We start from the raw sequence: 57,671 nt of genomic DNA, 5'->3' as shown, positions 1-57,671 counted from the left end.
CGGGCGGCCCTCATCGCCGGAACCACCCATTTCGCCGCACCGGGTGTGGGCAGAACAGCCCACGGGCCGGGATCACACGAGGCCGTGCGTGTACGCGTACGCCGTCGCCGCGGCCCGCGAGGACACGTCGAGCTTGGCGAAGATGTTGTTGAGGTGCCGGGCGACGGTGTGCTCGCTGATCACCAGTTCGGCGGCGATGGACCGGTTCGTGCCGCCCGCGGCGACCAGCCGCAGCACCTGGATCTCGCGCTCGGTGAGCGCGCCGGGTGTCTGCCGGTGCACGCTGCCGAGCAGCGCGGCCGCCCGGCGCGCGTCCGGCACGGCCCCCAGCCGTTCGAAGGTCTCCCGTGCGGCCCGCAGTTCCATGCGGGCGCCCTCTTCGTCGCCGGCGGTCCGGTCGGCGGCGGCCAGGGTCATCCGGACCTGAGCCGCCTCGTAGGGGACCCCGAGCGCCAGCCACAGCGCCAGTGCGCGGCGCAGTGCGGGCAGCGCACGGTCGAGGTCACGGGTGGCGAAGGCCACCGCACCGCCCGCCGACGCGGCGAGGGCGTGCAGCATGGTCGTCTGCGACCCGCGCCGCCGCTGCCAGTCGCGGGCCAGCACCGCCAGCCCGTCCGCCGCCGTACGGGCCTCGTCGAGCAGGCCGAGAGCGAGCGAGATCTCGACCTGGGCCGCCAGCAGCCGGCAGCGCCCTAGGTTCCCGGACCCGCCGTCCGTGGCCGGGCCGTCGTCCTCGCTCGCCACGGCGAGCCGCAGAGCGGCGGCCGAGGCATCGGCCCTGCCCTGAGCAAGCCGCAGCAGGGCCAGACCCGGCTCCGGGTCGCGGCCGAGTCCGTGCGCCCGGTCGTAGGACGCCTCGGCCGCGGCCAGGTCGCCGCGCCGCCGCTGGATGTCCCCGGCCAGGTAGAACGCCTCGGCGGCGATCCGGCCCTCGTAGGGCAGCAGCTCCTCGCAGGTCCGCGCGGCCTCGGTCACCGCTTGCGGCCAGGCGCCGCGCAGCTCGAGGACCTCCACGCGGTGCACCCTGCACAGACCCCGGAAGTTGTTCTCCGCCGGCATCGACGCGCACCACCTCATGGCCGCGTCGGTCCATTCGGCGGCGCGTTCGAGGTCGGCGCAGGCCATGCACCGCTGAAGGCCGAGGCAGTAGATCCACCCGGTGAAGAAGGAGCTGAGCTCGCCGGCGACGGCCGCGCACATCGCGTCGTCGAGCAGGTCGAGTCCGTCGGCGACCCGCCCCTGGGCCAGCAGGACGCCTGCCTGCGCCTGAATGCTCATGGCGAGCAGGTCCGGGCTGCCGCATCGCCGGGCGATCCCGGCCATACGCCGGGCCGTGGCCATGGCCTCGTCGAACGCGCCGCGCTCTTGTGCCTGCTCCGCCTCCATCCAGGCGAGATAGCACTGCTCGACGCACTCGGGCCGGCCGCGCAGGTGCTCCCGGGCCCGGCGCAGCCAGCCGGCCGCCACCGCCGTGCGTCCCGCCAGTCGGTGCTCGTAGAAGAGCATCCAGGCGCAGTACCCGGCCCGCTGGGCGGCGCCCGCCTCGACGTAACCGGAGTACGCCCTCATCCGCGCGGTGATCGACTCCTCGACGCGACTCGTCCACCAGGCGGCATCGGCGAGCGCGGCGAAGTCGTCCGGGGTGAGGCGGGCGGGGTCCATGCCGCTCAGGAGGCGGTACGCGTCGGCCCAGGCCTCTCGGGAGACGGCGTCCCGTGCCTGCCGAAGGGCTTCCGGGGACGCCTTCCCGGACCTGCCGTCCGCTGCCGGCTCCGTCGCCCGGCCGAGCCGCTGCCCGGTGCCGGTGGTCTGGTCAGCCACCTGCGGCTCCCTTCCCGCTCTCCCCGAGCCGGACCACCCCTTACCAGGATAGGCAGGCCACGGGCGGGAGCCTCCGCCTGCGGCATGCCCGGGCCGGGCCGGGCATGCCGGGCCCGGCACGGTCAGGTCAGGCCCGGTCTCAGGTCAGGCCCGGTCTCAGGTCAGGCCAGGCCAGCATCGAAGCTCATTTCACCGACCCCGCCATCACCCCCTGCACGAAATGCCGCTGGAAGGCGAAGAAGACCACCACCGGCACCACGAGGGACAGGAACGCCCCGGGCGCGAGCACATCGATATTGCTGCCGAACTGCCGTATCTGCGACTGGAGTTCAACCGTCAACGGCTGCGAGGAGCTGTCGGCGAAGAGCAGCGCGACCAGCATGTCGTTCCACACCCACAGGAACTGGAAGATGGCGAGGCTGGCGATGGCCGGACGGCCGACCGGCAGCACGAGCCGGGTGAAGATACGCCACTCCCCGCCACCGTCCATCCGCGCGGCCTCCAGCATCTCCTTCGGCATCTCCGCGAAGTAGTTGCGCAGGAGGAAGATCGCGAACGGCAGCCCGTACGAGACGTGGAAGAGCACGACTCCCGGGATCGTGCCGAACAGCCCCAGCTGCCCGAAGAGTTTGGCCACCGGCAGCAGACCGATCTGCACGGGCACCACCAACAGGGCGACCACCAGCAGGAAGAGGGGTTCACGGCCGGGGAAGTCCAGCCATGCGAAGGCGTATCCGGCGAGCGCGGCGAGGACGACGACGAGGAACGTGGCCGGCACCGAGATCAGCACGGTGTTCCAGAACGCCTGCGTCATCCCCGCATTGCCCAGCAGCGCCGAGTAGTTGTCGAAGGACAACTGACCGGGACTGGCCAGCGAGGTCCACCAGCCCCCCTTCGCGGTGTCCTGGGCGGACCTCAACGAGGACAGGAACAGCCCGGCGAGCGGGGTGAGCCACACCAGACCCACAAGTACGAGGAACGCCTGCACCAGGCTGTTGCCGAGCCCCCGCCTGAGCGCGTTCATCGTTGACTCCCTCGGAAACGGCGGACGTTGAAGACCATGGCGGGGATCACGAGCAGCAGGAGCAGCACCCCGAGCGCACTACCGAGCCCCTGGTTGTTGCCACCGCCGAAGGACACCAGCCACATCTGGGTGGCGAGCACGGTGGCGTCCTCCTGCACCGGTCCCGGCGCGATGATGTAGACGAGGTCGAAGACCTTCATCACGTTGATCACCAGGGTCACGAAGACCACGGTGAGGACGGGCGCGAGCAGCGGCACGGTGATCCGGCGGAAGATCTGCCACTCGTTCGCGCCGTCCATCCGGGCCGCCTCCAGCGCGTCCCGCGGCAGCGCGGCGAGCCCGGCGCCGATCAGCACCATGGCGAAGCCGGTCCAGATCCACAGGTACGCGCCGATGATGGCGGGCGTGACGAGCGCGGGGCCCAGCCAGGAGACGCCCTCGTACGGCGGGGCGAAGTTCGAGGCGGGCAGCCGCACGGTGTACGAGCCCGGATCGAGTCCCTGGAAGCGGTAGGAGCCGTCGGCCGCGGTGGTGGCGCTCGCGACCGTCTTCCCGTCGCGCACCGCCTCGACCTTCATCTCCGGCAGCCCGCTCTCGGCCTTGTCGACCTTGCCCTGTTCCCCTCCCCCGCCGCGTGTGAAGTCCAAGTAGACGACGCCGCGCAGTTCGTCGGCCGCCGCCTTCCGGGCCGCCGCCGGGTACGCCGGCCGCGCGTCCTTCGGCAGGTCGTCGGCGCGTACGCCCACCAGGCCGAGACCGACGGTGTCGCCGGGCGACGCGGTGGCCGTCGTACGGTACGAGCCGTCGGCGCCCTTGGTCAGGCCCTGGCCGTCGCGGCCACGGGCGGTCGGGTACGACGACGCTCCCTCGAAGGCGTCGTGCACGGAGACGACGGCGGCGTTCAGGACGCCCTTCTCGGGGTCCTCGTCGTAGGCGAGCCGGAAGATGATGCCCGCGGCGAGGAAAGAGACGGCCATCGGCATGAAGAGCAGCAGCTTGAACGCCGTTGCCCAGCGCACCTTTTCGACGAGCACGGCGAGGACGAGACCGAGGCCGGTGAGCAGGGTCGGCGCGATGACGACCCAGATCGCGGTGTTGCGGACGGCCGTGAGCGTGGCCGGGTCGCGGAACATCTCGGTGTAGTTGTCGCCGCCCACGAACCGGCCGCCGGAGGCGTCGAAGAAGCTGCGGCCCACGGAGAACAGCACGGGGTAGACGACGAGCGCGCCGAGCAGGAGCAGGGCGGGGAAGACGAAGGCGAGGGCGATGACGCGGGCACGGCGCCGGGCGCGCCGTCTGCGGTCGCGGTCGCGATCGGTCAGCGTGACGGGCGGAGGGCTCGCCTCTTTGAGGATCGTGGCGGTCATCGCGATCAGTCCTGGTACGCCTTGGCCGCTGCCTTCTCCAGCTCGGCCGCGGTCCCCTTCGGGTCGGACGGGTCGCGCAGGAAGTCCTGGAGGAGCTTCCACTCACCGGCGCCCTTGGTGCCGCCGAACGCGGCCGGGGCTTGGTCCGACATGTCGAAGCGGACCGAATCCCCGGCGGCGACAAGGGACTTGGCGGTCTCACGGGTGGTGTCGTCGCCGTAGGAGGCGAGGTCGAGCTTCTTGTTCGGGGAGAGGAAGCCACCGGCCTCGGCCCACACGGCGGAGGCCTCGGGGGTCGCGAGGTACTCCAGGAACTCCATGGCGGCCTTCTGGCTCTTGCCGTCCTTCAGGACGACGGCCGCGTCGCCGCCGCTGACCACGGGCGCCTCGCCGTCACCGACCGCGGGGAAGGGGAAGAAGTCCGCGTCCTCGCCGATCTTCCTGCCGAACTGGTCCTTGGCGACGCCTGCCACGAAGTCGCCCTCGTAGACCATGCCCGCCGCGGGCTCGGGCCCGAAGACCTTCTCCACGGAGCCGGGGAAGTCGGTGTTCAGCGCCCCCTTCTGGCCGCCGGCCAACAGCTGCTTGTCCTTGAAGAGCTTGCCGAGGGTGGTGAGGGCCTCGACGACGCTCGGGTCGGTCCACTTGATCTTGTGGGCGGCCAGGGCGTCGTACTTCTCGGGCCCGGCCTGCGAGAGGTAGATGTTCTCGAACCAGTCGGTGAGGGTCCAGCCGTCCTGGCCGGCGACGGAGAACGCCGCGAGGCCCGACTCGGAGACGGTGTGTCCGGCCTTCAGCATCGCGTCGTACGTCGTCGGCGGCTCGACGCCCGCCTCGTCGAGGGCGTCGGGGCTGTACCAGACGGTCGACTTGTGGGCGGCCTTGAAGTACAGGCCGTACAGGGTGCCGTCGACGCTGCCGTAGTTCTTCCACACGCTGGCGTAGTTGGCGTCGACGGACTGCTTGGCGGTCTTGGACAGCGGCTTGAGCCAGCCCTCCTTCGCGAACTGCTGGAGCACGCCGACCTGCGGGACCATCACCACGTCGGGGGCGTTGCCGCCCTCGATCTTGCTGCCGACGACCGTGGAGACGTTGTCACCGGTGGAGGTGAACTGCGTCTTGGCGCCGGTCTTCTCGCTGAACGCGTCCAGGACCTTCTGGAAGTTCTTCTGCTCGCTGCCGGACCAGACACCGGCCACGTTGATCGTCTGGCCGCTGAGCGGCTTGTCGCCGCCGCCCGCCGAGACGGGGCCGCCTCCGCAGGCGGTGGCGGCGAGGGACAGGGCGAGGGCGGTGCAGCTCGCGAGCAGGGTCGTACGTCGTCGCATCATCGTTGATGTTCCTTCGAGGGCAGGGAAATTGACGGGCAGTCAGCTTTGGGGCGTGATGCAGGAGGTGGGACTCAGGGGTTGGTGCAGTCGCTGATCCACCAGGCGGCCGTCGAGCCGGGCAGGACGCCGGGCGCGCAGGGGCCGCTGGACAGCAGGGGGGTGCCGGAGACCGGCGCGGGCGTCGGCGCCGTACCGAAGTTGACGGCGCACACCAGGCCGTCGCCGCGGACGAAGCCGAGGACACCGGGCGAGGTCTTCAGCCAGCGCAGCTCGCCCTCGCCCAACTGGGGCAGTCCGGCGCGCAGTTGGAGTCCGTCGCGGTAGAGGTGCCAGAAGGAGCGGGTGTCGGCGAGGGCGCGGTCGGTGGCGTACTCGGCGAAGTACGCGGGCTGAGGCAGCCACGGCTTGGCACTCTCGACGCCGGAGGTGAAGCCGAACGGCGAGGCGTGCCCCGACCACGGCAGCGGCACCCGGCAGCCGTCGCGGATCCGGGCGCGGCTGCCGGTGCGGCGGAAGATCGGGTCGGTGAGCACGTCGTCGGGCAGATCGACGACCTCGGGCAGTCCGAGCTCCTCGCCCTGGTAGATGTACGCGGCTCCGGGCAGCGCCAGCATCAGCAGCGCGGCGGCGCGGGCGCGGGCGGCGCCCAGGGCCAGCGCCGGAAGTGGCGTCGTCCGCCCGGAGGGCGGGCCGGGCGGCGTCTGGTGCGTGCTCTCGGCGTGCCGGGCGGAAGTCCTCGTACTGGACGTACTTGGGCTTTCGCCCGGTGCGGCGAAGGGGGTCCCCCCGCCCGAGCCGTGCGAAGCCGGTTCGAGGGTGGGGGCGCGTGCCAGGCGTCGGCCGGCAGGCGCCACTTCCGGCGCTGGCCCTGGGCCGCTGCCCTCGGTGCCCAGTTCGCCGTAGCGGGTGACGGTGCGGACCTGGTCGTGGTTGTTGAGGACCCAGGTGACCGTCGAGCCGGTGCCCGCGATGTCCTGCATGGCCTCGGATATGACCTTGTGGAAGGCGTCGGCGTTCCACGGCGCGCTCAGCAGGTCGAAGAAGAAGGCCTGGTGCAGCTCGTCACTGCGTACGTACTGGGCGTGTTCGCGGGCGGTCGGCACCGAGACCTCGCCGACGAGCAGCCGCTCGTGGCCGTCGCGGGCGGTGTACTCCTCGCACACCGACCGCCAGTGCCGCCAGACGTCGTGCACCTCGGGCTGGTTCCAGGCGAGCGGGTTGACCGAGTCGCGGGTGCGGGCGTCGGCCTCGGGGTCGGGCGAGTCCGGCAGCTCGGAGTGCTTGTAGAGGCCGGCGGCGACGTCGATGCGGAAGCCGTCGACGCCCCGGTCGAGCCAGAAGCGCAGCACGTGGTCGAAGTGGTCGCCGACCTCGGGGTTGCGCCAGTTCAGGTCGGGCTGCTCGGGCGTGAACATGTGCAGGTACCACTGGCCGGGGGTGCCGTCCTGCTCGGTGATCCGGCTCCAGGCGGGGCCGCCGAACATGGAGTGCCAGTTGTTGGGCGGTTCGGACCCGCCCGGGCCGCGGCCGTCGGCGAAGTGGAAGCGGGCGCGGGCCTCGCTGCCCGGGGCGGCGACCAGTGCCTCCTGGAACCACGGGTGCTCGTTGGAGCAGTGGTTGGGGACGATGTCCAGGAGCACCTTGACGCCGAGCCGCCGGGCGTCGGTCATCAGCAGGTCGAACTCGCTGAGGTCGCCGAAGAGCGGGTCGACGTCGCAGTAGTCGGCCACGTCGTAGCCGTGGTCGTGCTGCGGCGAGGGGTAGAAGGGGCTCAGCCAGACGCCGTCGACCCCCAGCTTCTTCAGATACGGCAGTCCGGCCCGGACCCCGGCGAGATCGCCGATGCCGTCCCCTGTGCTGTCCAGAAAACTCCGGACGTAGACCTGGTAGATCACTGCGTCGCGCCACCAGCGGTGCGTGTTGAGCGTCACCCGTTGACCTGTCTGTGCGTGCCTACGGTTATGCATGCATGTTAAGTAGGCGTGTCGCACGGGTGTCAACGAGTAGGCAGAGGACTCACGAGAGTTGGGGATTTATATCCGCACTTTTCCACCTGCAGAAGGGGAAGATGAGACAGGCACGTTACCTAACATGTAACTAGGAGCCGCCGGAACGCGGCGCCGAGAGGGCTCAGCCCCGGCGCGAAATGTCCGCGAGCTCGCGCGCGAGGCGTCGCACCGCGGCCTCGGGCGTCTGGTGCCCGGACATCGCGTCGTGCACGACGCCCTGCACGGCCAGGCTGACCTGGTCGTAGCGCGGGCTCTTGGGACGCGGCGACGCGGCCAGGACGCTCGCGCGCAGCGTCGGCAGATAGGGGAACCGCCGGATCAGCTCCGGGTCCCGGTAGAGCGCGGCCCGCACAGGCGGCAGCGCGCCCTTGGTGAGGACCTGCCGCTGCACCCGCTCGCTCGTGAGGTACGCGATCAGGCGCGCGGCGGAGTCGGGATGACGGGCATGCGCGTTGACCGCCAGGTTGGAGCCGCCGAGCACGCTCGCCCCCGGCCCGTCGGGTCCGGGCAGCGGCACCGCGCCGATCTTCCCGGCGACGGCGGAGCCCTTGGCGGAGGCGCCGACATAGGCGTACGGCCAGTTGCGCAGGAAGAGGAGACGGCCGTCCTGGAAGGCCTGTTTGGACTCCTCCTCCTTGTACGTCAGCGCCTTCTTCGGGATCCAGCCGTCGCGTACGCCGCGGGCGAGGAAGCCGATGCCCTCGCGGGCCGCCGCCGAGTTGACGGTGACGCGCTCGCCCTCGTCGCCGAGGATCGTGCCGCCCGCCGAGTAGACCGCCTCGGCGGCGTTCACCGTGAGCCCCTCGTAGGGCAGGAACTGGCCCGCGTAGCCGTCGAGTCCGTACTTCGGCGCGATGGTCCTCGCCTGCTTCTCCAGCTCGGCCCAGGTGCGCGGCGGAGCGAGGCCCTCCTTGTCGAGGACGTCCTTGCGGTAGAGGAGGAGGCCGGCGTTGGTGACGTACGGGACGGCGTACAGCTTTCCGTCGTACGTCGCCGTGTCGACGACCGGCGACAGGAAGCCGTCGAGCGGGAAGCGGTCCCGGGACAGCGGGGAGATCCAGCCCGCGGCGGCGAACTCCGAGGTCCAGGCGACGTCGATGTTCAGGATGTCGAAGCGGCTCCGGTCGCCGCCGCGCAGGTCGGTGGTCATCTGCGCACGGGTCTCGTCGGCGGAGTCCGGCAGTTCGACGAGGGTGACCTTCTCGCCGGGGTGGGTGCGGTTCCAGCCGTCGAGCAGCGGCCCCAGATAGCTGGTGAGGTCCCCCGCGGTGGCCAGCGTGAGCGGACCGCGACCGCCGCCACGCGCTCCGTCGGCCTGCGCTCCCGAGGCGACATAACCGCTCAGGACCACCGCCGCGACCAGGAGTCCCCTACCCGCGGCATGTATCCACCGCATAGGTTCCTCCTTGGTACACCGGCTGCCGGGCACCTTCGCCCGGAGTCAGAGGCCATGTATACCTGTTAGGTATGGGCGATACTAGGGCCTGCGGCACATTACAAGGATCCGAGGAGGAGAGCACGAGTGCGGCTGCCCCTCCTGGCCCTGCTGGCGCGTGGTCCGGCCCATGGCTACGAGCTCAAGCAGGACCTTGAGCAACTGCTGGGCTCCGCGTACCCTCAGCCGAACGTCGGCCAGATCTATGTGACACTCGGCCGCCTCGAGAAGTCGGGACTGATCGAGGGCGAGGAAGTCGAGCAGTCGAGCCGGCCCAACAAGAAGATCTACCACCTCACCGACGCCGGGCGTGAGGCGCTGCGCGCCTGGTACGAGGAGACGGCGGACGAGCCGCGTGTGCGGGACGAGTTCTTCATGAAGCTCGCACTCGCGCCGCAGACCGGACTCGCCGACCAGATCGCCCTGATCAACAAGCAACGGCGCCAGTACCTGAACACCATGCGCAATCTGTCGAAGCTCGCCGCCGCCGAGAACCGGGACAACCGCATCTCCCAGCTGCTCATCGAGGGCGCCATGCTGCATCTGCAGGCCGATCTGGACTGGCTGGAGCGCTGCCAGGAGGAATTGGAGGAGCTGGAGTGAGCCGCACCGCTCCTTCGTCGCGCGTCGAGGGCGCACCCCTGCTGCGTGCCGAGGGCCTGGTCAAGACCCACTACGGCGAGGGCGCCCCCGCCCATGCCGTGCGCGGTGTGGATCTCGCCGTACGGCAGGGTGAGTTCGTGGCCGTCACGGGCCCCTCCGGCGCCGGGAAGTCGACACTGCTGCATCTGCTCGGCGGACTCCAGCGACCGGACTCCGGCAGCGTCTGGCTGGACGGCGAGTGCACGGACGCGTACAGCGAGGCCCGCTGGGCGGTCGAGCGCCGGAGCCGCATCGGCATCGTCTTCCAGTTCTTCAACCTGGTCTCGAACCTGTCGGTCGCCGACAACGTCGAGCTGCCCGCCCTGCTTGCCGGTCTCTCCCCCAAGCAGGCGCGCGCCGAGCGTGAGCGGCTCCTCGCCGAGCTGGGCCTCGATGGCAAGGAGCGCAGCATGCCGGGCGAGCTGTCCGGCGGCGAGCAGCAGCGTGTCGCGCTGGCCCGTGCCCTGGTCAACCACCCGTCCCTGCTGCTGGCCGACGAGCCCGCGGGCAGCCTCGACAGCAAGGGCACCCGCGAGGTGACCCGGCTGCTGTCCCGTTTCCACCAGCGCGGTCAGACCATCGTGCTGGTCACCCATGACGCACGGCTCGCGAGCGCCGCGGACCGGGTGATCAGCTTCTTCGACGGCCGTGTCGCCGACGACGCGGAACTCGACGCCGCGCCCGTGCGCGGCGGGGGCATATCCGGCGTGCTGGAACTGAGGGACTGAGCGGCGTGCACGAGCCTGTGGCCAAGGATCCCTGTGCCGTACACGGGCCGCGGAGCCGGTCCCTCGTGCGCGAGCCGAGAGGCTGAGCCGGCGTGCGGGCCACCCTGCGCTGGGCGCACGCCGATCTGCGCACGCATCGCGGCGAGGCGCTGTTCATCGTGCTCGCCACCGCCGGGATCGTCGCCTCGCTGCTGCTGGCCACGGCACTCTTCGGGTACGCGACCAATCCCTGGCAGCGCGTCTTCACCCAGTCGCAGGGCGCGCACGTGTGGATCCACACCGGCCCGTCGGCAGACGCACGCGAACTCGCCGAGCTGGACGGCGTCACGTCCGTCGCGGGCCCGTACCCCACCGCCGCCGCCACCGTCGAGTCGCGCGGCACCCGCGCCTCCGTCGAGCTGCGCGGCACCGCCGACCGGCCCGCGACCGGCCGTCCGCTGCTCACCTCCGGCCGCTGGCTCGATCCCGCCGCGCCGGACGGTGTGGTGCTGGAGAGCAGTCTCGCCCGGGCGCTGTGGGCCGAGCCCGGGGACACCCTCACCGTGCCCGGCACCGCACGGACCCTGACCGTCCTGGGCATCGCCGACAGCGCCGAGCCCCGCTACCGCCCCGGGGAGCGGTCGGGCCTCGCGTGGACGCTCCCCTCCGCCGTGCAGGCCACCGACGGGCGCGGCGGCCAGGTGACCGGGCTGCGGCTGACCGATCCCGACGACACGGACTACGCCGTCCAGCGCGCCGTCACCGTGCTCGGTGCCGGAGCGGTCACCGACGTCTCCAACTGGCAGCAGGCGCGGTCGGAGGCCCAGGGCGGCAACCGGCTGCTCGGCCAGGTCCTCGGCCTGTTCGGTCTCGGCGCCCTGGTCGCCGCCGCGCTCGCCGTGCACGGCGCGATCGGCACCCGTATCCGTGGCCATCTGCGGGACATCTCGGTCCTGAAGGCGATCGGCTTCACTCCGGGCCAGGTGGTGCGGATCTTCCTGCTCCAGCATGTGGCGTTCGCGCTCCTCGGCGCCGTGCTCGCCGCCGCCCTCACCCAGGCCCTGGGCAGTCGGATCCCGGGACGGCTCGGGGACGCCGTCGGTGTGTGGCAGGGACTGCCGGGACACACGGCGGCACTCCTCGCCATACCCGTGGCCGCGGTCCTGTTCATCGCCGCGACGACCGGGCTCGCGGCCTGGCGGGCCGGACAGGTGCCTCCGGTGCCGGGGCTGCGGGCCGCAGCACCGCTCGGCGGCCGGCTGTCGGGCCTGGCGCGCGGGGCTCTCGGGCTGCGGCTGCCGTCCGCGCTGGTCCTGGGCTGGCACAAGGCGTTCACGCGGCGGCCGCGCTCTTTGGCCACGGTCGCCCGGCTGGCGCTGCCGCTGCTGCTGATCGTGGTGGCCATGAGTGCCTGGACCACCATCGACCGCTTCCAGAACAGGCCCGACCAGATCGGTCTCGCGGCCGCGCTCACCGTGCGCGCGGACGACACCCTGAGCGATCCGGGCGTACGAGCCCTGCTGGCCGAAAACCCGCAGGTCGCCGCCGTCCATCCGGGCGTCGAGGTGGCCGCCCTGGTCCCCGGCCAGACGGGCACGATCGCGCTGCGCGGGCTCGGCACCCGCCAGGATCCCTACCCGTTCACGCTGGCCGAGGGACGCCCCGCGCGCGCCCCCGACGAGGCGGTGGCCGGCCAGGGACTGCTCGACCTGCTGGACGTACGCGTCGGGGACTGGGTGCGGATGACGGTGGGCGCACAGCCGCAGATCCTGCACATCGTGGGGCGCAGCATCGAGCCGGAGAATGGCGGCCGGGTCATCTCCACCTCGCTCGACACCCTCCGGGAGAACGACCCGGGGCTCCGGGCGGCCCTCTACCAGCTGCAACTGCGCCCCGGCGCCGACACGCACCGGGTGGCCGCCGAGCTGACCACCGCCGCACACGGAGACATCAGCGTGCACGCCGTGCCGAACCCGGCCGACGGGCTCTCGCCGCTGCGCGGGGTCGTCGTGGGGCTGATCGCCGTACTGGCCCTGATCGGCCTCATCGAGCTGCTCACCGCGATCGGCGGCACGGTGCGCGAGGGCGAGCGGGACCTGCTGGCGCTGAAGGCGATCGGGCTGACTCCGCGGCAGATCACCGCGGTCACGGTGACGGCCACGGGGTGCACGGCGCTGGCCGCGGTCCTCGTCGGTACGGCGCTGGGGGTGCCGATCGCGCACTGGCTGATCGACGCACAGGGCAGCTCGAGCGGCATCGGCGCCGGGATCGCCCGAGGGCCCTCCCCCGTCCTCCTGCTGCTCTTCGGCACGGCTGCCGTGCTCGGCGCCGCCGCGCTCGCCGCCCTGCCCGCGGCCCGGGCGGCCCGCCGCCGGCTGGCGGACACGCTGAGCGCGGTGGCCTGACCGGGGCTCCGAGTCTGGTCAGGAACCGTACGGGGGCTGCGGGGGCGGAGGCCCGTAGGGGTTGCCCGAGACGTGCGGCGGATACGGGGCGTACGGGCTGCCGTTGCCCGGCGGGTACGGCTGGCCCGGCGGTACATAGGGCTGTCCGGGCGGCGGCGCGTAGGGCTGCCCCGGAGGCGGCCCGTACGGGTTTCCCTGCGGTGGTACGAACCCCGGGTTCGGCGGCGCGTAGGGCGTCGGAGCGGGCAGCGTCGCCGGGTGCGCGCCCAGCCGGATGCCGTGGCGGCGGCGGAGACGGGTCGCCTCCAGGGCCGCGATGGAGGTGACCGTCACCGGAGCACCCAGGATGAAGACGATCCCCATCGTGAGGCTGAGCCCGTGCAGATCACCGGTGGCCAGGTCGGGAATGGCCATCAGCCAGGTCGTCACCGTGGCGAGCAGCGGCGGCAGGGCGCGGTGTACGGCGGCGGAGCCGAAGAAGTTCCCGGCCAGCTGCACGGCCCCGTACATCAGAAAGCCGGTCAGCCACATCGCCGGCAGGCCGAGCACCATCGTCCAGATGGGTCCGTGCGAGACCGACAGCTGCCACAACAACACCGTCCCGACGACCATGCCGATGAAGAGCAGCAGCAGCTTGAGCGAGTTGAACAAGGCCCCGCGCAGCTCGCGGATCCTTCCGGTGCGCCGCCAGACGAAGAGCATCACGCCCACCGTCAGAGGTGTGATGAACAGCAGGACGAGGGCCGCCACGACGATGTTCTCCAGGACCTCCGTGAAGTCGAACTTGCCCTCCACGAAGGTGTACACACCGAACGCCGCGACAGCCCCGGCGATGACGCGCACCCGCTTGAGCCGCTCCACCGACGGATCGACCGCCGGCGGAATCCACGCCGGATGGAACACCGCCTGCGCCACGGCCTTGGGCTGCAGAATCGACGCCACCGACAGCCTGCCGCTCAGCCATCTCCCGCGCGAACCAGCCACGTTCAGCTCCCCCGAGCTCGACACCATGATCGCCGGGGATTCTACGGGAGACGGACGGCCTTCCTGCCGACCGCCTCCCGACCCACACGACTACTGCACGACTACCGACGGCCCCACGACTACTGGCGGCCGCGCAGCGCCCGGTACTTGGCCACGAGCGCCTTGGTGGACTCGTCCAGGCCCGGCACCTCCGCCCCCTCCGTGAGGGCGGGCTCGACGCGCTTGGCGAGGACCTTGCCGAGCTCGACGCCCCACTGGTCGAAGGAGTCGATGTTCCAGATGGCGCCCTGCACGAACACCTTGTGCTCGTAGAGCGCGATCAACTGGCCGAGCACCGACGGGGTGAGCTCGCGCGCGAGGATCGTGGTCGTCGGGTGGTTGCCCTTGAACGTCTTGTGCGGCACCAGTTCCTCGGGCACGCCCTCCGCCCGCACCTCGTCCGGCGTCTTGCCGAAGGCCAGCGCCTGCGTCTGCGCGAAGAAGTTGGCCATCAGCAAGTCGTGCTGGGCCTTGAGCCCGTCGCTCAGCTCGGCGACCGGCTCGGCGAAACCGATGAAGTCCGCCGGGATCAACTTCGTGCCCTGGTGGATGAGTTGGTAGTACGCGTGCTGCCCGTTGGTACCCGGCGTACCCCATACGACCGGCCCGGTCTGCCACTCCACGGGACGCCCGTCACGGCCCACGTACTTGCCGTTGGACTCCATGTCGAGCTGCTGGAGGTACGCGGTGAACTTGCTGAGGTAGTGCGAGTACGGCAGCACCGCGTGCGACTGCGCGTCATGGAAGTTGCCGTACCAGACGCCCAACAGGCCGAGCAGCAGCGGCACATTGGATTCGGCGGGGGCCGTCCGGAAGTGCTCGTCGACGATCCTGAACCCGTCGAGCATCTCCCGGAACCGGTCCGGACCGATCGCGAGCATCAGGGACAGACCGATCGCGGAGTCGTACGAGTAGCGTCCGCCGACCCAGTCCCAGAACTCGAACATGTTGGCCGTGTCGATGCCGAAGTCCGACACCTTCTCGGCGTTCGTCGACAGCGCCACGAAGTGCTTGGCGACGGCCTCCTGACCGGCCTTGAGCCCGGTGAGCAGCCAGTCGCGGGCCGAGGTCGCGTTGGTGATCGTCTCGATGGTGGTGAAGGTCTTCGAGGCAATGATGAACAGCGTCTCGGCCGGGTCCAGGTCCCGTACGGCCTCGTGCAGGTCGGCGCCGTCCACGTTCGACACGAAGCGGACCGTCAGGTCGCGGTCGGTGAAGGACCGTAGCACCTCGTAGGCCATCGCCGGGCCGAGGTCGGAGCCGCCGATGCCGACGTTCACCACGTTCTTGATGCGCCGGCCGGTGTGTCCGGTCCACTCGCCCGAGCGGACGCGCTCGGAGAAGTCGGCCATCTTGTCGAGGACGGCGTGCACACCCGGGACGACGTTCTCGCCGTCGACCTCCACGACCGTGTCGCGCGGGGCGCGCAGCGCGGTGTGCAGGACCGCGCGGTTCTCGGTCGTGTTGATCTTCTCCCCGCGGAACATGGCGTCCCGCAGCCCGAACACGTCCGTGGCGGCGGCCAGCTCGCGCAGCAGCCGCAGCGTCTCGTCGGTGACGAGGTGCTTGGAGTAGTCGACGTGCAGATCGCCGACCTGAACCGTGTATCCGGCGCCGCGTCCGGGGCTCTGGGCGAACAGCTCACGGAGCTGTGCCTCGCCGAGTTCCTCCCGGTGCTTGGCCAGAGCGGTCCATTCGGGCGTCTGGTTTAGCCTGGGACGGCTTTCTGCGTTCATCTCGGACTTCAGCCTTCTTTCCTACCTGTCCTGCTGCGTACCTTGCCCCGCTGCCGGTCCCAACCTAATTGATCAGGGCTTGACGTGAGCTGTCGTCCCGCCGTCGGCCGGCTCAACAACAGATACGTCCGGCTTGAGCGCAGGTATCAGCACGGTGACGGACAGGACGAAGAACGCGGCCGCGCTCCACAGCCGCCCGAACCCGCCATGCCACGCGGGCGCACCCGCGCCTCTTGCCTCGACCGTCGCCACGACGCCCCCTCGGATCCCGTCGATACAAGAACCGTAGAGGGCACCACTGACAATCGACCTCGAAGCGGTGCGGTGCCGGGCGTACGAGAAATACGTCTGTACGGGAAATGGGCCCGCACGCGACATACGCCGATACCGGCGAACTACGCCGGCCCGGGCGGACCCGGCGCACGATACGGATCCGGCCGGACACCCCTCCTCGGTGTCCGGCCGGACCTCAACTCCTAGATTTCGCCCCGCAGTTTGGCGAGCGCCTCGGCGAGGATCGCCTCGCCGTCCGCGTCGCTGCGCCGCTCCCGTACGTACGCGAGGTGCGTCTTGTACGGCTCGGTGCGCGGCGGGTCCGGCGGGTTGTCCCGGTCCTGTCCGGCGGGAAAGCCGCAGCGCGGACAGTCCCACGTGTCGGGGACCTGCGCGTCGCTGGCGAAGCTGGGCTGCGTCTCGTGCCCGTTGGAGCACCAGAAGGAGATGCGCAGCCGGGGCGCGGACTCGCCACGCTCGGCCTCGCCCATCGGCCCCGCCCCGACCCGGCTTCCTCGGATCGCGTTGCCACTTGCCACGGTCGTAACTCCCTGCGTGATGGTGCCGCGAAGCGAGTCGGCGTGACGCTTCGCTGCGAGCGCCTCAGTCTACGTAAGGCCCAACGCGCGTCCAGTGATTGGAGTTACACCCCGCCCACAGACGCAAGCCCCATGATAGGCCGCGCCCGCGGGCGCGTACCGGACATGGGGCCTTACGTGCGGAATGTGCTTGCGTAATGTGCGTTTGTGCTGCCGTACCGATGTCAGCCAGTGATCAGTTGTTGACTTTCATCAGGATGCCCAGCACCACAATGCACGCGAACCACAGCAGACCGACCACCACGGTGATGCGGTCGAGGTTGCGCTCGGCGACCGAGGAGCCGCCGACGGACGACTGCATGCCGCCACCGAACATGTCGGAGAGGCCGCCGCCCTTCCCCTTGTGCATCAGCACCAGCAGCATCAGCAACAGGCTGAAGACGATCAGGGCGATCGAGAACCCCATAACCACGGCTGGACCAACTTCCTCGGACTTATACGGACGACGGGGGCCGGTGCTTCAGGTACGAAGCCACCCGGCCCCCGCAAGGGTACGACGTAACGCCGCTACCGCATACTTACTGGTCGCGGAACCGGACGATCTTGACGAACTCGTCGGCGTCCAGCGAGGCGCCACCGACCAGGGCGCCGTCGATGTCGGGCTTCGCCATGATCTCTGCGACGTTCCCGGCCTTGACGGAGCCGCCGTACTGGATGCGGACCTGGTCGGCCAGCTCCTGGGAGTACAGCTCGGCGAGCTTGCCGCGGATCGCCGCGCAGACCTCCTGGGCGTCGTCGGCGCCGCAGACCTTGCCGGTGCCGATGGCCCAGACGGGCTCGTACGCGATCACGATCGTCTCGGCCTGCTCGGCGGGGAGGTCCTTGAGACCGCCCTCGACCTGCGTGAGCGTGTGGGTGACGTGGTTGCCCGCCTCGCGGACATCCAGCTCCTCGCCGACGCACAGGATCGGGGTGAGGCCGTGCTTGTAGGCGGCCTTCACCTTGGCGTTCACGATCTCGTCGGTCTCCTGGTGGTACTGGCGGCGCTCGGAGTGGCCGATCGCCACGTACGTGCACTTGAGCTTGGCCAGCATCGGGCCGGAGATCTCGCCGGTGTAGGCACCGGAGTCGTGCGCCGAGATGTCCTGGGCGCCGTACCTGATCTTGAGCTTGTCGCCGTCGACCAGGGTCTGCACGGAGCGCAGATCGGTGAAGGGCGGCAGGACCGCGACCTCACAGGCCTCGTAGTCCTTGTCGGCCAGGGCGAAGGCGAGCTTCTGGACGTGGGCGATGGCCTCGAGGTGGTTGAGGTTCATCTTCCAGTTGCCCGCCATCAGCGGCGTGCGAGTGGTCATACGGGGTCAGTCCTCCAGTGCGGCGAGGCCGGGGAGCGTCTTGCCCTCGAGGTATTCGAGGGAGGCGCCGCCGCCGGTCGAGATGTGGCCGAATGCCGTCTCGTCGAAGCCCAGGATGCGGACGGCGGCGGCGGAGTCGCCACCGCCGACGACCGTGAAGGCCGGGGAGTCGAGGAGGGACTGGGCGACCGCCTTGGTGCCCTCGGCGTAGTCGGGGTGCTCGAAGACGCCCATCGGACCGTTCCAGAACACGGTGGCCGCGTCGGCGAGCTTCGATGCGTACAGCTTGCGGGACTCAGGGCCGATGTCGAGGCCCATCTGGTCGGCCGGGATGGCGTCCGCGGCGACGGTGGTGGGATTGGCCGGCGCCTTGGTCTTCAGGTCCGGGAACTCGGACCCGACCAGTGCGTCGACGGGCAGGACCAGCTCGACACCAGACTTCTCGGCGCGCTCGATGTACTCGACGACGGCCGGGATCTGGTCCTCCTGGAGGAGAGAGCTGCCGATCTCGTACCCCTTGGCCTTGAGGAAGGTGTACGCCATACCGCCGCCGATCAGCAGCCGGTCGGCCTTGCCGAGCAGCTGGTCGATCACCGCGAGCTTGTCGGAGACCTTGGCACCGCCGAGCGCGACGACATAGGGGCGCCGGACGTCCTCGGTGAGCTTCTTCAGGACATCGACTTCGGCGGCGATGAGGTGGCCCGCGTAGTGCGGCAGCCGCGCCGGCAGGTCGAAGACCGAGGCGTGCTTGCGGTGCACGGCACCGAAACCGTCGCCTACGTAGACATCGGCCAGAGCCGCGAGCTGGTCCGCGAACTCGCCGCGCTCGGTGTCGTCCTTCGACGTCTCGCCGGCGTTGAAGCGCAGGTTCTCGATGACCGCGACCTGGCCGGGCTGCAGCCCGTTCACGGCGTCGTGGGCGGCCGGGCCGACGGTGTCCTGGGCGAACGCGACGGGCGCGCCGAGGAGTTCACCGAGCCGCTCGGCGGCCGGCAGCAGCGAGAAGGCGGGGTCCGGGGCGCCCTTGGGGCGGCCCAGGTGCGAGGCGACGACCACCTTGGCGCCCGCCTGGGCGAGGGCCTCGACGGTCGGCAGGACGGCGCGGATGCGGCCGTCGTCGGTGATGAGGCCGTCGGCCAGCGGCACGTTCAGGTCGGCGCGCACGAAGACCCGCTTGCCGTCGACCCCTTCGGCGAGAAGTTCATCGATCGTCTTCATAAGTGGACTCCTAGGAGGGCTCTTTGTCCGGGAGAGGGCTGATCGATCAGCACGTGGCACAGGGCTCGGGCAGCGCGCTGCCCGAGCCCTGTGCTCACATCGAGATGCCTGCTCTGGGACTTAGAGCTGGCCGCCGACGAAGACCGTGAGGTCCACGAGGCGGTTGGAGTAGCCCCACTCGTTGTCGTACCAGCCGAGGATCTTCACCGAGTTGCCCTCCTGGACCATGGTCAGGGAGGAGTCGAAGGTGCAGGAGGCCGGGTCGCCGACGATGTCCGAGGAGACGATCGGGTCCTCGGTGTAGGCCAGGTAGCCCTTGAGGTCGCCGTCGTCGGCGGCCTTCTTGAACGCGGCGTTGACCTCGTCCTTGGTGACCTCGCGCTGCAGCGTCACGACCAGGTCGGTGGCCGAGCCGGTCGGGACCGGGACGCGCATCGCGATGCCGTCCAGCTTGCCCTTGAGCTGCGGGAGGACCAGGGCGGTGGCCTTCGCGGCACCGGTGGTGGTCGGGATGATGTTCTCGGCGGCGGCGCGGGCGCGACGCAGGTCCGAGTGCGGGAAGTCCAGGATGCGCTGGTCGTTCGTGTACGCGTGCACCGTGGTCATCAGGCCCTTGACGATGCCGAAGTTCTCGTCGAGAACCTTCGCCATCGGCGCCACACAGTTGGTGGTGCAGGAGGCGTTCGAGATGACGTGGTGGTTCGCCGGGTCGTACTTGTCCTGGTTGACGCCCATCACGATCGTGATGTCCTCTTCCTTGGCCGGAGCCGAGATGAGGACCTTCTTGGCGCCGCCCGCGAGGTGCTTCTCGGCGTCGGCCTTCTTGGTGAAGATGCCGGTCGACTCGATCACGACGTCGACGCCCAGTTCACCCCACGGGATGTCGGCGGGGTTGCGCTCGGACAGCACCTTGATGGTGCGGCCGTCGACGGTGATCGTGTCGGCGGTGTTCGACACCTCGTGCTTGAGGCGGCCCAGGATGGTGTCGTACTTGAGCAGATGAGCGGTGGTCGCGGTGTCACCCAGGTCGTTGACAGCCACGATCTCGATGTCTGCACCCTGCTCCAGCAGCGCGCGGAAGTAGTTACGACCGATGCGGCCAAAGCCGTTGATGCCTACGCGGATCGTCACGAACCGATCTCCTCGTTAGGTACGCCGGCTTTCGATGCCGGCGAGTTGTATGGGATGTCCCCGACCGCCTACGACCCTACCTCCCTGAGGCCCACGGAGTGACATCGAGATGCCTCATACACGGCAGGGCGGTCCGTACCCGCCAGTAGGGGTACGGACCGCCCGGGCTTGACGCCCTGGTCGCCGTGTCAGCTGCGCAGAGCCGCCAGTGCCTTGCCGAGCAGGGCTGTGCGGTCGGCCGCCGCGGTGACGTGCTCCAGGCCGAAGCCGAACAGCACGGTGTCACGCGTGGTGACCGCTCCGTACGTCTTGAAGAGCTCGCCGGACAGGCCCCAGTCCCGGACGACCGCGGGACTGCCCGCGGGCGGTCCGGGGACGTTCCAGGAGCCGAGAGACGTCTCGAAGCCCTCGGTCTCGCCGGCCGTGCCGCCGATCACGACGGAGGCGTTGTCGGCGAGGACTCCATGACCGCCCGTACCCGGGTCGGTGATGTAGCTCAGCGAGAGTTCCACCGTCTTTCCGGCGTACGCGGAGAGATCGAAGTTGACTTCCTGCCAGCCCTCGGAGGCCCCCGTGAAGCTGTTCCAGGAGCCGCTCGTGCCGGTCGGGGTGCAGCCGCCCGCACCCTGGGTCAGATAGCGCCCCAGAGCGGGATGCGCCTGGATGAAGTACCCGGCCTCGCACTCGGCGGGCACCGCGGTGCTGGTGGCACCGCCCGCCTCCGGGAGCGTGGTCCAGTCGTCGGCCCCGGCCGTGTGCGCTTCGAGCACCGCGTGGTCGTAGCCCGCCTCGGTGTCCCACAGGAGCCTTGTGCGCAGGGCGGGCGCGTCGGCCGCGCTCACCCCGGTGAGGTCGATGGTGCGGGTGAGGCGGTTCCAGGCGTAGTCGGAGTGGGTGACGGCCGCCATGGACGCGCCCGCGAACGGGCCGTACGGGTTGACGGTGCCCGGGTACTGGCCGGCGCCCGCGCTCGCGAACTGGGGGTACTTGTCCGCGGGCAGGGTGTCCGAGGTGACGCCGTACGCCCCCGCCGCGTTCAGCGGGTTGCCGGGCGCGTCGCCGAGCGGTCCGGTGGCGCCCCCGAGCTTGCCGGAGCCGGTGAAGGCCGTGACGCCCGGCGTCGTCGTACGGGAGTAGGCGCCGAGGTAGTACTGGCTGAAGTCGTTCGTCAGGGCGCCCGGCAGCGCGACCTGGCCGCCCGCCTGCTCGCCCGCCTCGATCAGCTTGCCGCCCTCGTTGAGGTAGGCGCGCAGTTGCAGCTGGGTGGCGTATCCGGGGCGGTCGGCGCCGGTGTAGTGGACGACCGTCCTGAAGTGGCCCAGCACGCCGAGCGCGTCCGGCGCACCCTGTGTGGTGACGTCCCAGACGAGGGGCTTGCGGCCGTTGGCCTTCAGGGCGTCGACGTACGTCTGGGCCTGCGTCGCGGCGGCACCCTCCTCGGCGACCACCAGCGTGTCGGCGCGCGGCCGCTCGGCGATCGTGTACGTGAAGTGCTCGCTGGAGGTGGGCTTTCCGCTTCTGGTCTCGCCGGTGAACCAGACCTCGACCTTGTCGCCCGGCTCGCCGTCCTGGACCGGCGCCCGGTACTCGTCGAAGTAAAGGTTGTCCTCGCCTCCGAAGGTCTCGCCGCCGTCCCAGGCCTCGAGCGCCTGGTCTTCGACACGGCCGCCGTTGACGCTGTACCTGAGCTCCTTGTCGCGTACGGACTTACGGGCGACGACGGAGATCTCCTGGTCGGCGCCGCGCGAGTACGACGTGGTGAAGGGGGCCGGGGTGAAGTCGGGGGCGTCGATGCCGACCGACGACTTCGGCTGGTCGGGCCTGGCCGCGGACTCGGCGACCGAGAGCGCGAACGGGACGTTCTTCGCGAACTCCTGCTGGATCAGCTTCTCGTCGTCCGGGAAGGTGAAGATCGACTCGCAGTCCGCCGCGTTCCAGGCGTCGTTCGGGTCGACGTTCGACGCGGTCTGGCAGGTCGACATCTCGGGGGTGAACATCGCCGTGCCGTTGACGTTGGAGGCGTGTCCGTCTGCCTCGCCGTTGGTCGTGTAGAGCTCGGAGGAGACCTGCGGGCGGTAGCCGGGTATGGCCGGGTTCTCGGGCGTGCCGGCGAGTGACTTGTAGAGCACGTCGTCGGGGCTCGGGGTGGCCACCTGCCAGCCGACTCCGTAGAGGATCAGTTCGGCGGCGGAGTGGTAGTTGATGCCGTACTCGAAGTCGATGCGCCTCTGGAAGGCGTCCAGCGCCTTGGTCTCGGGCTCGGAGCCGGGGCTCGCGCCGCGGTAGGTCTGGCTGGTCGGGTACGGGGACGAACCCTCGTCGTCGTAGCCCCACTTGTAGGCGAAGTTGCGGTTGAGGTCCACGCCGTCGCCGGTGGTCCAGACGCCGTCGCCGTTGACGTCGCGCATGTTCTTGCGCCACTGGCGGTCGCCCTCGGGCTCGAACGTCCAGTCGTAGCCGTCCGGGTTGGCGGACAGGACGAACCACAGCTCGGTGGAGTTCACGAGCTTGGTGACCCGCTCGTCCTTGCCGTAGTTGTCCAGGTAGTAGTGCATCAGGCGCCGGGTCATCTCGGGCGTGATCCACTCACGGGCGTGCTGGTTGGACAGGTACAGCACGGAGGGCTTGGCGCCGTCCTTGGTCTTCTTGGCGCCCTTGGTGAGCTTGACGGCCAGGATGTCCTGCCCCTGGAGGGTCTTGCCGATGGAGACGACCTTGGTCAGGGAGGGGTTCTCCTGCCCCGTCCTGACGATCTCCTCCTTGAGGTTGCCCGCACCGCTGTACGGGCGGTAGACGCCGTCCCCCGCGGCCGCCACGCGCGCGCGTGCCTTCGCCGAGAGCTTGTGCTCGTTGAGGTCGACGCCCTTCTTCTCCAGCTGCTCGGCCTGCTTGTCGGTGAGGTAGACCTCGACCGTGGCCGTGCCCTTCTCCGGTACCTGTTCGCCCAGTTCGTGACTGTCCTGGCCCGACGCGAGGAGCAGGGGTACCTGTTCCTTCGTGACGTCGGCGCGGAACACCTTGACCTCGTCCGCGTTCGGCTCGGCCGAGGCGCCGGGTTCCGCCTGTGCCATGGGCGCGATGGCCACTCCGCCGAGCAGGAGCACGCCGGCAGCGAGGATCGATCTCGCTCTTCGTCTCATGAGCCCCCCTTGCATAGTCCGCCACAGCAGCGAACAGATGCCAGGCTCATGACACATCATGGTCAAGTCAAGAGCGCGTCGAGGACAGCAAGAAGCCGGTGCGGTTGCCGCAATTCGGCGCGCGCACCGGCGTGTTGTAGTGCTCAGGGCCGGTTGGCGGAGGGTCCGCGGATCAGCCCGCGGAGGTGTCCGCGGACCAGCCCGCGAACGGTGTCCGTGGATCAGCCCGCGACAGTGTCCGTGGATCAGCCCGCGAGGTTGTCGGCCATCTCCTCGGTGAGGGTGGACTCCGTGCCCGGGATGCCCAGGTCCTGGGCCCGCTTGTCGGCCATGGCGAGCAGCCGGCGGATACGGCCCGCGACGGCGTCCTTGGTCAGCGGCGGGTCGGCGAGCGCGCCCAGCTCCTCCAGGGAGGCCTGCTTGTGCTCCATGCGCAGCCGTCCGGCGGCCGCGAGGTGCTCCGGGACCTCCTCGCCGAGGATCTCCAGGGCGCGCTGCACACGGGCGCCCGCGGCGACGGCGGCGCGGGCCGAGCGGCGCAGGTTGGCGTCGTCGAAGTTGGCGAGGCGGTTGGCGGTGGCGCGGACCTCGCGGCGCATCCGCCGCTCCTCCCAGGCCAGCACGGACTCGTGGGCACCGAGCCGGGTGAGGAGAGCGCCGATGGCGTCCCCGTCGCGTACGACGACCCGGTCCACTCCGCGCACCTCGCGGGCCTTCGCGGCGATCGACAGGCGGCGGGCGGCGCCGACCAGCGCGAGCGCGGCCTCCGGGCCCGGGCAGGTCACCTCCAGCGAGGACGAGCGGCCCGGCTCGGTGAGCGAGCCATGGGCCAGGAACGCCCCGCGCCAGGCGGCCTCGGCGTCGCAGGTGGCCCCCGAGACCACCTGCGGCGGCAGCCCCCGGATCGGGCGTCCACGTCCGTCCACGAGCCCGGTCTGGCGGGCCAGCTGGTCACCGCCCGCGACCACCCGTACGACATAGCGGGAGCCGCGGCGCAGACCGCCGGGAGCCATCACGATCAGTTCGGAGCTGTGGCCGAAAATCTCCAGGATGTCCCGCTTCAGCCGGCGCGCCGCCATCGCGGTGTCCAGCTCCGCCTCGATCACGATGCGGCCGCTCACCAGGTGAAGGCCGCCCGCGAACCGCAGAATGGCGGAGACCTCCGCCTTTCTGCAGCAGGTCCGGGTGACGGGAAGCCGGGAGATCTCGTCCTTCACCGCTGCCGTCATCGCCATGGGCCGATCCTTCCATGCATCCGAAAAATACGGTCGTACGCGGCGGCCAACAGCTCCGGATCGTGCCTCGGAGACCCATCGGTCCGGGCCACCGGCGCCAGCTCGACCGCGGCGCCGAACCGCTGGGCGGCATCGGTCAGTAAGTCGCGGTCGGGCACGGCGGCCTCGTCGGCCAGCACCACGTCCAGGGCGAGTTTAGGGGCGTGTCGTCCCAAAACCTCCAAATGACGCTGCGGGGAGAAGCCCTCGGTTTCTCCGGGCTGCGGGGCGAGGTTCAGGGAGAGCACCCGGCGGGCCTTCGTCTCGATGAGGGCGTCGAGCAGCTCGGGCACGAGCAGATGCGGGATCACCGAGGAGAACCAGGAGCCGGGGCCGAGGACCACCCAGTCCGCGTCGAGGACCGCCGCGACGGCCTCGGGGACGGCGGGCGGGTCGTGCGGCACGAGGTGCACGGACTGCACCTCGCCGGTCGTGAGGGCCACGGTGGCCTGGCCGCGGACCGTGTCTATGTCCTCGGGCCGCTCCGGGTCGTGGCCCTTGACCAGCGCCTGGAGCTCCAGGGGCACGGCTGACATGGGCAGCACACGGCCGTGCGCGCCCAGCAGCCTGCCGACCAGGTCGAGGGCCTGGACGTGATCGCCGAGCTGCTCCCAGAGGGCGACGATCAGCAGATTGCCGACCGCGTGCTCGTGCAGGTCGCCCTTGGACTGGAAGCGGTGCTGGATGACGCGGGCCCAGGTCTGGCCCCAGTCGTCGTCGCCGCACAGCGCGGCCAGCGCCTTGCGCAGATCACCGGGCGGGAGCACACCCAGCTCGTCGCGCAGGCGACCGCTGGAGCCGCCGTCGTCGGCGACCGTGACGACCGCGGTGAGGTCGCCGGTGATGCGGCGCAGGGCGGTGAGCGAGGCGGACAGACCCATGCCGCCGCCGAGCGCGACGACCTTGGGCTGCGCGCCACGGCGGCGCGGCTTGCCGCCGCGGCTCTCCGCGGGCTTGCCGCCGCGCCCTTCGGGGCCGACGCGCCGCAGCCTGCTCAGCCGCAGAGTACGTCCCGTCATTCGCGGCCCATGTCCCGGTGGACGACGACCGTCTCCACTCCCTCGGACACCAGACGGGCGGCGAGCTTCTCCGACATGGCGACGGAGCGGTGCTTGCCGCCGGTGCAGCCGACCGCGATGGTCACATAGCGCTTGCCCTCACGGCGGTAGCCGGTCTGGATGAGGCGCAGCAGCTCGGCGTACCGGTCGAGGAACTCCTTGGCACCGGGCTGGTTGAAGACGTACGCCGCCACCTCCTCGTTGAGGCCGGTGTACTGGCGCAGCTCCGGGACCCAGTGCGGGTTGGGCAGGAACCGCATGTCCACGACCAGGTCGGCGTCGACCGGCAGGCCGTACTTGAAGCCGAAGGACATGACGGTGGCCCGCAGCTCGGGCTCCTCCTCGCCCGCGAACTGGGCGTCCATCTTGGCGCGCAGCTCGTGCACGTTCAGGCTGGAGGTGTCGATCACCAGGTCGGCGTCGCCGCGCAGCTCGCGCAGCAGCTCGCGCTCGGCGGCGATGCCGTCGACGATGCGGCCGTCGCCCTGGAGGGGGTGCGGGCGGCGCACCCCCTCGAAGCGGCGTACGAGGGCCTCGTCGGAGGACTCCAGGAAGACGATCCGCCGTGTGACGTTCTTGGACTCCAGGTCGGCGAGGGACTCGCGGAGGTTGTCGAAGAAGCGGCGGCCGCGGACGTCCACGACGACCGCGATCCTGGCCACGTTGCCCTGGGAGCGGGCGCCGAGCTCCACCATGGTGGGGATCAGCGCGGGTGGCAGGTTGTCGACGACGAACCAGCCGAGGTCCTCCAGACACTTGGCGGCGGTGGACCGGCCCGCGCCCGACATCCCGGAGATGATCACCAGCTCCGGAATGGCCGCCTCGGGGACGCCGGCCGCCTCGATGGTCGTGCCCGTGTTCACTTCCGCTCCGTCTTCCCGCGCCGCTTCGTCGGCTGCGCCGTCCGCCGCTTTGCCGGTCGTTTCGTCGGCTGCTTCTTGTTGCGCGTGATCTTCACGCGCTTCCTTGTGCGCTTCCTCGGTTTCAGCTGTGCGCTGTGTCGAGGGTTCTTCCTGCTCGTGCTCGGTCATGTCTCCTGCCCCCGTCGCTCGTCCGAGGCGCCCGCGGACACGGGCTCCCCCGCGGGACCCGCCGTCGTCTCGGGTCCCGCGTCTGCTGCGTATTCTGCGTTTGCTTCGTCTTCCATGATCTCTCCAGTCGCGGTGTTCACGGCGGGCGCCGCCGGAGCCGCCTGGGCAAAGGCCACGGCGATCGCCTCGGCCGTCTTGCGGCCTATGCCGGGTACCTCGCAGATCTGGTCGATCGTCGCGGATCGCAGCTTCTTCACCGAACCGAAATGCTTGATCAACGCCTGCTTGCGCGTCTCGCCGAGGCCCGGCACGTCGTCCAGCGGGCTCGCCCTGAAGCGTCGGGCCCGCTTGGTGCGCTGGTAGGTGATCGCGAAGCGGTGCGCCTCGTCGCGTACACGCTGAAGAAGATAGAGCCCTTCGCTGGTGCGTGGCAGCACCACCGGGTCGTCGTCGCCGGGCAGCCAGACCTCTTCCAGTCGCTTGGCGAGGCCGCAGACGGCGATGTCGTCGATGCCGAGCTCGTCCAGGGCCCTCTGGGCGGCGGCGACCTGCGGCTGTCCGCCGTCGACGACGACGAGCTGCGGCGGGTACGCGAACCGCTTGGGCCGACCGTCCTCCTCGGTGAGCCCGGTCTCGCCGTCGGCCCACTCGCCGGTCTTCTCCTTCTCGGCGAGGTAGCGCTTGAAGCGGCGGTTGATCACCTCATGCATGGACCGGACGTCGTCCTGGCCCTCGAAGCCCTTGATCTGGAAGCGCCGGTACTCGCTCTTGCGCTGCAGCCCGTCCTCGAAGACGACCATCGACGCCACGACGTCGTCGCCCTGGAGGTGCGAGATGTCGTAGCACTCGATCCGCAGGGGCGCGCTGTCCAGGTCGAGGGCCTCGGCGATCTCCTCCAGGGCCCGGGAGCGGGTGGTCAGGTCGGAGGCGCGCTTGGTCTTGTGCAGCCCGAGCGCCTGGAGGGCGTTGCGCTGCACCGTCTCCATGAGGGCCTTCTTGTCGCCGCGCTGCGGGATGCGGAGCGACACGTTCGACCCGCGGCGGGCGGTGAGCCACTCCTGGACGGGCTCCACGGGGTCGGGCAGCGCCGGGACGAGCACCTCCTTCGGTACGGAGTCGCCGGTCTCCTCCCCGTACAGCTGCTGGAGCGCGTGCTCGACCAGGTCCCCTGTGGTGACGGCCTCGACCTTGTCGGTGACCCAGCCGCGCTGGCCGCGCACCCGGCCGCCACGTACGTGGAAGATCTGCACGGCGGCTTCCAGCTCGTCCTCGGAGAGCGCGATGAGATCGGCGTCCGTCGCGTCGGCGAGCACCACCGCGTTCTTCTCCATGGCCTTCTTGAGGGCCTCGATGTCGTCGCGCAGACGGGCGGCGCGCTCGTACTCCATCTCCTCGGCGGCGTCCATCATCTGCCGCTCCAGGCGGCGGATGTACGTCCCCGTGCGGCCGGCCATGAAGTCGCAGAACTCCTCGGCGAGTTCACGGTGGTCCTCGGCGGAGATCCGCTCGACGCAGGGGGCGGAGCACTTGCCGATGTAGCCGAGCAGACAGGGGCGGCCGGTGCGCGTGGCGTTCTTGAACACGCCCGCGGAGCACGTCCGTACGGGGAAGACGCGCAGCAGAAGGTCCACGGTGTCGCGGATCGCCCACGCGTGCCCGTACGGACCGAAGTAGCGCACGCCCTTCTTCTTGTGGCCGCGCATCACCTGCACGCGCGGGAACTGCTCGTTCATGGTGACCGCGAGATACGGATAGCTCTTGTCGTCGCGGTACTTGACGTTGAACCTGGGGTCGTACTCCTTGATCCAGGAGTACTCCAGCTGCAGTGCCTCGACCTCCGTGGACACCACCGTCCACTCCACCGACGCGGCCGTGGTGACCATCGTGCGCGTACGCGGGTGGAGGCCTGCGAGGTCCTGGAAGTAGCTGGCCAGGCGCTGGCGCAGGCTCTTCGCCTTCCCGACGTAGATCACCCGGCGGTGCTCGTCGCGGAATTTGTAGACCCCCGGCGAGTCGGGGATCTGTCCCGGCTTGGGGCGGTAGCTGGAGGGGTCGGCCATGTCTCACACCCTACTTGCGGGGTGTGACAGCGCGACGGCCTGTCAGCCCTCGCCCGGGCCCGATCCGGGCCAGGTCCTAACGAGATTCCAGGAAGGTGAGGACGGCCAGCACGCGGCGATGGTCGTCCGCGGCCTCCGGGAGGCGCAGTTTGCCCAGGATGCTGCGGACGTGCTTCTCGACGGTGCCCTCGGTCACCCACAGGCGGCGGCCGATGCCGGCGTTGGAGCGGCCCTCGGCCATGAGCTCCAGGACCTCCCGCTCCCGGCTGCTGAGGAAGGACAGCGGGTCGTCGCGGCGCTGGGCGGAGACCAGCTCCTGCACCAGGGAGGGGTCGACGACCGAGCCGCCCCTGCGAATCCGGTCCAGCGCCTCGATGAACTCGTCCACGGCCGTGACGCGGCTCTTGAGCAGATAGCCGATGCGACGGCCGCTCGCGAGCAGTTCCAGGGCGTCCTCGACCTCCACGAAGGCGGACAGGACGAGGATGCCGAGGTCGGGATACCGCTCGCGGATGCTACGGGCCGCCTTCAGCCCCTCGGTGGAGTGGGTGGGCGGCATCCTGATGTCGACGATCACCAGGTCCGGGACGTGCTCCGCGACCAGCTCCAGGAGTGCGCCCGCGTCGCCCGCCTGGCCCACCACCTCGTAACCGAGCCGCTCGCAGAGGCTGGCCAGACCCTCCCTGAGCAGGACATCGTCGTCGGCCAGGACGACCCTCCCGCGCGCGGGCCGCTGTGCTGCGTCCATGGTGCTCCCCGTCCGCTCGCCCGACCGGTGCGGTACACGTCTGCGGTACGTGGCCAACAGCCTGCCGGACGTGGCCGGTTACGGCTAGCAGGAGGTGGGCAATGGTGGAGGACCGGAACCTGTTTCGGGGGCTGGCCGTGACGACACGGAGACAGTTCGGGGCAATGCTCGTACCAGTGCAGATGCAGGTGGACCGACCGCCCCGGGCGAGGGGCGGCGGGCCGATGACCGAAAGGCTGCGGGAGATGCGACAGACGCGGATCGAGAAGCAACGGCGGTCGGTCCGGGTCCGCCCGTACGAGGACGAGGAGCGGTTCGCCGAGGGCCTGCTGTCCGGCCTCGACCCCCGCGACCCCGACATCGTGCGCGCCAAGCGCCTGCGGTCGGCACAGCACGGCGGGACTCCCCGCCCCTGAAGCCGGACGGTTGCCTCACCGTCCGTCCAGGCCGCCCGGAGCGTACGTACGTCGCCGAGTCCAGGACTCCCCCTCGTTGGATCTCCACACGGCGTGCGCTCCGGGCCGTCACTTGTCCGGGGAGGACCGCGGCAGTGGCAGCCGCACGATCAGCGTGGTGCCTCTGCCCGGCGGGCTCCTGACGGTCAGCCTGCCGCCGATCGCCTCGACCCGGTCGGTGAGCCCGATCAGCCCGGAGCCGCCGCCCGGCTCTGCTCCCCCGACCCCGTCGTCGCCGATGACGACCTCCAGGACGCCGTCGTACGTCCGCGCCCGCACCTCGACCACCGTCGCGCGCGCGTGCTTGGCGGCGTTGGTGAGGCACTCGGAGGCCACGTAGTAGACGGCCACCTCGGTCTGTTCCGGGAGGCGAGCTCTCGGCAGGTCCAGGTCCAGCTCCACGGGGACGGCGGAGCGCCTGGCCAGGGCGCGCAGCGCCGGGCCCAGGCCGCCCTTGGAGAGGATCGCCGGGTGAATGCCCCGGGAGATCTGCAGCAGGTCCTCGAAAGCGTCGTCCAGGCCCTTGCCGATGTGCGCCAGCTGCTCGACGAGCTCGGCCGGCTGGTCCGCCGTCATGGACTCGGCCATCCGCAGGTCCAGCTGGAGCGAGACGAGACGCTGCTGGACGCCGTCGTGCAGATCGCGCTCGATGCGCCGCCGGGACGCGTCGCCGGCGGCCACCACGCGCGCGCGTGAGGCGGCCAGTTGGGCGCGGCTGTCGGCGTTGGCGATGGCGGTGGCGATGAGTTCGGTGAAGTCGGCGAGGCGCGATTCGGTGCCTCTGGGCAGCGGTTCGGGGTACGAGGCCGACACGACGACGGCTCCCCACAGGCGGTCGTCGACGATGATGGGCGCCCCTACGGAGCGGCTGACGCGGGCCGCGTACCCCGTCTCGGCCACCGCGGTCGCCGCCTCCTGGCCATCCGTCCCGGCCACCGCGGTCGCCGCCTCCTGACCATCCGTCGCGGCCGTGCGGGCGGAGCCCACGACGGTGGCGGCGCCGTCGGCCTCGTACCGCAGGACGGCCGCGGAACTCGTGCTCAGCAGCTGCCCCACCTCGTGCGCGACGGCGGTGAACACCTCGTGCGGCGGGACGCCCCGGGCCACCAGGGTGGCGATCCGGCGCAGCGCGGCCTGTTCGCGGGCGGCGCGGCGGCTCTCGGTGACGTCGCGAGCGGCGGCGTAGATGAGGCCCTCTTCGATGACCGGGCGGCAGCTCCACTGGAGCCAGCACTCGGTGCCGTCGCCGCGTATGTAGCGGTTCTCGAACTCGACGACCTCGACGCCGGTCGCCAGCCGGTCGAGGATCTCGCGCACGCGGTCCCGGTCCTCCTCGTGCACGAATTCGAGGAACGGCCGGGACAGCAGCCTCGTTCCGGAGTAGCCGAGTGTCCTCTCGAACGCCGGGTTCACCCGCTTGAAGTAGCCGTCGAGGCCGCTGATGCACAACAGGTCGAGGGAGAGGTTGAAGATGCTCTCCAGCTCCTTTTCGGCCTTGCGCCGCCGCCCGTGGGCCGCCGCGAAGGAGTCCATGGTGGCGTTCATGCCGCGCAGGAGCTGCGCCCAGGTCCCCTCGAAGGCGGCGACGTCGGCGCGGTGACCGAGCCGGTTGTCGTCGATCGCCGCGTTCATGGCGCGGATCTGGGCGGCGAACCGCTCGCTGGTCACATGGAGTTCGCGGAAGGTGTCGGCGACGTTGCCGATCTCGTCGCGTCCCGCGTAGCGGATGTCGTACGACAGGTCGCCGTCGGCGAGGGCCTTGGCGCCTTCGGACACCTCGGTGAGGGGGCGGGTGATCGAGCGGCGCAGCGCCAGGGCCAGGACCGTGACGGCGAAGAGGACCACTACGGAGAGGCCCAGTTCGCGTTCGCCGCGTTCCTTCGCGGCCTGTAGATCACGGTCCGCGGCGGCGGCCAGTTCGCCCTCGGCGGCCTTCGCGATGCCGCGCAGGGCCGTGAGACGGTCGGTGGAGGCGGCCAGCCAGCGGTCCAGGGAGGGCAGTTTCGCGGTGTCGCCGGACGTGAGTGCCTCCCGCGCGCCGCGTACGGTGCGGCCCGCGGGCTGGAGCAGCACGCTCGACAGCCGAACCTTGAGCCGCCCCGACACGTTCTGCCGGAACGTGTCGAGGTGGGCGGCCTCCAGTGCCTCCCAGCGGTCGGCGGTCGCGCCCCGGCCGTCCCCGGATGCGGCCGCGAACAGGACGGCCAGCTCGACGCGTTCACGCTCGGCGGCCTCGATGGCCTCCAGGGCGGCCAGGTAGCCGTCCGCGGCACGGCCGGAGGCCCGGGAGGGGCGGCTCGAGTCGAGGTGGTGGACGGTGTTGAGCAGGTCGTTCGTGAGGCTCGCGTACTTCTGCCCGATCTCCGTTCCGGTGAAGGAGCCGCTGCCCGACTCCAGTCTGGTCGCGAAGAGTTGCCGGCCCCTCGCGTCGAGCTGTCCCACGACGTCCGGCTGCCCGGTGATGTCCGCGGCACTGCCCTTCGCGGCGGTCAGCGCCCGGTCCGTGGCGCGCCGGGCCGCGTCCCGTTCGTCCGTCACGCCCGGCCGGTCGGGCCGCACCTCCACGAGGACCTCGGCGAGGCGCTCTCGGGCCAGGGCCTCGGTGAGCGTGGCCAGGGCGAAGGAGACGCGCGTGGTGGTCCTGAAATCCCGCAGGGTGCGTGCCTCGTTCCACTCGGTCACGGCCGCGAAGACGGTGAAGGCGAGGAGTCCGGAGACCGGCAGCAGTACCAGCAGCATGAGCTTGGTGCCGACGCGCAGCCGGGCGAGCAGCGGGATCCTGGCGCGCGTGCCTCCGGCTCGTCCGGGTCTCCCCGGGCCGCCGGACCTCCGTGTGGCGTCTGCGAGCCTCCGTATGCCGGTTCTCATGGCCCGGCCGACGGGTAACCCTGGTGATCGGCCAGGTCCTTGGCGATCCGGCGGACCGCCTCGTCCAGCGCGGCCTTCACCGGAGCGCCTCTCACCATGATCTCGCCGTAGGCCCGCGAGAAGGCCTGGGAGACCGCCGGATAGGCAGGCGTCTGCGTCCGCGGTCGCGCGATACCGCTCTTCAACTGCTCGATGAACAGGCGCTCGGCGCCGCCTTCGGCGAACCTCGGTGAGAGCTCGACGGCACTGTCCGTCGCCGGGATCGCACCGTTGGCCTGGGTCATCCGGCTCACCTCCCGCGGCTTCAGGAGGTAGGCGACGAACCGCCACACCGCGTCCCCGTCGGTGGCGCTCGCCGTGACGCCCCACTGCCAGGAGCCCATCCCGGTGACGGTCCCCTTGCCGAAGTCGGGCAGCGGGACGATCTTCACGTCGTCGGGGAACGCCTCGGTGTACTCGCCGTACATCCAGTGCCCCACCCAGGAGATGGGACTGCGCCCCTCGGTGAACGCCTTGCCGTCCTTGTTCGGGTCGACCATGCCTTCCTTGACCCACCCCTGCATGGTGGTCATCGCCCCGACCGCCTCGGCCCCGTTCAGGAAGCCCTCCGCGGTGCGGTGGGTCTTCGGGTCGAGAAGGTCGCCGCCTGCCGACCAGATGGCGGGCGCGAAGCCGTACGTGTTCCACTCGTCGTCCCCGGCCGAGTCGTTGATGATCAGATCGAGGGGTTTTTCGTAGCCCTCCTTGCGCAGCTTTCGCAGGATCCCGGTCAGTTCGGTGGCCGTCCAGGCATCGTCCGGACCACTCGGGACACGGATGCCGGCCTTCTTCAGGACGGAGGGGCGTACATAGAGGCCGAGTCCGGAGTCGAAGGTGCCGACGCCCCACAACCGGCCCGCATAGGTGCCCTGTTTGCGGATCGAGGGCAGCAGATCGGACTTCACGCTCTCGGGCACACAGGAGTCGATCGGCTTCAACTTGCCGGACCAGGCGTAGTTGTAGAGGTTCGGACCGTCGAAGTCGAGAAGGTCCGGCAGTTCGCCGCTGGCGGCCGCGGACTCGACCAGATCCGTGTACGGGCGTTCCTGGGGCAGTGTGATCAGCTCGACCCGCACGCTCTTCTGTGAGGCGTTGAAGTCCTTGACCTGACGGCGCAGCGTGTTGAGCTCTCCGCTCGGGCCCGCGTGGAACCACACGGTGATGTCGGCGGTGCCTTCGAGCTTGCCGTCGCACGTGGTGTCGCCGCGCGTCCCGGAGCGCTTGCCGTCGTCCCCGTCACCGCCGCAGCCGGCGGCCAGCAGGGCGGTGGACAGCGCTCCCGCGAGGACCACGCGGCGTGTCCGGAACATCCCGGCTTTCCTGTTGGGCTTCTCCATCGCGCACCCCCACCAGACCGACAGGACACGGTCACCCCAGGGCAGCGACATGCTACCGCGCGTGACCCATAGCTGCGCTCCGTAAGCACGAAGGAAGTTTTCCGGCATGGGACCTGAGCACTTTCCTGCTAGCCGGAAAGCCAATGTGTCAGCTGGTTGGGAAGCTGGGCGTATGTCCATGCGCTGTCTCATCGTCGATGACAGTGCCCGGTTCCTGGAGGCCGCGCGCGCCCTGCTGGAGCGCGGCGGGATTCAGGTCGTCGGCGTCGCCTCGACGGGCGCGGAGGCGGTCACGCGGGCGCGGGAACTGACCCCGGACGTCGCCCTCGTCGATCTCGACCTGGACGGCGAGAACGGCCTCGATGTGGTGGGACGGCTCGCGGCCTCCGTGCCCACGGTGATCCTCATCTCGACGCACTCCCTGGAGGACTTCCAGGAGTTGGTGGCGGCCAGTCCCGCCCGCGGCTTCCTGCACAAATCGACGCTGTCCGCGCGCGCCATCCGGGACCTGCTGGGCTCGTGAGGCGAACGCCGCGAGCCGGGCGGCGAGGAGTGACGGAGCGCGTCCGGACAGCGAGGTTGCGCATCAAGTGTTGTCCGGGCCTGATCAACACGCTTCAATGCGGGGTGACTTGGGCCGGGAACCACGGCGTACGGATGTGAACATCCCCCGTACGCCGACCGGGTGGCCCCCTCCGAACAGCGCGAACGGCCCGACCAGCCGTTGTGAGCATTCACAGAAAGGCCCCTGCATGCGGCACGGCACAGAGCACGCGGAAGTCGCCACGGCGGAACTGGAGACGGCTCTGAGCGACGGTCCCTTCCATGTCGCCCTGCGTGCCGCGATCGCCGCCCGTGGACTGCCACTGCAGCGCGTACAGCACCATCTGACGCGGTACGGGGTCAAGGTCGGTGTGACGAGCCTGAGTTACTGGCAGCAGGGCGCCCGGCGGCCCCAGCGCCCCGAGTCGCTGCGGGCCGTACGCGCCCTGGAGGAGATACTCCAGCTGCCGGACGAGTCGCTGATCAGGCTGCTCGCGAAGGACGACGAGGGCCCCGACTCTGAACGCCCGGCGGCCCGCTCGTACCGCTCCCTGGTCGAGGCCTCCGGCGCCCTGGAGAAGCTGCTGACCGAACTGGACTCACCGCTCGACGGCGGACTGCACATCCTCGGCCACCACGAACGCGTACGGATCGGCACCCGGCGCGAACTGCTGGGGCGCGACTCCCAGCACATAGTGCGCGCCCAAAGGGACGGCATCGACCGCTATGTGGCCATCCACCACGGCGACCCCGGCTGCGCCCCGGAGCACATGGTGGTGCACGCCCTGGAGAACTGCCGCACGGGACGCGTGCTCTGGCACCACGACACCGGTGTGCTCGTGGCCGAGCTGCTCTTCGACACACGGCTGCGGGTGGGCGACACCTTCCTGTTCCGCTACGGCGTCGAGGACGGCACGGCCGGCGCGTCCAGCGAGTACGTCCGTGGGTTCAGCCTCTCCGGCGGGCAGTACGCCCTCCAGGTGCGGTTCGCCCAGGACGCGCTGCCCGTGCGCTGCCACCGATTCACCCAGCACTCGGCGGCGGCACCCCGCAGCGGCCGTCAGGAACTGCCCCTGAGCGGCCGCCACCGGTCGGTCCACATGGTGGAGCAACGGGTGCGGTCGGGGATCGTGGGGATCGGGTGGGACTGGGAGTGAAGGGCCGAGGGGCCGAGTAGACCCCGGCGTAAATCCCCCGCGTAAACACCTGCAGGGAGACGTAAACGCTTGCGCAAACGTTTACGTAAGCGTTTACGTCTCTCCTCGGATCGGGTACGGTCCGACCGGGACAACGCCCGGCACGGGCGAGGGAGGGAGCTCGCCCATGGCAACCATGGTCGACGTGGCCCGGAGCGCGGGCGTATCCGTCGCGACGGTGTCGCACGTGCTCAACGACACGCGCCCGGTGCGGCCGGCCACGCGCCAGGCCGTGCTCGACGCCATCGACGAGCTCGGCTACACACCGAACACGCTGGCCAGATCCCTGGTCACCTCGCGTACGCGGTCGATCGGGCTCGCGGTGTCGGCGATCAGCAACCCGTACTTCACGGAGATCCTGCAGGGCGTGGAGGCGGGTGCCCTGGAGCGCGGCTACAGCCTGTTGATCGCGGACCCGCACGACGATCCGGCGCATGAGCGCAAGGTGGTCCAGCTTCTGCACGAGCGGCGGGTGGACGGCATGATCGTCGCGCCCTCCGTGCATCCGGAGGAGCTGCTCGGCTACCTCGGGCGGCACGACGTACCGACGGTGTTCCTGGACCGGCTGGTCGACGGCGACCGCCCGGCCGACGGCGGCGCGGCGCCCGGTTTCGTGTTCGACCAGGTGTGCGCGGAGAACACCGAGTCCGTCGCGCTCCTGGTCAGGCATCTCGCCGAGCTCGGTCACAAGAGGATCGGCCTGGTCGCGGGCCTGCCGGGGCTCAGCACGACGAGCGAGCGGATCTCCGGCTACCGGCTCGGCCTGGCGTACGCGGGCTTCCCCTACGACGAGCGTCTCGTGGTCTCCGGGAACTCCGAGGCGGCGGGTGCCGAGCGCGCCACCGACGCGCTGCTGTCCCTGCCGGCACCGCCGACGGCGCTGGTCACCGCCAACAACGCGATGACCATCGGCGCGCTGCGGGCCGTGCGCGAGAAGGGCCTCTCAGTGCCGGACGACCTGGCACTGTGCTGCTTCGACGACTTCTCCTGGGCGGACCTCTTCTCGCCCAGGCTCACCGCGATCTCCCAGCCCAGCAAGGAGATCGGGGCCCGGGCCGTACGGCTGCTGCTGGACCGGCTGGACTCCCCCGGCCGTGAGGCCCGTACCGTCCGGCTGCCCTCCGCCTTCGTGCACCGCACCTCTTGCGGTTGCCCCGAGAAAGGATCCGATTCGTGATCGTCGTCGCCGGTGAGGCCCTGATCGACCTGGTGCCGAGGGAAGCGGGCGCGCTCGCGGGGCTCGACCCGCGCCGCGGCGGCGGCCCGTACAACACGGCCGTGGCGCTGGGGCGGCTCGGTTCCCCCGCGGCCTTCTGCTCGCGGATCTCGTCCGACGCCTTCGGCGAGGCCCTGCTCGGCGGGCTGCGCGAGGCGGGCGTCGCTGTGTCGTCCGTGCAGCGGGGCGCCGAGCCGACGACCCTCGCCGTCGCGTCGATCGGCGCGGACGGCTCGGCCGCCTACTCCTTCTACGTCGAGGGCACGGCGGACCGGCTGTTCTCGGCGCCCTCCCAACTCCCGGACGGGACAAGGGCGGTGTCGTTCGGTACCTGTTCGCTCGTTCTCGAGCCGGGCGCGAGCGCGTACGAGGAGCTGATGCGGGTCGCGTCCGCGCGGGGCGTGTTCACCGCGCTCGACCCGAACATCCGCTCGGTGCTGATCCCGGACGCGGACGCCTACCGGGCCCGGTTCAAGAACTGGCTGCCGTCGGTGTCGCTGCTCAAGCTGTCCGAGGAGGACGCGCGATGGCTCGGCGGCACTCCGCGCGAGTGGCTGGCCTCGGGCCCTTCGGCCGTCGTCGTGACGCACGGCGGGGACGGGCTGACCGCCTTCACCCGTGACGGCGCGGAGTACGCCGTGCCGGGCGAACCGGTCGACGTGGTGGACACGATCGGCGCGGGCGACACGGTGAACGCCGCGCTGCTGCACGGCCTCGCCGCCCGCGACGCGCTGTCCGGGGCGGCGCTGGCGGACCTGGGCGCGGACGGCTGGGACGAGTTGCTGCGGTTCGCCGCCCGGGCCGCGGCGATCACCTGCTCGCGGGCGGGCGCGGAACCGCCGTATGCCCATGAGATGGGTGCCTTCTGAAGGGCGCGAGCCGTTCGCCTATTCGGCGACCTCTACGAGTCGACCTTCACGAATACCGGCGTCAGCCGCTGACCGCCCGAAGCGCGCCGGGCTGACGGCCGTTGAGGCGGTCGAGCGCGGAGGCGGTTGCGTCGTCGGCGGGCAGATAGACGACCAGGCGCTGGCCGTCGTCCGGCAGGGCGAGCGTCTCGTAGGCGAGGCGCAGCGGGCCGGCTTCGGGGTGGGCGATGCGCTCGGCCCCGGTCCGCCGGGGCATGACGGGTGCGGCGGCCAGCCGGTCGGCGAACACGGCTCCGGCGGTGATCGTCAACTCGTCGGCCAGCGCGGCCACATAAGGGTCGCTGCTCGGAGCCTCGTGCTTGAGGACAGCGATCTGTTCGTCGGCCATGCGGTCCCAGTCCGGAAAGGCGGCTCGCGCCCGCTCGTCGATGAACACGTACCGGATGGTGCTGGGGTGCACACCGTCGAGCAGCCCCAGGGGTGCCACGATCCGCTGATAGCCGCTCGTGTACGCGAGGACATCGCCGAGCCAGTTCAGCAGCACGGCGGCGGTGGGCTCCAGCCGGTCCAGCAGGGCACGCGTGGTGGGGCGCACCGTGCGGCTCGGCGCCATCCCCGCCGAGCACAGCACGGCGTCGTCACCCGACTCCTTCGACAGGCGGCGCAGCAGGATTCGGTCGGGCACGGCCAGCCGCAGCGCGTCCGCCACGGCGCCGAGCACCTGGGGTGACGGATTGCGGTCGCGGCCCTGTTCGAGCCGGGTGAGGTACTCGACGCTGATCCCGGCCAGCGTGGCCAGTTCGGCGCGGCGCAGCCCCGGCGTGCGACGGCGGGGCCCGGTGGGCAGCCCCACCTCGGCGGGAGTGACCGCCTCGCGGCGCGTGCGCAGGAAGGTGCCCAACTCGTTGTCGCTCACCCTCTGAACGTACCAACGCAGGAGCATCGGATCGTGGCCCTGTCACTACCAGTCTCAGCCCGGTCTCCCTCGCGTCCGGCATCTCTCACACAGTGGGGCCCATGACAAACGACAACTCCCCGACCGCTGCGACCACTTCCGCTCTGCCACTGCTCCCCGGCGACTGGGAGCTCGACCCCTTCCACTCCGCCGTGAACTTCACCATCCGGCATCTCGGCATCGCCAAGGTGCGGGGCCGCTTCAGGGATGTGAAGGCGGAGCTGTACGTGGGTGAGTCGGCCGACGACGTCAGGGTGAGCGCCGAGATCGATCTGGCCTCCATCGACACCGGCAACGCCGACCGTGACGCACACACCATCTCCCCCGAGCTGCTCGACGTGGCGAGCCGCCCGACGATGACCTATCGGTCCACTCGCGTCTTCGGGAAGGACGAGGAGTGGTCGATGGAGGGCGAGTTGACCATCGGCGGGGTGACGCGGGTGGTGACGCTCGCCGTGGAGTTCGGCGGCGTGGTGGAATCCGTCGTCGACAACCGCAACCACGCCGGTTTCGAGGCGACCGGCGAGATCCGGCGCAGCGACTACGGTCTGGACTTCGGCGGCGGGATGCTCGGTGACGTCGTCAAGATTCAGCTGGACATGCAGTTCGTCGAGCCGCAGGGGCAGGGCGGCTGACTTTGCAACGCGCCGTGCCCCACGGGGAGTTCCCGTGGGGCACGGCGCGTTGTGCGTGACGTACGGGGCGGTGCCGCCCGGCAGGGTGCCGAGGCTGGGCCGCCTGCCGTGCGGGGCTTCCGTACGCGTACGAACCCGTCTCGGGCTTTACGCGTACGAACCCGTCTCAGGCCTTGCGGGCCCGCGTCGTCTTCTTTGCCGGGGTCGCCTTCTTCGTGACCGCGGACGCCTTCTTGGTGGCCGAGTTGTTGGCGGCCTTGGCCGTGGTGGTCCTGGCCGTCGCCGTCTTCTTCGCCGTCGACTTGGCGGCCACCGCCTTCTTGGCGACCGTCCCGCGCGGGGCCTTCACCTGCGAGGCGTCGCTGACGCGCTCGGCGCCCAGGACCTCACGCAGGAACTTGCCCGTGTGGCTGGCCGGAACCCCGGCGATCTCCTCGGGCGAGCCCTCAGCGATGACGAGGCCACCGCCGGCGCCGCCCTCGGGACCCATGTCGACGACCCAGTCGGCGACCTTGATGACGTCGAGGTTGTGCTCGATGACGATGACCGTGTTGCCCTTGTCGACCAGGCCGGACAGCACGGTGAGGAGCTTGCTGATGTCCTCGAAGTGCAGGCCGGTGGTCGGCTCGTCGAGGACGTAGACCGTGCGTCCGGTGGACCGCTTCTGAAGCTCGCTGGCGAGCTTCACCCGCTGGGCCTCGCCACCGGACAGGGTGGTCGCGGCCTGGCCGAGGCGGACATAGCCGAGGCCGACGTCGTGCAGCGTCCTGAGGTGGCGGGAGATCGCCGGGACGGCCTCGAAGAAGTGCATGGCTTCCTCGATCGGCATGTTCAGGACGTCGGCGATGGACTTGCCCTTGTAGTGGACGTCCAGGGTCTCCCGGTTGTAGCGCGCTCCGTGGCAGACCTCGCACGGGACGTACACGTCCGGGAGGAAGTTCATCTCGATCTTGATCGTGCCGTCGCCGGAGCAGTTCTCGCAGCGGCCGCCCTTGACATTGAAGGAGAAGCGGCCCGGCTGGTAGCCGCGGACCTTCGCCTCGGTCGTCTCGGCGAACAGCTTGCGAACATGGTCGAAGACGCCGGTGTACGTCGCCGGGTTCGACCGGGGGGTGCGGCCGATGGGCGACTGGTCGACGTGCACGACCTTGTCGACGAGGTCGTCGCCGTCCACGCGCGTGTGCCTGCCGGGGACGCTCCTGGCGCCGTTCAGCTCACGGGCCAGGTGCGTGTACAGGATGTCGTTGACCAGCGTCGACTTGCCGGAGCCCGAGACGCCCGTGACGGCCGTGAGGACGCCCAGGGGGAACGACACGTCGATGTCCTGCAGGTTGTTCTCCCGGGCGCCGTGCACCGTGAGCTGCCGGGACGGGTCGCGCGGGCGCCGGATGTCGGGCAGCGGGATGGATTTCTTGCCGGACAGGTACTGACCCGTCCGCGACTCGTCGTTGTCGAGCAGCTCCTTCAGGGAGCCACTGTGCACGACCTTGCCGCCGTGCTCGCCCGCGCCGGGGCCGATGTCGACGATCCAGTCGGCGGTCTTGATGGTGTCCTCGTCGTGCTCGACGACGATGAGCGTGTTGCCCATGTCCCGCAGCCGGACCAGGGTCTCGATGAGGCGGTGGTTGTCGCGCTGGTGCAGGCCGATGGAGGGCTCGTCGAGGACGTACAGCACGCCCACGAGGCCCGATCCGATCTGGGTCGCGAGGCGGATGCGCTGGGCCTCGCCGCCGGAGAGGGTGCCCGCCGCGCGGTTCAGCGACAGGTAGTCCAGGCCGACGTCGACCAGGAACCGCAGCCGTTCGTTGACCTCCTTCAGTACGCGCTCGGCGATCTTCTTGTCGCGTGCGTCGAGCCTCAGCTCGCCCAGGAAGTCCGCGCAGTCGCTGATGGACATGGCGGAGACCTCGGCGATCGACTTCTCCATGACCGTGACCGCGAGGACGACCGGCTTGAGGCGGGTGCCCTCACAGGTGGGGCAGGGCACCTCTCGCATGTAGCCCTCGAAGCGCTCGCGGCTGGCGTCGCTCTCGGCCTCGCCGTGCCGCCGCTTCACGAAGGGGACGGCCCCTTCGAAGGGCGTGGTGTACACGCGCTCTCTGCCGTAGCGGTTGCGGTAGCGGACCTCGATCTGCGTCTTGTGCCCGTAGAGGAGGGCCTTCCTGGCTCTCTGCGGGAGACCGGCGAACGGGATGTCGGTCCGGAATCCCAACGCGTCCGCGAGGGCTCCGATGAGGCGCCCGAAGTAGTCCTTGGTGTGTCCGTGCGACCAGGGGTGGATGGCGCCCTCGTCGAGGGACTTCTCCTCGTCCGGGACGATCAGCTCGGAGTCGACCTCCATGCGCGTGCCGATACCCGAGCACTCCGGACAGGCGCCGAAGGGCGAGTTGAAGGAGAAGGAGCGGGGCTCCAGCTCTTCGAAGGACAGGTCGTCGTACGCGCAGTACAGGTGCTCCGAGTACATGCGCTCGCGCTCGGGGTCGTCGGCGGGGAGGTCGACGAAGTCGAGGACCACCATGCCGCCGGAGAGGCCGAGGGCGGTCTCCACGGAGTCGGTCAGGCGGCGCTTGGCGCCCTCCTTGACCGTGAGGCGGTCGACGACCACCTCGATGGTGTGTTTTTCCTGCTTCTTCAGCGTGGGCGGGTCGGTGAGCTGGATCGTCTCGCCGTCGACCCGGGCCCGGCTGTACCCCTTGGTCTGGAGATCGGCGAAGAGGTCGACGAACTCGCCCTTGCGCTCGCGCACCAGCGGCGACAGGACCTGGAAGCGGCTCCCCTCCGGCAGCTCCAGGACCTTGTCGACGATGGCCTGCGGCGACTGGCGCGTGATGGGGCGGCCGCACTCGGGGCAGTGCGGCTTGCCGATGCGCGCGAAGAGCAGACGCAGATAGTCGTAGACCTCGGTGATGGTGCCGACCGTCGAGCGCGGATTGCGCGAGGTCGACTTCTGGTCGATGGAGACCGCCGGGGAGAGGCCTTCGATGAAGTCGACGTCCGGCTTGTCCATCTGGCCGAGGAACTGCCGGGCGTACGAGGAGAGCGACTCCACGTAGCGCCGCTGTCCTTCGGCGAAGATCGTGTCGAAGGCCAGCGAGGACTTGCCCGACCCCGACAGGCCCGTGAAAACGATGAGCGAGTCGCGCGGGAGGTCGAGCGAGACATTCTTTAGATTGTGCTCGCGCGCTCCACGGACGATGAGACGGTCGGCCACGCCGGTCCGCACCTTTCTTGAGAGAAGTGACAGGGGCGAGGCCCCCGTCTTTTTCAGACTAGGGGGAGCCACTGACAGCGCCGGTCTGGTTTCCCTTGTTGGTAACAATCCCGGACCCCCAAGAATGCCTGACGCCGCACCTGACCATATAGCACGCGCATTCGATTTGCGGGGGTGGTCCGCCACCTTCACCCGTACGTGTGGCGCCGCTATCGTCGGACCCATGAACGATCATGTGCGCGACCTGGCGTCTGTACGTGACGCGACCGAGCGGCTGCTCACCGCAGTCGCCAAACTGGACAACCAATCTGTGGCCGAGCCGTCACGACTGCCCGGCTGGAGCCGCGGCCATGTCCTCGCCCACCTCGCCCGCAACGCGGACGCTCTCGTGAACGTCCTCGAAGGGCGCCCGATGTACGTCTCCGGAGACGCCCGGGACACCGACATCGAGCGGGACGCCCCCAGGCCCCTGGAGACGCAGCTCACCGACCTGCGCGAAAGCGCCGCCCGCTTCCAGGAGGCCGGGGCCGCGCCCGCGGACTGGTCCCGCACGGTGGAGCTGCGCAACGGAGTCACGGATACCGCGTCCCGGGTGCCCTTCCGGCGGTGGGTCGAGGTCGAGCTGCATCACGTGGATCTGGGGATCGGATACGAGCTGGAGGACCTGCCGGAGGAGTTCGTGGAGCGGGAGATCGCCTTCCTCGCGGCCCGCTTCCACGGGCACCCCGAGGTGCCGCACACGCGCGTCACGGACGGCACGCGCGCGTGGAGCACGGGGCGCGACTCCGGAGGCGGCGGTCCGGAAGGAGCGGCAGGCGCCGAAGGTCACCGCGAGGTGACCGTGAGCGGCCCCGCGCCCGACCTGCTCGGCTGGCTCGCGGGCCGCCGCGACGGGACCACGCTGCGCGTCGACGGCGGCCTGCTTCCCGCCCTCCCCCCGCTATAGGCTGAGCGACATGACGTACAGCGGAGCGGTGAAGGTCGGCGGCGCTGCGGATGTGCATGAGCTGCGGGACCTGATGATCTCCAAGGTCGCGGTCGGCCCGATGGACAACAACGCCTATCTGCTGCGCTGCCGGGCCACGGACGAGCAGCTGCTGATCGACGCGGCCAACGACGCCGGCACGCTGCTCACGCTGATCGGTGACGACGGCATCGCGTCCGTGGTCACCACGCATCAGCACGGCGACCACTGGCAGGCGCTCGCGGAGGTCGTGGCGGCCACGGGCGCGCGTACGTACGCGGGGCGTGACGACGCCGGGGGCATTCCCGTACCCACCGATGTCCCGGTCGACGACGGCGACACGATCCGGGTGGGGCGCGTGGAGCTGACCGCGCGCCATCTGGTGGGGCACACGCCCGGCTCGATCGCTCTGGTCTACGACGACCCGCACGGGCACCCTCATGTGTTCACGGGTGACTGCCTCTTCCCGGGCGGTGTGGGCAACACACGTAAGGATCCGAAGGCGTTCGCCAGTCTGATCCACGATGTCGAGACGAAGATCTTCGGCGTACTGCCGGACGAGACCTGGGTCTACCCGGGACACGGCAACGACACGACGCTGGGCGCGGAGCGGCCGCATCTGCCGGAGTGGCACGCGCGGGGCTGGTGAACCGGCCGGCGCCGGAAGCGAGTCGGCGAACCGCCTGACGCCGGGCGGGAGTTGGCGAACCGCTCGACGCCCGGCGGGTGTTGGTGAGGCGTCCGATCTCGTGTGCGGGATCAGCGACCGCGCGCGCCGTCGCGCGCCCCGTGTGAACCGAGCGCACGCGCCCATGCCCCGCGCGCGCTCCCGGCGCATGGGGGGCGCGCGGTCAACTGGATGCGGTCCCGCACAGGATGACGGCTCCTGAGCGGACGGGCCGCCGGCCTTTCGATCCCCGCCCTCGGTCGGCGGCCCCGCCCTGGCAGCGGTGGCCGACGTCCGGCGGCCACCGCCCCGGCCGCCGCTCCCGGCCCCGGCACACATGGCGCGCTGTCGGCGCCTCACGAAGGCGGCCGAGTACTCGGATCGGCTGTCAGGCCTCCGCCTGCCCCGTGCCCGCGAGCGCCGCGACCCGCTCCACCCCGAACACATATCCCTGCACACCGCAGCCCGCGATCACGCCGTCGGCGCGGAGCGAGACGTACGAGTGGTGCCGGAACTCCTCCCGCTTGTGGATGTTGGAGATGTGGACCTCCAACACCGGCAGGCCGTCGCAGGTGTTGAGCGCGTCCAGGATCGCGACGGAGGTGTGCGAGTAGGCACCCGGGTTGATCACGATCCCTGAGTGGTTGAGGCGTGCCTCGTGGATCCAGTCGACCAGCTCGCCCTCGTGGTTGGACTGGCGGAAGTCCACCGTGCCGCCGTGCGCGGCCGCCGCCTTGGCGCACATCGCCTCGACGTCGGCGAGGGTGTCGGAGCCGTAGATCTCCGGCTGGCGCTGCCCCAGGAGGTTCAGGTTGGGGCCGTTGAGAATCATGATCGGGGCGTTGGCGAGGGTGCGGGGCACGGTTCCTCCGGTCCGGTCGGCTGCGTCGGCCCGTTCAGGACCGCTGCTCAGACCCGGTTTATCACGGTGCGCTGACACCGGGACGGCCTCTACCCTCCTGGCATGACGACGCCCGCGTATCCGCCCAAACCCGTACCCGGCGACCGGATAGCCGTGGTCTCGCCGTCCACCGCGCTGCCGGGACTCCTTCCGCTCCCGTACGAGCTGGGCCTGGAGCGGCTGCGCAAGGAGTACGGCCTCGAACCGGTCGAGTATCCGGCGACCCGGAAGATGGGCTCGACGCCTCAGGAGCGGGCCGACGACATCCACGCCGCGTTCGCGGACCCGGACATCAAGGCGGTCATCGCGTCGATCGGCGGCGACGACCAGATCACCGTACTGCCGTACCTGGACAGGGAGTTGATCCGCGCCAACCCGAAGCCGTTCTTCGGGTTCAGCGACAATACGAACCTCCTCGCCTACCTGTCGAACAGCGGAATCGTCGGCTACCACGGTGCGAGCGTGATGACCGAGTTGGGCCGCCCCGGCGCCATGGACCCGCTGACCGCCGAATCCGTGCGAGCGGCTCTCTTCACCTCGGGCGAGTACGAACTGCGTCCGGCCGAGCGATGGCGCGACGTCGACCGCGAGTGGGCGGACCCGGCGACCTTCGAGTCGGAACCGGAGACCCGGCCCGGCACCGGGTGGACCTGGGTCAACCCCGACCGGGCGGTGGAGGGCCGCAGTTGGGGCGGCTGCCTGGAGATTGTGGCCTGGCTGCTGATGGCCGACCGTGAGATCCCGGACGACTCCGTCCACGACGGCGGCGTACTCTTCCTGGAGACCTCGGAGGAGATGCCGAGCAGTGAGGAAGTCTTCCGCATCCTGCGGAGCATGGGCGAGCGCGGGCTGCTCCAGCGCTTCTCCGCGCTCCTGATGGGCCGTGCCAAGACCTGGTTCTTCGAGCGCCCCAACAGCCCTGAAGAGGGTGCCCGTTACGCCGCGGACCAGCGTGAGGCCGTGCTGCGCGCCATGCGGGCGTATGCCCCCGACACCACGATCGTCTTCGATGTGGACCTCGGGCACACCGACCCGCAAATCGTCCTCCCCTATGGAGGCGTGATTCGGGTCGACGGTCCTGCCCGGCGCATCACGGTGACGTACTGAGGACGACCGGGCGCCCGCGCGCCCCCGTAACCCGCGGTGACCGTGGGTAGTTGACGCGGCATGCACCGTGCACGCACAGTAAAGGCCCCTTCCATGCTGCGGCTCGCGGCCGCCTCGCTCGCCGGGACGGCCATCGAGTTCTACGACTTCTTCGTCTACGGGACAGCCGCCGCGCTCGTCCTGGGCCCTCTGTTCTTCCCCACGTTCTCACCGGTGGCGGGGACGCTGGCGGCCTTCGGGACCTTCGGGGTCGGGTTCGTGGCGCGGCCACTGGGCTCGGTCCTGTTCGGGCACATCGGGGACCGGCACGGACGGCGGCCCGTGCTCGTCGTCTCCTTGATGCTGACCGGCGCCGCGACCGTCGCGGTCGGCTGCGTACCGACGTACGACTCCATCGGTACGGCCGCTCCCGTACTGCTCCTTGTGCTGCGTTTTCTGCAGGGGCTCGGGCTCGGCGGGGAGTGGGGCGGTGCGGTGCTGCTGACCGCGGAGCACGCGCCGGCCGGTCGGCGCGGGCTGTGGTCGAGCTTCCCGCAGATCGGGCCCGCGCTGGGGTTCGTCCTCGCCAACGGCGTAATGCTGGTGCTGTCGGCGACGCTCTCCGACGCGCAGTTCGCGAGCTGGGGATGGCGGGTGCCGTTCTGGGCGGCGGGCGTACTCGCGGCGGCCGGACTGTGGCTGCGTTCCTCCCTCACGGAGAGCCCGCAGTTCCTCGAACTGCGGGAGCACGCGCGCGTGCCGCTCGCCGAGGTGGTGCGCGACCACTGGCGGCTCGTGCTGCTGACGGCCGGGGCGCTCGCGATCGGATACGCGGTGTTCTACGCCGTGACGACCTGGTCCCTCGCCTACGCGACCGAGCGGCTCGGGGTGAGCCGCACCGTCATGCTGGCCTGCATCATGGCGGCCGTCGTGGTGAAGGGCGCGCTGACTCCTCTGGCGGCGGTCCTAAGCGACCGCTACGGACGTCGGCCGCTGTGTCTGGCGGGCTGCGCGGCCAGCGCACTGTGGATGTTCCCGATGATCGCGCTGCTGTCGACGGGCGAGCCCCTGCTGATGTTCCTCGGCTTCCTGGTGGCGCTGATCGCGTTCGTCACGATGTTCGCCGTGATCGCCGCGTATCTGCCGGAGCTGTACGAGCCGCGGGTGCGCTGCACGGGTGCCGCGGTGGGCTACAACCTGGGCGGCGTGCTCGGGGGCGCGCTCACCCCGATCGTGGCGACGGCGGTCGCCGAGCAGAGCGGGCGGGTCCCCTGGGGCGTGGCCGCGTATCTGACGGGCATCGCGCTGCTGAGCCTGGGGTGCTTCGCGCTACTGCCGGAGACACGGCCGGTGGGGGTGGTGGCGACAGAGCCGGCCCCGGGGTGAACGGAGTCGGCCACGAGGTGAGGTGGGGCGAGGGGCGGGCGTAAACGCTTGCGTAAGCGTTTACGCGGGCCCTGTGGAGTGCGAGGGCTGCAACAGTGCGTCGGCCACGGAGTGGACTGGTACAGAAATGCGTGTCTCCTAAGGGTTGATCGCCAGCTCCAAGTACGCCGCGAACAGCACCAGATGAACACCGCCCTGAAGCGGGGTCGCCCGGCCGGGGACCACTGTGAGGGAGCTGACCACCACGGTCAGCGCGAGCAGCACCATGTGGGTTGCGCCGAGGCCGAGCACGAGCGGGCCGGAGAGCCAGATGGACGCGACGGCCACGGCGGGGATGGTCAGGCCGATGCTGGCCATCGCCGAGCCGAGGGCGAGGTTGAGGCTGGTCTGCACCCGGTCGCGGCGGGCCGAGCGCAGCGCGGCGATGCTCTCGGGGAGCAGGACGAGCAGGGCGATGACCACGCCGACCACGGAGTGCGGCATCCCGGCCGCCTCCACCCCGGACTCGATGGTGGGCGACACCCCCTTGGCGAGGCCGACCACGCCGACGAGGGCCAGGCCGAGGAGGCCCAGGCTGATCGCCGCGCTCCTGGAGGAGGGGGCGTCGGCGTGGTCGTCCGCGTCGATCACCTCGCCCTGCCGGGTGATCGGCAGGAAGTAGTCGCGGTGCCGCACGGTCTGGGTGGCCACGAACAGCCCGTACAGGACGAGCGAGGAGACGGCGGCGAAGGCGAGCTGGGCCGTGGAGAACTCGGGGCCCGGTTTGCTGGTGGTGAAGGTCGGCAGTACCAGGCTGAGCGTGGCCAGGGTCGCGACCGTCGCGAGGGCGGCGCCGGTGCCCTCCGCGTTGAAGACGGCGAGGCCGTGACGGAGGGAGGCGACGAGGAGGCTCAGGCCGACGATGCCGTTGCAGGTGATCATCACGGCGGCGAAGACGGTGTCACGGGCGAGCGTGGAGCCCTTGTCGCCGCCGTCCGCCATGAGAGTGACGATCAGTGCGACCTCGATGATCGTGACGGCGACGGCGAGGACCAGCGAGCCGAAGGGTTCACCGACCCGGTGCGCGACCACCTCGGCGTGGTGGACAGCGGCCAGCACGGCCCCGGCGAGCACCAGCGTCACCAGGGCGACGACGACGCCGGGCAGATCGCGGCCCCAGGTGAAGGCCAGCAGGACGACCGCGATCGCGGGCACGACGGCCGTCCACCGCACGACGGGTGACCGGAGCCGAACGATCATGCAGCGATCGTCGCAGGCCCGTGCGGGCTCCGCACTCCGGTGGCACGGGGCCCTCGGGGGACGGCGTCGACCGGGCCGGCTTCGGCCGTTGCGGGCGCCGAAGCCCTACTTGAGCTCGCTCATCTCGCGTACGTCGCAGTCGGTGAACGACGGCGGCCTGGTACACAGCGCGGCCAGCTTCTCCGCCATCTTGGTCGTCTCGGGGTCATTGCTGTTGCGCATGGCGTCCTCGTACGACTCGAACTCGATGACGACGAGGTAGCGATCGGACCTGTTCCGGTCCTGCAGGACCATGCGGTGCGTGGGGCCGCCGCCGCTGCGGCCGGCGGCGCGCTTCTCGGCCTCCTGGATCAGTTCCCGCATCTCGTCCATGCGCTCGGTCTCGAAGTCGATGATCTGCACGAACTTCATGGGTGCCTCCACCCGGCCAGGCGCCCCCGGGCCGGGGAGCGCTCAGCACACAAGCAAGCACCGGGAGCGGTACTCGGCAATTCGCCGGGCAGCGCTCCCGATGCTGGTTGTGTCTACGTCCGACGCGGTCAGACGTCGATGCTGTCCTTCGGAGCCTCTTCGGCCGCCTGCTTCTTGGAAGCCATCAGGCTGGTGATCGTGGTGACCACGAGGACCGCGCAGATCACGCCGAGGGAGACCGGGATGGAGATCTCCGGGACGTGGACGCCGGACTCGTGCAGCGCGTGCAGCACCAGCTTGACGCCGATGAAGCCGAGGATGACCGACAGGCCGTAGCTGAGGTGGACCAGCTTCTTGAGGAGTCCGCCGATCAGGAAGTACAGCTGCCGCAGACCCATCAGCGCGAACGCGTTGGCCGTGAAGACGATGTACGGGTCCTGCGTCAGACCGAAGATCGCGGGGATCGAGTCGAGCGCGAAGAGCACGTCCGTGGAGCCGATCGCGAGCATGACCACCAGCATCGGCGTCATGACCCGCTTGCCGTTCTGCTGGATCCACAGCTTGGTGCCGTGGTAGCGGTCGGCAACACCGAAGCGGTGCTCGGCGGCCTTGAGCAGCCGGTTCTCCTCGTACTCCTCGTCGTCCGCGTCGGCCCGGGCCTCCTGGATCAGCTTCCAGGCGGTGTAGATGAGGAACGCGCCGAAGATGTAGAAGACCCACGCGAAGCTCGCGATGATCGCGGCACCCGCGGCGATGAAGATCGCGCGCAGGACGAGGGCTATGAGCACACCGACGAGGAGCACTCGCTGCTGGTACTGCGTCGGCACCGCGAACTTCGCCATGATCAGGACGAAGACGAAGAGGTTGTCGACGCTCAGCGATTTCTCGGTGATGAAGCCAGCGAAGAACTCTCCGGCGGGCTGACCTCCGGAGAAGACGAGCAGTCCGAGGCCGAACAGCCCGGCCAGGACGATCCAGACGACCGTCCAGATTCCAGCTTCCTTGATCGATACGTCGTGCGGCTTGCGGCCGATGAAGAAGTCGACCGCGATGAGGGCGGCGAGGCCCACGATCGTCAGGACCCACAGGGTCAGGGAAACATCCACTGCGCCTCCGGCAGTACGTAACGGCAGATTTCAGCGTCGTCGCTACCGGAGGTCTCTTCCACCCGATGCGTCCTGGGGCGCGTGATGCGCCTGGTGCGCTTCGGGCCGACGCCCCGGGATCTGGCCGGATCCGTATTGACGGGCACGCCGCAGCAGGTAGGGAGTACTCCCCTCCGTACGGACGACAGTACCCCAATCACCAAGGAAAGGTAAAGGGATTGGCAAAGGAAAGACCAAATCCCCTGGTCAGGGGACTTGGCGAACTCTTGGTGCAGTGCGCGGGAGCGCTCAGCGGTTCCAGGAGCGGCGGGCTGCCGCGACCTGGGTGAGGACGTGCTGGAGCACCTGGCTGCCGGGCGGTACGCGCGAGGGATCGTAGGTCCACGCGTGCCCGACCCACGGGTCGGCAAGGTGATCGTCGGGCACCGGGGTGAGCCGGAGCAGCGAGCGCCACAGCGGGTCGAGCAGCGGTCCGTAGGCGGCGGCGTCCTCCCGGTCGGCGACCATCATGAGATGGACGCCGACGGCCGGTCCCTCGTCCGCGAGGTAGCGCAGCTGGGTCACGGCCCGGTCGTCAAAACCGTGCGGGAAGTCATTGACGATCAGCAGCTGCTCGGCTGTGTCGAGGTCGGGCGGCAGCGAGTCGGCGGCGCCGCCGCGTATCGCCATCTGCACCAGGTCGACGCGCTGCGTGAGCCGGGCCAGTACCTCGTTCACACCCGCCGCACCGGTGGCGGGCGGGCCGCTCAGTACCCCGGTCTGCACGAGCGGCGCGAGCGCCGAGGCGCCGGAGCCCGCCGGGTCGATGACATGCACTGTGTACTCGCCCGCCGGATAGACGGCGAGCAGCCGGGCCGCGTGCGCCACCGCCGTGTCCATGGCGAGGCGGCGCAGTTCGTCGGAGTCGGTGAGTGAAGCATCGAGGGATGCGGCGCGGCCGCTGTCGATCCACAGGCCGCGCTCCAGCGGCAGCCGTACCAGCATCGGAATGCTGACGCCGGCGCTCTCGGGCAGGTGGAGGTCGCCGAGGCGCAGGGCCATGGGGATCTCCATCGGTACCCGATAGCCCTGCCAGACGGGGCTGTCCCAGCGTGCGAAGGCGGCCGGCAGCGCGGGCTCGACGACCTCGGCCTCGGCGGTGAGCTGCGCGAGGTCGCGGTCGAGCGCCTCCCTGGCCCGGTCGATCAACTGGCCGTGCTTGGCGCGGGCCGCCTCGCGTGCGGCGTCGCCCTGTCCGCCGATGCGGCTGCGCGGGTCGGACAGGACCTTGTCGAGCTCCTGCTCCAGGCGCGATTCGGCGAAGTCGACCGCGCTGCGGTACGCCGCCGTGGTGCGGGCCAGGTCCTCGAACATGCCCCACACCTGGTTGTAGAGGCGCTCCTCCATGGACCAGCCGGTGGCGTCGCCCGCGACGGGCTGCGCGGGCTGTCCGGGCCGGGCCGGGGGCGCGGTCGGCGGGGGCGGCGGGGGCGCGGCGGCCTGCCGGCCGGGGTGGCTGTAGTTGACGGGGCCGCCGGCTCCGGACGCGGCGGGCTGTGTGACAGCCGACGGGTCCGACTGCGCGGGTCCTCCGGGGTAGCCGGCCTGCGGCGTCCCGTGCCCGGGAGTGCCGGACGCCGTGGATCCCTGCTGCCCGCCCTGGTGTCCGTGCTGCGGTGAGACGTGACCGGGGGCGCCCTGGGGCGTGGCTTCGCCCTGGTCCTGGCCGCGTGCGGGTGTCGCGGCGTGCCGCGAGCGGTCGCCCTCGGCCGTCCGCGGCGGGGGTGCGGCCACCGAACGCGCGAGGCCCTGGGCGACCGCCTCGTTGATGCTGCCGGCGAGCTGGTGGGCCTGGGGGAGGCCCTGGTCGGCGAGGAGTTCGGCCAGGCCGCCCGCGTATCCCTGGCCTACGGCGCGCACCTTCCAGGCGTCCTGCCTGCGGTAGAGCTCGAGTGCGACTACGGCCGACTCGGCGTCGAGGCCCGTGATCGTGTAGCTGGCGACCTCGGAGCCGTCGAGTCCGGTGACCGCGACGAAGGGCGCGGCGACGGCGCCGAACCGAACCGGACCGCCGCCCCCCGACGGCAGCGCGAGCAGCACACTGACCCGGTGCACCGTCTCGGGCAGGGCGTCCAGGTCGCAGGCAAGGCGGTGGTCGGCCGCCGCCTGCTTGGACACCTCGAGGCCGGGCAGAGTGGGTGAGCCCGGGTGGGCCACCCACTCGACACCGTGCACCTTGCCCTGCTCGTCGCTGAGCGTGGCCCCGGCCACGACCGGTTTACCGGCCGACACCCGGATCTCGAGTCGGGCCTGGGTGAGCGGATGGTTCTGCCCACGGACCAGCTCAGCCGTCATCGCCTTCGTTCCCCCTATGTACTCGTGCGCCGGGTGCCTGGCTGTCTACAGGTGCGGCAGGATCGCCGGCATCAGGTCCTGGAAGGTACGGCCGTTGGCCGGCGTACCGAGCGCGGTCATCTGCCAGCCCGTGCCCGCACGGTGGACCTTCGCCATGATCTGCGCCGTGTACTGACCGCCGCCTGCCAGGGTGTAGCGGGCCAGCTCCTGGCCGTTGGTCTCGTCGACCAGGCGGCAGAAAGCGTCCTGCACCTCCTGGAACGTCTGGCCCGTGAACGAGTTCACGGTGAAGACGATCTGGTCGATGTGGACCGGGATGCGCGCAAGGTCGACGAGGATCGCCTCGTCGTCGCCGCCCTGGCCCACACCGCCGACGAGGTTGTCACCGGTGTGCCGCACGGAGCCGTCGTCACTGACGAGGTGACGGAAGAACACCACGTCGACCGGCTGCTTGTCCGCGAACAGCACGGCGGACGCGTCAAGGTCGATCTCCCTGGTGCGAGAGCCGAACAGGCCACGTCGCGGGGCTGCCTGCCAGCCGAGCCCCATGCGCACCGCGGTCAGCGTGCCTCCGTCGTTCTTCTGCAGACTGATGGCCTGACCCTTGGTCATGTTGACCGTCACGCGCTGTTCCCCTCTCGGACTGTCCCCTGTTGCCGCAGAATCCTGCGGTTGACCAGCAACCCTACGCAGGGCCACTGACAGCGCCGAACCCTGGTGCACACTTTGTGTCGGTCTTGCAACACAGTGCGCCATCCCGGGTGTCAGGCGATACCGGCTTCCTTCATCTGCCGCAGCTCCTTCTTCATCTCCGAGACCTCGTCACGCAACCTGGCGGCGATCTCGAACTGCAGGTCCGCGGCGGCCGCGCGCATCCGCTCCGTCATCTCCTCGATCTGCCCGGCGAGTTCGGCCGAGGGGCGGTCGGTCGGCACGGTCTCCTTGGCCTTGCCCTTGGCGGACTTGGCCCCCTGGGCGGCCTTCGAGCCGAGCGCGGGCACGGGGGCCTTGGCGCCCTTGCCGTCCTTCGACTGGCGGTAGCCCGAGCCGAGCAGCTGCTCCGTGTCGACGTCCTCGCGGGCGATCTGCGCCACGATGTCGTTGATCTTCTTGCGGAGGGGCTGCGGATCGAGGCCCCGCTCCTTGTTGTAAGCGACCTGCTTCTCCCGGCGGCGGTTGGTCTCCTCGATGGCCTTCTCCATGCCTGGGGTGATCTTGTCGGCGTACATGTGGACCTGACCGGACACGTTGCGCGCCGCGCGGCCGATGGTCTGGATCAGTGAGGTGCCGGAGCGCAGGAAGCCCTCCTTGTCGGCGTCGAGGATCGCCACCAGGGAGACCTCGGGCAGGTCGAGGCCCTCCCTGAGGAGGTTGATGCCGACGAGGACGTCGAACTCGCCGGCGCGCAGCTCGCGCAGCAGCTCGACACGGCGCAGGGTGTCGACGTCGCTGTGCAGATAGCGGACCTGGATGCCCAGTTCGAGGAAGTAGTCGGTGAGGTCCTCGGCCATCTTCTTGGTGAGGGTGGTGACCAGGACGCGCTCGTCCTTCTCGGTCCGCTTGCGGATCTCGTGCACCAGGTCGTCGATCTGGCCCTCGGTGGGCTTGACGACGACCTCGGGGTCGACGAGGCCGGTGGGGCGGATGATCTGCTCGACGAAGCCGTCCCCACGCGAGAGCTCGTACTTGCCCGGGGTCGCGGACAGGTAGACGGCCTGGCCGATGCGCCCCTGGAACTCCTCCCACTTCAGGGGGCGGTTGTCCAGCGCGGAGGGCAGCCGGAAGCCGTGGTCGACGAGGGTGCGCTTGCGGGAGGCGTCGCCCTCGTACATGGCACCGATCTGCGGGACGGTGACGTGCGACTCGTCGATGACGAGCAGGAAGTCGTCCGGGAAGTAGTCGAGGAGTGTGTTCGGCGGGGAGCCGGGCTCGCGGCCGTCGAAGTGCATCGAGTAGTTCTCCACGCCGGAGCAGGAGCCGATCTGGCGGAGCATCTCCAGGTCGTACGTCGTGCGCATCCGCAGCCGCTGGGCCTCCAGGAGCTTGCCCTGCTTCTCCAGCTCGGAGAGGCGCTCCCCGAGCTCCTTCTCGATGTCGTTGACGGCCCGCTCCATGCGCTCGGGTCCCGCGACGTAGTGGGAGGCCGGGAAGACGTACAGATGCTGGTCCTCGCTGATGATCTCGCCGGTGAGCGGGTGCAGCGTGGAGAGCGCCTCGATCTCGTCGCCGAACATCTCGATGCGGACGGCCAGCTCCTCGTAGACCGGGAAGATCTCGATGGTGTCGCCGCGGACGCGGAACGTGCCGCGCGCGAAGGCCATGTCGTTGCGCGTGTACTGGATGTCCACAAAGCGGCGCAGCAGGTCGTCGCGGTCGATCTCGTCGCCGACCTTGAGCGGGACCATGCGGTCCACGTACTCCTGCGGAGTACCGAGACCGTAGATGCAGGAGACCGAGGCGACCACGACGACGTCTCGGCGGGTGAGCAGCGAGTTGGTGGCGGAGTGGCGCAGGCGCTCCACCTCCTCGTTGATCGAGGAGTCCTTCTCGATGTAGGTGTCCGACTGAGGGACGTACGCCTCGGGCTGGTAGTAGTCGTAGTACGAGACGAAGTACTCGACGGCGTTGTTCGGCAGCAGCTCGCGGAATTCGTTGGCCAGCTGGGCGGCCAGCGTCTTGTTCGGCGCCATGACGAGGGTGGGGCGCTGGAGCTTCTCGATCATCCACGCGGTGGTGGCGGACTTGCCGGTGCCGGTTGCACCGAGGAGGACGACATCCTTCTCACCTGCCCGGATGCGCCGCTCGAGCTCGGCGATGGCAGCGGGCTGGTCGCCGCTGGGCTGGTAGGGGCTGACGACCTCGAAGGGCGCCACCGTGCGTTCGATCTTGGATACGGGCCGCATGGAATCCACCGTACGACCCCGCACTGACAACGGGGCGGGATCACCACCTCTGCGGGGTGCGGGAGCCGGGGTGCCGGGAGCGCCGGCGCGGACCGGCCGCCGGCCGGCGGCCGGTGTGGCGGACCGTGTGGGCCGGTATGCCGGGCTTCTGCTCGACGGAGCTCCAGTCGGGCTTGCCCATGACCATCAACGGGTCGAACATCACGACGACGCCGGCCAGCAGCAGGAAGGCGAGAGGGCCGATCATCAGGGGGGCCAGAAGGGCCGCGGGCGACTCCCCTGCGGGGTCGCTGGCGGCACCGTGCAGATGAACGCTGAGGGCGGCCATACCCGTGTAGTGCATGCCGCTGACGGCGAGGCCCATGACGAGACTCGCGCCCACGCTCCACAGGAAACCCCGGACCTGTCCCGCCGCCCATAGCGCCGCGATCGCGGCGACGACGGCTATGACGACCGAAGCGGCGACGGTGAAGGTGTTGTACTCGAGCTTTCCGTTGAGTCGCATTCCGGCCATGCCCAGGTAGTGCATCGAGGCGATGCCGAGGCCGGTGATGGTGCCCCCGGTGAACAGGGCTGTTCCGGAGGCTCCCTTGTAGCCGACGATGAAGATCCCGATGCCGACCATGACGATCGCTACGCCGAGGCTCGCGAACGTCGTCAGTTTGTCGTAATGGATCGGGGTTCCCTGAACGGAGAACCCCATCATCGCGATGAAGTGCATGGTCCAGATGCCGGAGCCGATCGCCGTCGCGCCGAGCGCGAGCCAGCCCGGCCGCCAGGAGCGGGTGACGAGCATCGATCTCGTGGTGCAGCGCAGGCCCAGCGCTCCGCCGAGGCAGGCCATCAGGTACGCCACCAGCGGCGTGACGAGCCCGTAGCTGAATCCGTCGACCGTGCCCTGCATGCGCGGTTGCCCTTCCGCCCTGTTGCGTCCCGGAATTTTGTGAATTGCCCCCGTCCCAGGACCGCCACGGCCGCCGGGGTTGACGCAGAGAGTATGACTCGCCCCGGAACGGTCGAACGATTTTCCGGCAAAGAATCACGGCCTTGCCGTAGTTGTGCGGCACACGTGAGCGGCCTTGGGCAACTCCATTCAATCTGTGGCCATCCTGCACCCCCCTACTGTTGACCCTCTGCTGTCACTCTGGGACGGTCCGTGAACCCAGACGCAAGGAGTACGCATGCACGCGCGCGCTGCCGCCGCCACGACCACCGCGCTCCTGGGAGCCGCCATCGCTGTTCTCCCCGTCCCCGCCGCCCACGCCGCACCCGACACCGACGAGCCTCTGGTCATCGCCCACCGCGGCGCCTCGGCCTACGCCCCCGAGAACACGCTGGCCGCCGTCGACAAGGCGGCCGACCTCGGATTCCGCTGGGTCGAGAACGACGTCCAGCGCACCAAGGACGGCGAGCTCGTGGTGATCCACGACGACAGCCTGACCCGCACGACCAACGTCGAGGAGGTCTTCCCCGAGCGGGCCCCCTGGAAGGTCAAGGACTTCACCGCGGCGGAGATCGCGCGCCTCGACGCGGGCAGCTGGTTCAGCCCGCGCTACGCGGGCGCGCGCGTGCCCACGCTGGAGCAGTACATGAACCGGGTTTCACGAAACCACCAGAAACTCGTCCTGGAGATCAAGAACCCCGCGCTCTACCCGGGCATCGAGCGGGAGACCCTCAAGGTCCTCAGCAACGAGGGCTGGCTGGGCCCGGCCCACGTGCGGAGCAAGCTGGTCATCCAGAGCTTCAGCGCGGACTCCGTACGGACGGTGCACGCGCTGCGGCCCGACATCAAGACGGGCTTCCTGGGCACACCATCGGTCGCGGAACTGCCCGCGTACGCGCAGTTCGCCGACCAGATCAACTCGTCGCACACGACCATCTCCCTCGGTTACGTCGCCGCGATCCACGCGTTCGAGGGACCGCACGGCGAGCCGCTGGAGATCTTCACGTGGACCGTCGACACCGCGGAGGGCACGCGGCGCGTCGCGGACTTCGGGGTGGACGGCGTCATCACGAACAAGCC

46 protein-coding genes are annotated in these 57,671 nt (G+C 70.2%); 14 read left to right on the top strand and 32 right to left on the bottom strand.

What is annotated here, in order from left to right; genetic code table 11:
* Positions 1-72: 72 nt before the first annotated feature.
* The 6 genes from GAS53_RS17115 to GAS53_RS17090 all read right to left on the bottom strand — a co-directional run bounded on the left by GAS53_RS17115 (position 73) and on the right by GAS53_RS17090 (position 8,948).
* Positions 73-1,821 carry a LuxR family transcriptional regulator gene (locus GAS53_RS17115; RefSeq protein WP_225858954.1) on the bottom strand — a complete coding sequence of 583 codons (1,749 nt, stop codon included), beginning with the start codon at positions 1,819-1,821 and terminating at the stop codon, positions 73-75.
* 184 nt (positions 1,822-2,005) lie between these two features.
* On the bottom strand, positions 2,006-2,845 hold the full coding sequence (locus GAS53_RS17110; protein ID WP_151478465.1) for a carbohydrate ABC transporter permease: 840 nt from the start codon (positions 2,843-2,845) through the stop codon (positions 2,006-2,008).
* Entirely contained in the window at positions 2,842-4,212 is a 1,371-nt protein-coding gene (locus GAS53_RS17105; protein WP_151478464.1) for an ABC transporter permease, read from the bottom strand. The genes GAS53_RS17110 and GAS53_RS17105 overlap by 4 nt, the downstream gene beginning before the upstream one ends.
* Positions 4,213-4,217: 5 nt before the next feature.
* Positions 4,218-5,543, bottom strand: coding sequence for an ABC transporter substrate-binding protein (locus tag GAS53_RS17100; RefSeq protein ID WP_151478463.1), 1,326 nt, complete (start codon positions 5,541-5,543; stop codon positions 4,218-4,220).
* Between the two features lie 71 nt (positions 5,544-5,614).
* Positions 5,615-7,510, bottom strand: a complete 1,896-nt coding sequence (locus GAS53_RS17095) for a glycoside hydrolase family 13 protein (RefSeq protein WP_151478462.1) — start codon at positions 7,508-7,510, stop codon at positions 5,615-5,617.
* A gap of 163 nt (positions 7,511-7,673) precedes the next feature.
* A complete protein-coding gene (locus GAS53_RS17090; RefSeq protein WP_151478461.1) occupies positions 7,674-8,948 on the bottom strand; it encodes an ABC transporter substrate-binding protein in 1,275 nt (424 codons plus the stop codon).
* A gap of 126 nt (positions 8,949-9,074) precedes the next feature.
* Between GAS53_RS17090 and GAS53_RS17085 the strand changes: the two genes are divergently transcribed.
* The 3 genes from GAS53_RS17085 (at position 9,075) to GAS53_RS17075 (ending at position 12,741) form a co-directional block, all read left to right on the top strand.
* Positions 9,075-9,590 carry a PadR family transcriptional regulator gene (locus tag GAS53_RS17085; protein WP_151478460.1) on the top strand — a complete coding sequence of 172 codons (516 nt, stop codon included), beginning with the start codon at positions 9,075-9,077 and terminating at the stop codon, positions 9,588-9,590.
* On the top strand, positions 9,587-10,357 hold the full coding sequence (locus tag GAS53_RS17080) for an ABC transporter ATP-binding protein (RefSeq protein ID WP_151478459.1): 771 nt from the start codon (positions 9,587-9,589) through the stop codon (positions 10,355-10,357). The genes GAS53_RS17085 and GAS53_RS17080 overlap by 4 nt, the downstream gene beginning before the upstream one ends.
* Before the next feature lie 92 nt (positions 10,358-10,449).
* Positions 10,450-12,741: an ABC transporter permease gene (locus tag GAS53_RS17075; protein ID WP_151478458.1), complete on the top strand. Its 2,292-nt coding sequence runs from the start codon at positions 10,450-10,452 to the stop codon at positions 12,739-12,741.
* A gap of 18 nt (positions 12,742-12,759) precedes the next feature.
* Here the strand turns inward: GAS53_RS17075 and GAS53_RS17070 are convergent, their stop codons facing one another.
* The 14 genes from GAS53_RS17070 to GAS53_RS17005 form a co-directional block, all read right to left on the bottom strand.
* Complete coding sequence (locus tag GAS53_RS17070) at positions 12,760-13,725, bottom strand: hypothetical protein (protein ID WP_151478457.1); 966 nt, start codon at positions 13,723-13,725, stop codon at positions 12,760-12,762.
* Between the two features lie 119 nt (positions 13,726-13,844).
* Positions 13,845-15,500 carry a glucose-6-phosphate isomerase gene (gene pgi, locus GAS53_RS17065; RefSeq protein WP_151478456.1) on the bottom strand — a complete coding sequence of 552 codons (1,656 nt, stop codon included), beginning with the start codon at positions 15,498-15,500 and terminating at the stop codon, positions 13,845-13,847.
* A gap of 72 nt (positions 15,501-15,572) precedes the next feature.
* The gene (locus tag GAS53_RS17060; RefSeq protein ID WP_151478455.1) at positions 15,573-15,752 is read right to left on the bottom strand and encodes a hypothetical protein; all 180 of its coding nucleotides are present in this window, start codon (positions 15,750-15,752) and stop codon (positions 15,573-15,575) included.
* Positions 15,753-15,976: 224 nt separating this feature from the next.
* Positions 15,977-16,312 (bottom strand): RNA polymerase-binding protein RbpA, encoded by a 336-nt coding sequence (locus GAS53_RS17055; protein ID WP_003957010.1) that lies wholly within the window; start codon positions 16,310-16,312, stop codon positions 15,977-15,979.
* Positions 16,313-16,547: 235 nt separating this feature from the next.
* Entirely contained in the window at positions 16,548-16,778 is a 231-nt protein-coding gene (gene secG, locus GAS53_RS17050; RefSeq protein WP_009300451.1) for a preprotein translocase subunit SecG, read from the bottom strand.
* A gap of 112 nt (positions 16,779-16,890) precedes the next feature.
* Positions 16,891-17,667 carry a triose-phosphate isomerase gene (gene tpiA, locus GAS53_RS17045; RefSeq protein WP_151478454.1) on the bottom strand — a complete coding sequence of 259 codons (777 nt, stop codon included), beginning with the start codon at positions 17,665-17,667 and terminating at the stop codon, positions 16,891-16,893.
* 6 nt (positions 17,668-17,673) lie between these two features.
* On the bottom strand, positions 17,674-18,885 hold the full coding sequence (locus GAS53_RS17040) for a phosphoglycerate kinase (protein WP_151478453.1): 1,212 nt from the start codon (positions 18,883-18,885) through the stop codon (positions 17,674-17,676).
* A gap of 120 nt (positions 18,886-19,005) precedes the next feature.
* Entirely contained in the window at positions 19,006-20,016 is a 1,011-nt protein-coding gene (gene gap, locus GAS53_RS17035; RefSeq protein ID WP_151478452.1) for a type I glyceraldehyde-3-phosphate dehydrogenase, read from the bottom strand.
* A gap of 188 nt (positions 20,017-20,204) precedes the next feature.
* On the bottom strand, positions 20,205-23,156 hold the full coding sequence (locus tag GAS53_RS17030; RefSeq protein ID WP_151478451.1) for a M14 family metallopeptidase: 2,952 nt from the start codon (positions 23,154-23,156) through the stop codon (positions 20,205-20,207).
* Between the two features lie 245 nt (positions 23,157-23,401).
* The gene (gene whiA / locus GAS53_RS17025) at positions 23,402-24,391 is read right to left on the bottom strand and encodes a DNA-binding protein WhiA (RefSeq protein WP_151478450.1); all 990 of its coding nucleotides are present in this window, start codon (positions 24,389-24,391) and stop codon (positions 23,402-23,404) included.
* Positions 24,382-25,449: a gluconeogenesis factor YvcK family protein gene (locus GAS53_RS17020; RefSeq protein WP_151478449.1), complete on the bottom strand. Its 1,068-nt coding sequence runs from the start codon at positions 25,447-25,449 to the stop codon at positions 24,382-24,384. The genes whiA and GAS53_RS17020 overlap by 10 nt, the downstream gene beginning before the upstream one ends.
* A complete protein-coding gene (gene rapZ / locus GAS53_RS17015; protein ID WP_151478448.1) occupies positions 25,446-26,519 on the bottom strand; it encodes an RNase adapter RapZ in 1,074 nt (357 codons plus the stop codon). Before rapZ ends, GAS53_RS17020 begins: the two co-directional genes overlap by 4 nt.
* Entirely contained in the window at positions 26,516-28,579 is a 2,064-nt protein-coding gene (uvrC, locus tag GAS53_RS17010) for an excinuclease ABC subunit UvrC (protein WP_151478447.1), read from the bottom strand. The genes rapZ and uvrC overlap by 4 nt, the downstream gene beginning before the upstream one ends.
* 76 nt (positions 28,580-28,655) lie before the next feature.
* Positions 28,656-29,327 carry a response regulator transcription factor gene (locus tag GAS53_RS17005; protein WP_151478446.1) on the bottom strand — a complete coding sequence of 224 codons (672 nt, stop codon included), beginning with the start codon at positions 29,325-29,327 and terminating at the stop codon, positions 28,656-28,658.
* A 224-nt stretch (positions 29,328-29,551) separates the two neighbouring features.
* Between GAS53_RS17005 and GAS53_RS17000 the strand changes: the two genes are divergently transcribed.
* Entirely contained in the window at positions 29,552-29,743 is a 192-nt protein-coding gene (locus GAS53_RS17000) for a hypothetical protein (RefSeq protein ID WP_151478445.1), read from the top strand.
* 108 nt (positions 29,744-29,851) lie between these two features.
* Here the strand turns inward: GAS53_RS17000 and GAS53_RS16995 are convergent, their stop codons facing one another.
* A complete protein-coding gene (locus tag GAS53_RS16995; RefSeq protein ID WP_318722601.1) occupies positions 29,852-32,650 on the bottom strand; it encodes a PAS domain S-box protein in 2,799 nt (932 codons plus the stop codon).
* On the bottom strand, positions 32,647-33,999 hold the full coding sequence (locus tag GAS53_RS16990) for a sugar ABC transporter substrate-binding protein (protein WP_225858953.1): 1,353 nt from the start codon (positions 33,997-33,999) through the stop codon (positions 32,647-32,649). The genes GAS53_RS16995 and GAS53_RS16990 overlap by 4 nt, the downstream gene beginning before the upstream one ends.
* A 199-nt stretch (positions 34,000-34,198) precedes the next feature.
* On the opposite strand from GAS53_RS16990, the gene GAS53_RS16985 reads away from it, so the two are divergent.
* The 4 genes from GAS53_RS16985 (at position 34,199) to GAS53_RS16970 (ending at position 37,850) form a co-directional block, all read left to right on the top strand.
* Positions 34,199-34,549, top strand: a complete 351-nt coding sequence (locus GAS53_RS16985) for a response regulator (RefSeq protein ID WP_151478443.1) — start codon at positions 34,199-34,201, stop codon at positions 34,547-34,549.
* 229 nt (positions 34,550-34,778) lie between these two features.
* Positions 34,779-35,726: a hypothetical protein gene (locus GAS53_RS16980; RefSeq protein ID WP_151478442.1), complete on the top strand. Its 948-nt coding sequence runs from the start codon at positions 34,779-34,781 to the stop codon at positions 35,724-35,726.
* A 166-nt stretch (positions 35,727-35,892) separates the two neighbouring features.
* Positions 35,893-36,942, top strand: coding sequence for a LacI family DNA-binding transcriptional regulator (locus GAS53_RS16975; RefSeq protein ID WP_151478441.1), 1,050 nt, complete (start codon positions 35,893-35,895; stop codon positions 36,940-36,942).
* On the top strand, positions 36,939-37,850 hold the full coding sequence (locus GAS53_RS16970) for a carbohydrate kinase family protein (protein WP_151478440.1): 912 nt from the start codon (positions 36,939-36,941) through the stop codon (positions 37,848-37,850). The genes GAS53_RS16975 and GAS53_RS16970 overlap by 4 nt, the downstream gene beginning before the upstream one ends.
* A 61-nt stretch (positions 37,851-37,911) precedes the next feature.
* On the opposite strand, the gene GAS53_RS16965 is transcribed toward GAS53_RS16970, so the two are convergent.
* A complete protein-coding gene (locus tag GAS53_RS16965; protein WP_151478439.1) occupies positions 37,912-38,766 on the bottom strand; it encodes a helix-turn-helix domain-containing protein in 855 nt (284 codons plus the stop codon).
* 101 nt (positions 38,767-38,867) lie between these two features.
* Between GAS53_RS16965 and GAS53_RS16960 the strand changes: the two genes are divergently transcribed.
* Positions 38,868-39,440 carry a YceI family protein gene (locus GAS53_RS16960; RefSeq protein WP_151478438.1) on the top strand — a complete coding sequence of 191 codons (573 nt, stop codon included), beginning with the start codon at positions 38,868-38,870 and terminating at the stop codon, positions 39,438-39,440.
* A 166-nt stretch (positions 39,441-39,606) separates the two neighbouring features.
* On the opposite strand, the gene uvrA is transcribed toward GAS53_RS16960, so the two are convergent.
* Positions 39,607-42,651, bottom strand: a complete 3,045-nt coding sequence (gene uvrA / locus GAS53_RS16955) for an excinuclease ABC subunit UvrA (RefSeq protein ID WP_151478437.1) — start codon at positions 42,649-42,651, stop codon at positions 39,607-39,609.
* A gap of 223 nt (positions 42,652-42,874) precedes the next feature.
* On the opposite strand from uvrA, the gene GAS53_RS16950 reads away from it, so the two are divergent.
* Together GAS53_RS16950 and GAS53_RS16945 are read left to right on the top strand one after the other, a co-directional pair.
* Positions 42,875-43,597: a maleylpyruvate isomerase family mycothiol-dependent enzyme gene (locus GAS53_RS16950; RefSeq protein WP_151478436.1), complete on the top strand. Its 723-nt coding sequence runs from the start codon at positions 42,875-42,877 to the stop codon at positions 43,595-43,597.
* 10 nt (positions 43,598-43,607) lie between these two features.
* On the top strand, positions 43,608-44,264 hold the full coding sequence (locus tag GAS53_RS16945; RefSeq protein ID WP_151478435.1) for an MBL fold metallo-hydrolase: 657 nt from the start codon (positions 43,608-43,610) through the stop codon (positions 44,262-44,264).
* A gap of 406 nt (positions 44,265-44,670) precedes the next feature.
* On the opposite strand, the gene aroQ is transcribed toward GAS53_RS16945, so the two are convergent.
* Positions 44,671-45,144, bottom strand: coding sequence for a type II 3-dehydroquinate dehydratase (aroQ, locus tag GAS53_RS16940; RefSeq protein WP_151478434.1), 474 nt, complete (start codon positions 45,142-45,144; stop codon positions 44,671-44,673).
* Between the two features lie 102 nt (positions 45,145-45,246).
* Here aroQ and GAS53_RS16935 point away from each other — a divergent pair, with 102 nt between their 5' ends.
* Together GAS53_RS16935 and GAS53_RS16930 are read left to right on the top strand one after the other, a co-directional pair.
* Complete coding sequence (locus tag GAS53_RS16935; protein ID WP_151478433.1) at positions 45,247-46,290, top strand: S66 family peptidase; 1,044 nt, start codon at positions 45,247-45,249, stop codon at positions 46,288-46,290.
* Positions 46,291-46,350: 60 nt separating this feature from the next.
* Positions 46,351-47,655: an MFS transporter gene (locus GAS53_RS16930; RefSeq protein ID WP_151478432.1), complete on the top strand. Its 1,305-nt coding sequence runs from the start codon at positions 46,351-46,353 to the stop codon at positions 47,653-47,655.
* Positions 47,656-47,793: 138 nt separating this feature from the next.
* Here GAS53_RS16930 and GAS53_RS16925 read toward each other — a convergent pair whose 3' ends face one another.
* The 7 genes from GAS53_RS16925 to GAS53_RS16895 form a co-directional block, all read right to left on the bottom strand.
* On the bottom strand, positions 47,794-48,894 hold the full coding sequence (locus GAS53_RS16925; RefSeq protein WP_151478431.1) for a calcium:proton antiporter: 1,101 nt from the start codon (positions 48,892-48,894) through the stop codon (positions 47,794-47,796).
* Positions 48,895-48,999: 105 nt separating this feature from the next.
* Positions 49,000-49,305 carry a DUF1330 domain-containing protein gene (locus GAS53_RS16920; RefSeq protein WP_151478430.1) on the bottom strand — a complete coding sequence of 102 codons (306 nt, stop codon included), beginning with the start codon at positions 49,303-49,305 and terminating at the stop codon, positions 49,000-49,002.
* A 128-nt stretch (positions 49,306-49,433) separates the two neighbouring features.
* Entirely contained in the window at positions 49,434-50,411 is a 978-nt protein-coding gene (locus GAS53_RS16915) for a TerC family protein (protein ID WP_151478429.1), read from the bottom strand.
* 288 nt (positions 50,412-50,699) lie between these two features.
* Entirely contained in the window at positions 50,700-52,745 is a 2,046-nt protein-coding gene (locus GAS53_RS16910) for a TerD family protein (protein WP_151478428.1), read from the bottom strand.
* 45 nt (positions 52,746-52,790) lie between these two features.
* Positions 52,791-53,369: a TerD family protein gene (locus tag GAS53_RS16905; RefSeq protein ID WP_151478427.1), complete on the bottom strand. Its 579-nt coding sequence runs from the start codon at positions 53,367-53,369 to the stop codon at positions 52,791-52,793.
* A 140-nt stretch (positions 53,370-53,509) separates the two neighbouring features.
* Positions 53,510-55,648, bottom strand: a complete 2,139-nt coding sequence (gene uvrB / locus GAS53_RS16900; protein ID WP_151478426.1) for an excinuclease ABC subunit UvrB — start codon at positions 55,646-55,648, stop codon at positions 53,510-53,512.
* 40 nt (positions 55,649-55,688) lie between these two features.
* Entirely contained in the window at positions 55,689-56,552 is an 864-nt protein-coding gene (locus GAS53_RS16895; RefSeq protein WP_151478425.1) for an MHYT domain-containing protein, read from the bottom strand.
* Positions 56,553-56,829: 277 nt separating this feature from the next.
* Between GAS53_RS16895 and GAS53_RS16890 the strand changes: the two genes are divergently transcribed.
* Positions 56,830-57,671: glycerophosphodiester phosphodiesterase (locus GAS53_RS16890; protein ID WP_151478522.1), on the top strand; the 842-nt coding region annotated here is incomplete at its 3' end.

The sequence above is a fragment of the Streptomyces albicerus genome (assembly GCF_008905045.1).
GTDB classification, from domain to species: Bacteria; Actinomycetota; Actinomycetes; order Streptomycetales; family Streptomycetaceae; genus Streptomyces; species Streptomyces albicerus.
The sequence above is the reverse complement of the archived record's forward strand: the minus strand, read 5'-3'. Positions and strand labels throughout refer to the sequence as shown.

What these genes read in the sequence shown, in the direction of transcription:
- GAS53_RS17020 (WP_151478449.1), bottom strand. Translation starts at nt 25,449, where the DNA reads ATGACGGGACGTACTCTGCGGCTGAGCAGGCTGCGGCGCGTCGGCCCC.
- GAS53_RS16960 (WP_151478438.1), top strand. Translation starts at nt 38,868, where the DNA reads ATGACAAACGACAACTCCCCGACCGCTGCGACCACTTCCGCTCTGCCA.
- uvrC (WP_151478447.1), bottom strand. Translation starts at nt 28,579, where the DNA reads ATGGCCGACCCCTCCAGCTACCGCCCCAAGCCGGGACAGATCCCCGAC.
- GAS53_RS16995 (WP_318722601.1), bottom strand. Translation starts at nt 32,650, where the DNA reads ATGAGAACCGGCATACGGAGGCTCGCAGACGCCACACGGAGGTCCGGC.
- whiA (WP_151478450.1), bottom strand. Translation starts at nt 24,391, where the DNA reads ATGGCGATGACGGCAGCGGTGAAGGACGAGATCTCCCGGCTTCCCGTC.
- GAS53_RS16910 (WP_151478428.1), bottom strand. Translation starts at nt 52,745, where the DNA reads ATGACGGCTGAGCTGGTCCGTGGGCAGAACCATCCGCTCACCCAGGCC.
- GAS53_RS17030 (WP_151478451.1), bottom strand. Translation starts at nt 23,156, where the DNA reads ATGAGACGAAGAGCGAGATCGATCCTCGCTGCCGGCGTGCTCCTGCTC.
- GAS53_RS16925 (WP_151478431.1), bottom strand. Translation starts at nt 48,894, where the DNA reads ATGATCGTTCGGCTCCGGTCACCCGTCGTGCGGTGGACGGCCGTCGTG.
- rapZ (WP_151478448.1), bottom strand. Translation starts at nt 26,519, where the DNA reads ATGACCGAGCACGAGCAGGAAGAACCCTCGACACAGCGCACAGCTGAA.
- GAS53_RS16950 (WP_151478436.1), top strand. Translation starts at nt 42,875, where the DNA reads ATGAACGATCATGTGCGCGACCTGGCGTCTGTACGTGACGCGACCGAG.
- tpiA (WP_151478454.1), bottom strand. Translation starts at nt 17,667, where the DNA reads ATGACCACTCGCACGCCGCTGATGGCGGGCAACTGGAAGATGAACCTC.
- GAS53_RS17040 (WP_151478453.1), bottom strand. Translation starts at nt 18,885, where the DNA reads ATGAAGACGATCGATGAACTTCTCGCCGAAGGGGTCGACGGCAAGCGG.
- GAS53_RS16980 (WP_151478442.1), top strand. Translation starts at nt 34,779, where the DNA reads ATGCGGCACGGCACAGAGCACGCGGAAGTCGCCACGGCGGAACTGGAG.
- GAS53_RS17000 (WP_151478445.1), top strand. Translation starts at nt 29,552, where the DNA reads ATGACCGAAAGGCTGCGGGAGATGCGACAGACGCGGATCGAGAAGCAA.
- GAS53_RS17005 (WP_151478446.1), bottom strand. Translation starts at nt 29,327, where the DNA reads ATGGACGCAGCACAGCGGCCCGCGCGCGGGAGGGTCGTCCTGGCCGAC.
- GAS53_RS17110 (WP_151478465.1), bottom strand. Translation starts at nt 2,845, where the DNA reads ATGAACGCGCTCAGGCGGGGGCTCGGCAACAGCCTGGTGCAGGCGTTC.
- secG (WP_009300451.1), bottom strand. Translation starts at nt 16,778, where the DNA reads ATGGGGTTCTCGATCGCCCTGATCGTCTTCAGCCTGTTGCTGATGCTG.
- GAS53_RS16975 (WP_151478441.1), top strand. Translation starts at nt 35,893, where the DNA reads ATGGCAACCATGGTCGACGTGGCCCGGAGCGCGGGCGTATCCGTCGCG.
- GAS53_RS16990 (WP_225858953.1), bottom strand. Translation starts at nt 33,999, where the DNA reads ATGTTCCGGACACGCCGCGTGGTCCTCGCGGGAGCGCTGTCCACCGCC.
- GAS53_RS16985 (WP_151478443.1), top strand. Translation starts at nt 34,199, where the DNA reads ATGTCCATGCGCTGTCTCATCGTCGATGACAGTGCCCGGTTCCTGGAG.
- GAS53_RS16895 (WP_151478425.1), bottom strand. Translation starts at nt 56,552, where the DNA reads ATGCAGGGCACGGTCGACGGATTCAGCTACGGGCTCGTCACGCCGCTG.
- GAS53_RS17090 (WP_151478461.1), bottom strand. Translation starts at nt 8,948, where the DNA reads ATGCGGTGGATACATGCCGCGGGTAGGGGACTCCTGGTCGCGGCGGTG.
- GAS53_RS17100 (WP_151478463.1), bottom strand. Translation starts at nt 5,543, where the DNA reads ATGATGCGACGACGTACGACCCTGCTCGCGAGCTGCACCGCCCTCGCC.
- pgi (WP_151478456.1), bottom strand. Translation starts at nt 15,500, where the DNA reads ATGAACGCAGAAAGCCGTCCCAGGCTAAACCAGACGCCCGAATGGACC.
- GAS53_RS16935 (WP_151478433.1), top strand. Translation starts at nt 45,247, where the DNA reads ATGACGACGCCCGCGTATCCGCCCAAACCCGTACCCGGCGACCGGATA.
- GAS53_RS16920 (WP_151478430.1), bottom strand. Translation starts at nt 49,305, where the DNA reads ATGAAGTTCGTGCAGATCATCGACTTCGAGACCGAGCGCATGGACGAG.
- uvrB (WP_151478426.1), bottom strand. Translation starts at nt 55,648, where the DNA reads ATGCGGCCCGTATCCAAGATCGAACGCACGGTGGCGCCCTTCGAGGTC.
- GAS53_RS17105 (WP_151478464.1), bottom strand. Translation starts at nt 4,212, where the DNA reads ATGACCGCCACGATCCTCAAAGAGGCGAGCCCTCCGCCCGTCACGCTG.
- GAS53_RS16930 (WP_151478432.1), top strand. Translation starts at nt 46,351, where the DNA reads ATGCACCGTGCACGCACAGTAAAGGCCCCTTCCATGCTGCGGCTCGCG.
- GAS53_RS16945 (WP_151478435.1), top strand. Translation starts at nt 43,608, where the DNA reads ATGACGTACAGCGGAGCGGTGAAGGTCGGCGGCGCTGCGGATGTGCAT.
- GAS53_RS17095 (WP_151478462.1), bottom strand. Translation starts at nt 7,510, where the DNA reads ATGCATAACCGTAGGCACGCACAGACAGGTCAACGGGTGACGCTCAAC.